The organism is Sphingomonas sp. SP5 (genome assembly GCF_058313455.1).
The window spans coordinates 1-57,671 of the sequence record NZ_JBZFLF010000001.1 but is presented as its reverse complement, the minus strand read 5'-3'; the positions used below and the strand labels follow the sequence as shown (position 1 = coordinate 57,671).

Below are 57,671 nucleotides of genomic sequence, written 5' to 3'. Positions count from 1 at the left end.
AGCCGCCCTCGATCTTCTGATAGACCGCCGATCCGTTCTGCACGACCTGGTCGACGATGCGGCCGCCGCTGAAATCATAGGCGAGGCCGACGTAGCGATCGACCTGCCGCAGCCGCGAATAGAGGCCATCGACGGTCAGCGTCAGGTTCTCGACCGGGCGATATTGCGCGGTGCCGTTGAGGCCGAGGCGCTCGCGGTCGCGGAAGACGAAGAACGGCGACAGGTTGGACGGCATGTCGACGTTGGCGAACGGTGCGACGCCCGGGCCGGTGCGATTGTAGAAATAGTCGCCCGGGTTGATGCTGCTGCGCTTCACGTGGCCGGCACCGATGGTGAATTCGTCGCTGCGCTGCTTGCGGTTCTCGTAGGAGGCGACGAGCGCCAGGCCGAAGGTGCCGGCGGCATTGTGATAGCTGGCAAGGCCCGACAGCTCCGGCCCGACGTTGCCCGACATTTCGTTGTAGAAGCCACGCGCGCTGCCGGCGATCACCAGCGGCTTCTGGTCGAGCGGGCGGATGGTGCGGATGTTGACGGTGGCGCCGATGCTGGCGCCGTTGATCGCCGCGGTCGGGCTCTTGTAGACGTCGGCGCCGACGATCAGTTCGGAGGGGACGATATCGAAGCTGAAGCGGCGACCGGGATTGTCCGTCGCGATGACGCGGCCGTTGACGGTCACCGCGTTGAAATCGGGGCCGAGGCCGCGGACCGAGACGAACTGGCCGTCGCCGCGGTTGCGCTCGATCGTCACGCCCGGCACGCGTTGCAAGGATTCCGCGACATTCTGGTCGGGCAGCTTGCCGATATCCTCGGTAGTGATCGAATCGACCGAGTTGATGCTGTTGCGCTTGATATCGATCGACTGCTGGATGGTGCGGCGGATGCCGGTGACGACGATATCCTCGCCTTCCTGAGCCGCCGTGTCGATCGAGGACGGCGGCGAGGTGGGGTCGGCGGCAGGTGGCGTGGTCGTGGCCGGCACCTCCTGATTGGCCGGGCTGGTCTGTGCCGCTGCCGGCATCGCCAGCACCTGGGCCAGAACCCCGGTCGCGATCCCCGCCAGGATGTGGAGCGTCCTCGCCTTCATCGTCTATCCCCTCGTAGCGGCCGTCTTTGACTTGACCAAGAAATGCCAAAAGCACTATCTGATATCTCATCATAGACTTGTGAGATTTATGGTCAAGAGCCCTGTTTAATCGAGGGCGCGAGAGGAGTTCGGGAGTGTCTGGAATCATGCGTGAAATGCAGGCGGACGGCGTCGACCGGCGGCTGGTGACGGCCGGGCTGTTCGGATTATTGGCGCCCCTGCCCGCCTGGGCGCAGCGTGCCTCGCCCCTGCTGTACGATGTGCGGACCTATGGCGCGCGTGGCGACGGCAGGACGATCGACAGCGCGGCAATCAATCGGGCCATCAAGGCGGCGCATGCGGCGGGCGGCGGCACCGTCGTCGTGCCCGCCGGACGCTATCTGTGCTTCTCGATCCGCCTGCTCGACCGCGTCACCTTGTACCTGGGCGCGGGCGCGGTGGTCGAGGCGGCCGATCCGGCGACGCACGGCGCGCGCTACGACCTGCCGGAGAACGACCTGGACGAGCAATTCCAGGATTTCGGCATCACCCACATCCACAACAGCCTGGTCTATGCCGATGGCGCCACCAACATCGGCATCGTCGGACCGGGCATGTTCCACGGCCTGGGGCTCGACCGCGAGGGGCCGGGCGATCGCTGGCACAAGCGCGAGGGCTGGCAATCCCCGGCCGCGCTCGGCGTCAGCGCCCGCGAACTGCGGCTGCGCGACCCCAAGGAGCGCGCGCAGAACGGCCGCGCCAACAAGACGATCGGCATGCGCAACTGCCGCAATGTGCTGCTCCGCGATTTCACCGTGTTGCAGGGCGGGCATTTCTGCGTGATCGTGCACGGCGTGACCAACCTCGCCATCGACAATCTGACGATCGACACCGATCGCGACGGCATCGACGTCGATTGCAGCCGCGACGTGCGCATCACCAACTGCCTGGTCAACGCCCCCAAGGACGACGCCATCGTGCTGAAGAGCAGCTATGCGCTGGGCCGCAAGGTGGGTTGCGAGGATGTGACGATCACCGGCTGCAAGACCAGCGGCTATCGCCTGGGCAGCCTGCTCGACGGCAGCTACCAGCCGTCCGACTATGTCGGGCCGGATCGCACCGGGCCGCTGGGGCGGATCAAGCTCGGCACCGAGAGCAACGGCGGCTTTCGCAACATCCGGATCAGCGACTGCACCTGCACCAACAGCCGCGGCATCCTGATCGGCACCGTCGACGGCGGCACGCTGGAGGATGTCAGCATTTCCGGCATCGTGCTGCGCGACCCGGTCAACCATCCGCTGTTCGTGCACCAGGCGGCACGGCTGCGCGCGCCCGCCGGCACGCCGGTCGGCCGCTGCCGCCGGGTGCGGTTCAGCGATATCACCGTCTCCGGCGCCGATCCGCGCTACCCGTGCGGCGTCGCCGGCATCGCCGATGCGCCGGTGGAGGATATCAGCTTCGATGGCATCCACGTCCAGCATCGCGGCGGCGGCACCGCGGCCGATGCGGCGCGCGTGCCGGAGGACCGGCGCGAGACCAGCTTGGAGGTGAGCTTCATGGGGACGCTGCCCGCCTTCGGCTTCTTCGGGCGGCATGCGCGCGGGCTTGCCTTGCGCGACGTGACGGTCACCACCGATGCCGCGGATGCGCGGCCGGCGGTGGTGCTGGAGGACGTGCGCGGGGCGATCGTCGACGGACTCGCGACGCAGCGCGATCGGGCGAGCGCGGTGGTGACGCGCGACGGCAGCGGCATCAGCATCGGCCGCATCGAGCGGACCGCATGAGCGCGCGCCCGCGCCTGCTCGTCACCCGCCGCCTGCCCGACACGGTCGAGCAGGCGATGGCGAAGCGCTACGACGCCACGTTCAACCGCGACGATCGCGCGCTGTCGGGCGACGTGCTGCACGCGGCGCTGGCCGACTACGACGCCGTCGCGACGACGATCACCGATCGCATCGACGCCGCCGTGCTGGCGCATGAGGCGCCGCGCACGCGCATCATCGCCAATTACGGTGCGGGCTTCGAACATATCGACCGCGACGCCGCCGCGGCGGCGCGGATCGCGGTCACCAACACGCCGGACGTGCTGACCGATGCGACGGCGGAGCTTGCGATCCTGCTGATGCTCGCCGCCGCCCGCCGCGCCGGCGAGGGCGAACGGCAGCTGCGCGCCGGCGGCTGGCCGGGCTGGCATCCGACGCACCTCGTCGGGCGCAGCATCACCGGCAAGACGCTGGGCCTGATCGGCTTCGGCCGGATCGCGCAGGCGACCGCCGACCGTGCGCGCGGCGGCTTCGGCATGACGATCCTCTATACCAGCCGCACGCGCGCCGCGCCCGAGGTGGAGGCGCGGCATGCCGCGACCTGGGTGGCGTCGGCAGAGGACTTGGCGGAGCGGTGCGACGTGCTGTCGCTGCACGTGCCGGGCGGCGCGGCGACGCATCATCTGGTCGATGCGGCGTTGCTACGGCGGATGCAGCGCGATGCCGTGCTGGTCAACACCGCACGCGGATCGGTGATCGACGAAGCGGCGCTGGCCGCGGCGCTGGCCGAGGGGCGGATCGGGGCGGCGGGGCTCGACGTCTACGAAGGCGAGCCCGCCGTCGCGCCGGCCCTGCTCGCCTGCGAGAATGCGGTGCTGCTGCCGCACCTGGGCAGCGCGACGATCGAGGCACGGACCGCCATGGGCATGCGTGTGCTGGCGAACCTCGATGCCTTTTTCGCCGGCGAGCCGCTGCCCGACCGGGTCGCCTGAGCGTGGAGGCCGCGGCGATCCTGTCGGCGGTGGCGCGCGACGCTGCTGCCGGATGCGCGCGGCCCGTCGTGATCGGCCTGTGCGGCGCGCAGGGCAGCGGCAAGAGCACCGCCGCCGCCCGCGCCGCCGAACGGCTGACGGCGGAGGGGCTGGCGACCGCGATCCTGTCGCTCGACGACCTGTATCTGACGCTCGCCGAGCGGGTGAGCCTCGCCGCGACGGTGCACCCGCTGCTCCGCACGCGCGGTGTGCCGGGGACACATGATGTGGGCCTCGGGCTCGCGTTGCTCGACGGACTCGTACAGGGCGGGACGGTGCGCCTGCCTCGCTTCGACAAGGCGGTGGACGATCGTGCGCCGGCCGACGCGTGGCCACTGACCCCGCCGGACCTGCGCGTGTTGCTGTTCGAGGGCTGGTGCGTCGGCGCGGTGCCGCAGGCCGACGCCGCGCTTGCCGAACCGGTCAATGCGCTGGAGGCGAACGAGGACGGTGACGGCCGCTGGCGGCGTTACGTCAACGATCAACTCGCCGGGCCATATCGGGCGCTGTTCGCGCGGCTCGACCGGCTGGTGCTGCTCCGCGCGCCCGATTTCGGCGTCGTGCGCGGCTGGCGGATCGAACAGGAACAGGCGCTGCGCCGCGCCACCGGTGGCGGGATGAGCGATGCCGGCATCGATCGCTTCATTCGGCACTACGAGCGGCTGACCCGCCATATCCTGGCGGAGTTGCCGGACCGGGCGGACGCGACGATCGCGCTCGATCCGAACCGCACGATCATCTGATATTTCTGTTGCCACTACTGATCTATCGACGTACATTCTCGCCAACCGTCGATCGAGAGGAGCCGCAGCCATGGTCGCGCTGTACGACCGCAGCTATTCGCCGCGCGAGCTGGCCGAACATGCCGGCAGCCTGAGCCAGTTCGCGGGCGTCCGGCTGATGACGCTGGGCGAGGGCGTGGAACGCGGCATCCGCTGTCTCGAATTCCGCACCGGCACGGGCTTGCGCTTCACCGTGCTGGTCGATCGCTGCATGGACATCGCCGATTGCGAACACCGCGGCCGCGCGATCGGCTGGCATTCGCCGACCGGCTTCCGCCACCCCGGCCTGCACGAATATGAGGGCGAAGGCGGGCTTGCCTGGCTGCGCTCGTTTTCGGGACTGATGGTGACCGCCGGGCTCGATCACACGCTCTTCATGCACGACGACGAGGCCGGCCATTACAATTACGGGCCGCGCCAGCGCGTTGCCTCGTCGCTGCACGGCCGCGTCGGCACCATCCCCGCCCGGCTGACCGGCTATGGCGAGCGCTGGGAGGGCGACCGCTGCATCCTGTGGTGCGAGGGCGTGGTGCAGCAGGCAACGATGTTCGGCGAGGACCTGCACCTCGTCCGCCGGATCGAGGCGGATGTCGGCGACGATGCGATCCGGTTGTACGACCGCGTGGTCAACCACGGCTTCTACCGCACGCCGCACATGCTGCTCTACCACATCAACGTCGGCCACCCGGTGCTGGCGGAGGGCGCGCGCTACCTCGCGCCGATCCGCGACGTGGTGTGGGCGGCGCACGCCGGCGAGGGCTATCAGGCGAGCGGCGTCGGCTATGCGGCGATCCCGGCGCCGCAAGCCGCCTTCCACGAACAGGTGTGGCAGCATGAGATGGCTGCCGATGCCGACGGCCGGGTGCCGGTGGCACTGGTCAACGACGCGCTCGGCTTCGGCTTCCAGGTCGAGACGGCGAAGGCGCAATTCCCCTGCCAGTACGAATGGCAGGCGTTGCAGGCCGGGCAATATGCGCTGGGCATCGAACCCTCGACCAACCACGTGCTCGGCAAGGGCTTCGCGCGCGAGCGGGGCGAGTTGATCGAACTGGAGCATGGCGAGGAGCGGCGCTACGACACGATCTTCACCGTGCTCGACGGCCGCGACGCTATCGCCGCGGCGGAGGCGCGCATCCGCGGCATCGCGGAGCAGCCCGCCGATCCCTTTCCGGAGCCGAGCGGCGACTATCCGGCGATCGTGCGATGAGCATGGCGGGCAAGCGTATCCTGCTCACCGGTGCCGCGGGTGGCCTCGGTGCGCCGACGACGCGGCACTTCCTCGGCCTCGGCGCGCAGGTGATAGCCGCCGATCGCGGCAGCGACCGGCTGGCGGCGCTGATCGACGACACGCCCGCCGGGGATCGCGAGCGGCTGGTCGCGCTCGACACCGACCTGTCCGACCTCCCCCGCTTCCGCGCCGATCTGGAGCGGGTCCGCGATGCGCTGGGCGGGATCGACGTGGTCATCAACAACGCCGCGATCTACCCCTCGCGCGCGTTCGAGGATTACACGATCGAGGAGCATCAGGCGGTGCAGCGCGTCAATGTCGACGCCGGCATCGTCGCGGTGCAGGCGGCACTGCCCGGCATGAAGGCGCGTGGCTGGGGGCGCATCGTCAACATCGCCAGCGTCACCTTCTACGGCGGCTGGGCGTCGCTTTCCCCCTACGTCGCGTCCAAGGGCGCGCTGGTCGGGCTGACGCGGGCCTGGGCACGCGAGTTCGGCGGCGACGGCATCACCGTCAACGCAGTCGCGCCCGGCGCCTTCCCGACCGATGCCGAAACGATCCATCCCGACCCGGAGGGCTATACCCGGTTCGTGCTGGATCATCAGGCGGTGAAGCGGCGCGGCACGCCCGCCGACATCGCCACCGCCCTCGCCTTCCTCGCGTCCGACGATGCGGGGTTCATCACCGGCCAGACGCTGAACGTCGATGGCGGCTGGGTCATGCACTGAAGGGATACACCCGTGGGAATCTTGAGCGGCTATCGCGTGCTCGACTGTTCGATCGCGATGGCGGGGCCGTTTGCGGCGCAGCGCATGGGCGATCTCGGCGCCGATGTGGTGAAGGTGGAACCGACCGCGGGCGAATGGCAGCGCTTTCGCTCGGCGGGCGGGGCCAACGGCAACCGCATCAACACCTCGTTCCTGTCGCTGAACCGCAACAAGCGTTCGCTGGCGATCGACCTCAAGAGCGACGAGGGCAAGGCGATCCTGCTCGAACTGGTGAAGACGGCGGACGTCTTCATCCAGAATTACCGGCCCGGCGTCGCCAAGCGCCTGGGTGTCGACTACGCCACCCTGTCGGCGATCAACCCGCGGCTGGTCTATGTCTCGATGTCCGGGTTCGGCGAGAGCGGCCCCTATGTCGACCGGCCGGGGCAGGACCTGATCCTGCAGGCGATGTCGGGCGCGATGCTGTCGGCAGGGCGTGCGGGCGATCCCCCTGCCCCGGCGGGCCAGTTCCTCGCCGATGCGGTGACCGCCTATTCCGCGTTCGAAGGCGCGCTCGCCGCCTTGCTGCACCGCGAGCGCACCGGCGAGGGGCAATTGGTCGAGGTCAACATGCTCGACGCGGTGGTCGCCTTCCAGATGCAGGAGATGTCGGTCTTCACCGCCGGCGGCAAGCCGCAGACGCGCTCGGCCGAGCCGCATGCGCACAGCTACATCCGCTCGCCTTATGGGGTGTTCGCGACGGCCGACGGGTTCATCGTCGTCGCCTTCGCCAACCTCAAGACGTTCGGCGAGCTGATCGGCGAGCCGAGCTTCGCCGACATGGATGACGAGGCGGACAGCTGGGTGCATCGCGACGCGATCTTCGCCGCCACGCGCGAGCGGCTGGCGACGCGGACGAGTGCGGAGTGGCTCGACCTGTTCCGCACGCAGGATGTCTGGTCCGGCCCGGTCTACGGCTATGCCGACGTCGTCGCCGATCCGCAGATCGCGCATAACGGCACCTTCGTCGAATACGACCACCCCAGCGAAGGCCGGGTCAAGACGCCCGGCTTCCCCATCCGCTTCGCCGCGACCCCGGCAGGCGTGACGCGCGGCGCACCGCAGATCGGCGAGCACAGCCGCGAAATCCTGGGCGAGGCGGGGATGGATGCCGAAGCGATCGACCGGCTGATCGCGTCGGGCGCGGTGCGGCAGGACTGATGCGCTATCGCGGCCTGACCTGGGATCACCCGCGCGGCTATGCGGCGCTGACTGCGGCGGCGGGCGAGCTGATCGCCTGGGATCGGCAGCCGCTCGAAGGGTTCGAGGCGCATCCGATCGCCGACCTCACCGCGCGCTACGACCTGGTGGTGCTCGATCATCCGCATGTCGGCGAAGCGGTGGCGGGCGATTGCCTGCTGGCGCTGGAGGAGGTGTTCGCGCCGCAGGAGATCGCCGCCTGGGGCGAGGCGGCGATCGGGCCGTCGCTGGCGAGCTACCGGTACGGCGGTCGGCATTGGGCGCTGCCGCTCGACGCCGCGACGCAGGTGATGGCGGCGCGGGCCGACCTGATCGACGGGCCGCTGCCCGATACGTGGGACGCGGTGCTCGCGTTGCGCGAACCGGTGGCGCTGTCGCTGGCCGGGCCGCACGCCGCCTTGTCGTTCCAGTCGATCGCCGCGGCGATCGACGCCGGTGCGCCGCGCGATCCGGAGCGGTTCGTCGATGCGGATACCGGGCGTGCCGTGCTGGCGATCATGGCGCCGCTCGCCGCGGCGACACCGGAGCCGGTGCGTGCGCTCAATCCGATCGGGCTGCTGGAGGCGATGACGCAGGGCGATGCGGTTGCGCTGTGTCCGCTGGTCTACGGCTATGTGAATTATGCCACGGCCAAACGGCCGATCCGCTTCGCCGACGCACCGGCTGCGCACACCGGCGGCCGCCGGGGATCGACGCTCGGCGGCACCGGCATCGGCCTGTCCCGGCGCGCGGCGGTGACGCCCGACCTGCTCGATCACCTGCGCTGGCTGATGGGTCCGCAGGCGCAGTCCGGCTTCATCCCCGATCACGCCGGGCAGCCGAGCCGCCGCGATGCCTGGGCGGACAAACGCGTGAACGCCGCATCGGGCGATTTCTACCGCAACACCGCCGCTACGATCGAGCACGCTTATGTGCGCCCGCGGTTCGACGGCGCCATCGCCTTCCAGAAGGAAGCGTCGGCGTTGATCCGCGACGGCCTTGGCGCCGGCACCGCTCACGCCGCGATCCTTGCCGGACTGGAGGACGCCTGGCGCCGCCACCGCCCGGCCGGCGCCGAACTGTAGAAGGACCTTCCATGACCGATACCCTGCTGTTCGCCGTCGACGGAGCGGTCGCCACGATCACGCTCAACCGGCCCGAGAAGCTCAACGCCGCCACCCCCGCCATGTCCAAGGCGATCGTCGCCGCGGTGGAGGAATGCAACCGCAGCACGACCATCCGCTGCGTCATCATCACCGGCGCCGGGCCGAAGGCGTTCTGCGCCGGATCGGACATCGCGACGCTCGACAGCTATGCGACGGCGTGGGACTTCCGCAACCGCGACGATTATTGCGACGCGATCCATGCGCTGTCCAAGCCGAGCATCGCCGCGGTCAACGGCTATGCGCTCGGCGGCGGGCTGGAGACGGCGCTGTCGTGCGACATCCGCATCGCGTCCGACACCGCGAAGTTCGCCGCGCCGGAGATCAAGCTCGGCTGGATCGGCGGCGGGGGAATGGCGGCGATGCTCGCCCATTCGATCGGCATGTCGAATGCGGCGCTGATGGTGATGACGGGCGATGCGATCGATGCGCAGACCGCGCTGCACTGGGGCCTCGTCAGCGAAGTCGTCGCGGCAGACGGGTTGATGGAGCGCGCCTCCGCCATTGCCACCGCCATCGCATCGCGCGCGCCGATCGCGGCGGAGACGGCCAAGCTCAACCTGCGCGCCGCAGTGTCGATGCCGCTCGACAAGGCGATGGAATATGAGCGCGACCTCCAGGCGATCTGCTTCGCCACCGAGGACGCCCGCGAAGGCCGCGCCGCCTTCGCCGAGAAGCGCGCGCCGGTCTTCCGGCGGCGCTGATCTAACACTAAACCGTTCGTGCTGAGCCTGTCGAAGCACAGGTGAGGCTTGAGGCCCTTCGACAAGCTCAGGGCGAACGGTGTCTGTTTATCGCACGGAGCGGATCGGCAGCACGAACAGCGATCCGGCGAACACGAAGGCGATCGCCGCGACGAACAGCACGCGATAGTCGTTGCCGGAGATGCCGAGCAGCCACGCCGCCATCACCGGGCTGAGGATCTGCGGGATGTTGACCGCAGTCGTCAGGATGCCGAGGTCCTTGCCGGTGGCGTCCGCCGCATCCTTGCCGGTGCGCTTGGGCAGCACCTGCGTCATCAGCGCCATGTCGACCGACATGAAGGCGCCGTAGCCGAGGCCGATCAGCACGGCATAGCCGTACATCCCCTGCAACGTCGGCAGCAGCAGCGGCACGACCAACGCGACGCCCATCGTCAGGCTGGAGAGGAACACCAAGGGCTTGCGCCGCCCGATTCGGTCGGAGATCAGCCCCGATCCGAACGCCGAGATCACCAGCGCGACGAAGGTGATCGACGACAGCGTCGCGATCGTCCGGTTGGCGTCGGCGGTGCTGAGGTGGATATGATCCTGCAGGATGTAGAGCAGGTAGGTGACGATCCCCTGGTAGCCCATGTAGATGGTGAAGCGGCCGAGGAACGCCCAGGCGAAATCGGGATGATCGCGCGGCGAAATCCAGAAGGAAGACAGGAAACCGCGCAGCGAGAACCGGCGGCGCATCACGGGTGCATGCACCGGCGGTTCGGGGTTGAGGATCACGAAGGCGATGCAGACCAGCGCGATGCCGCCGGCGAACAGCGCATAGGCGAGCGTCAGGTGCGCCGCGATCGATCCCGCCAGCACGATGCCGACCGTGCCGCCCGCGGTCATCCCCGCGCCGACGAAGCCCGAGGCGGTGCCGCGTTCCTCGACGCGGAAGCGATCGGCGACGACGGTGGTGATCGCCGCCTGCATGGCATTGAGCGCGATCGCCGCGCCGACCCACAAGGTAGTGATGAGCCACAGGTCCTCGACCTGCGACACCGCGAACAGGCAGGCGGCGCCGGCGAGCGAGCCCAGCACGATCCACGGCGTCCGCCGGCCCCAGCGCGTCCGCGTCCCGTCCGACAGCGCTCCCGCGATCGGCGTCGCCAGCGTGCTGAACACGGAGGTGACGGCAAAGACGATGGCGAGGTCGCGCGCCTTGTGCGCCGGATCGAGCGCGGCGATCTGGTTGGGCAGCAGCACCGACAGCACGCCGCAATAAAGCGCCAGCAGCACGAAGAAGACCGCGGTCAGCGATCCGAGCAGCAGCCATTTGGCGCGCCCGACGGCATGCCCCTCGCCCGCGATCAGCGCGGCGGCATCGTCGGCGTGGATCGCCATCGCCTCGTCCATGTCAGCGGGTCAGCCGCGGCGGCTGCGGCGCCGCGCCGAGGGCGTCGCGCGCAACGAGCGTCGGCCTGTGCCAGTCACGCCGTGCCGTGTCCGCCAGCACCAGGCCATGGCCGGGCGCGTCCGATCCCCAGATGAAGCCATCCTCCATGCGATAGGTCGTCTCCACCAGATGGTCGAAATTCTGGTAGCTGTATTCCAGCCAGTCGACCTCCGGCAGGGCGAGCGCCATGTTGACGCCGATCTCGAGGAAGCTGTTGCCGAGCGACACCGGCACGCCCATGTCGGCGGCCAGCCAGCCGATCCGCATCACGTCGGTGACATGGCCGTGGACGTTCAGCATGTCGGTCGCCCCCGCCTGCATCAGCGAGCGCTTGCCCGAGGCGTCGAGATATTCGCCCGAGTTGACGAGCGTCGGCCCCGCCGTCTCCCGCAGGATGCGCAGGCCGTCGAAATCGTGGCGCAGCACCGGGTCCTCGACCCAGAAGATCGGGTGCCCGGCGCGGCGGAAGGCATCGAGGTTGGCGATCGTCTGCTTGGGGCTCCACGCCTCGTTGGCATCGACCATCACCAGCGCCGTGTCGCCGACTGCCTGTTTCAGCAGATCGAGCCGGTGGATGTCGCGATCGAGGTCGGGATGCCCGACCTTGATCTTGAACGCGGTGAAGCCCTGCGATGCCGCGATGCCGAACAGCTCGCAGAAATCATGGTCGGAGAGGTGGAAATCGAGGCCGCTCGCATAGGCGCGCACCCGATCCCGCCGGGCGCCGAGCAGACGCCACAGCGGCTGGCCGACCGACTTGGCGAACAGATCCCACACCGCCTGTTGCAGCGCCTCCTCGAACGGCATCGACAGCCGGCGGATATTGCCGCCGCGCGGCCGCGACACGCGATGCGCCGCCGCGCCGGCGAGATCGCCCTCCAGCCCCGGCCATACTTCGGTGGCGAAGCAGTGCATCATCTCCGCCTCGGCGGGCAGCGGATGAAACAGGCTCTGGACGAAGCCCAGCCCGGTGCTGCCGTCCTCGCCGACCAGTTCGAGCGCGGCGACGTGGACGTCGTCGGCGCGGACCTGGCTATCGCCGATCACGCGGTCGCGCAGGAACTGGAAGCGCGTGATTCGGAAGTCGACTATACGCATGATCGGCGGTACACTCTTCCCAGATGGCGAATTTGATATATCAGTCAAATTTGTAGATATGGCAGGTGGAAAAGTGGTGCAAGCGCAATCTTCGGCCGTGGATACCCGCAGCGGCACCGTCCCCGAAACGGTCCGGCTGAGCGATATCGCCTATCGCAAGGTGCTGGAGGGATTGTTCGACCGCACCGTCCCTGCCGGCGCGTTCGTGTCGCAGAACGAGCTGGTCAACCTGCTCGACATTCCCGTGCAGCCCCTGCGCGATGCGCTGCGCGTGCTGGAGGCGGAGGGGGTGCTGACCATCCACCCGCGCTCGGGCATCCAGTTCCTGAAGCCGGACCTGGAGCTTGCCCGCAGCACCTATCAGTTTCGCGCCTTCATTGAACGGCCCGCCGCGCGCGCCTTTGCCGAAACCGGCGACGCGGCCGATGTCGCGGCGATGATCGACGAGCATCGCACGCTGATGACCCGTATCGAGCAGGGGAGCTTCGATGCCGAGATCCAGGCGCAGCTCGGCCGGCTGGAGGAGCGGCTGCACGCCGGCATGATCGCCAGCCTGCGCAACCCGCTGGTCGAGACGACGGCGCGGCGCCTCAACAATTACCTGACGCTGATCCGCCTCGACCGGCTGATGACGCAACCGCTGGCGCTGCGCACGCTGCGCGAGCATCTCGACATCCTCGAAGCGGCGGCGGCGCGCGATGCCGACGCCACCGAGGCGGCGATCGTGACGCATTTCCAGAACGCGCTACAGCGCATCCTAGGGATGTTCTGACGCGATGCGGGTGTTCGATTCTCACGTCCACGTCTGGCGGATCGATGCGCCGGGGCATCAATGGCCGGACGCCGACTGGCCGCTGATCCACCGCGACTTCGCGATCGACGACCTGCGGGCGGAGGCGCGGGACGTCGACCTTGCCGGCGTGATCCTGGTGCAATCGCAGCCCGACGATCGCGATACCGACTGGCTGCTCGCCGACGCGGCGAACGACGCGCTGGTCGCTGGTGTCGTCGGCTGGGTCGACTTCACCAGTCCGCAGGCGCCCGACCGCATCGCCACGCTGGCGCGCAATCCACGGCTGCGTGGGCTCAGGCCGATGTTGCAGGGGATTGCGGATACCCACTGGATCCTCGACCGGGCGCTCGATCCGGTCATCGCCGCGATGATCGAGCATGGGCTGCGCTTCGATGCGCTGATCCAGCCGCGGCACCTTCCGGTCCTGCACGCCTTCGCCACGCGCTGGCCCGACCTGCCGATCGTCATCGATCATGGCGCCAAGCCCGCCGCGGCGGACGGGACGCTCGATCCGTGGCGCGACGATATGGCGGCGGTGGCGGCGCTGCCGCAGGTGCATTGCAAGCTGTCGGGCCTGCGCACCGAGCAGGCGCAGGGGCAGGCGGCGGACGAACTCGCCCCCTATGTCGCGCACCTCGTCAGCTGTTTCGGTGACCGGCTGATGTGGGGCAGCGACTGGCCGGTGCTGCGGCATGCCGGCGATCGCTACACCGACTGGATCGCGACGGCGCAGGCGCTGACCGGCCTGACCGGCGATGCTGCGGCCAGCCTGTTCGAAGGCGCCGCGCGGCGCTTCTATGGCGTCGCCGCAGCATGATGCGGTGAGTTGAACGCGCAGCCCGAAAGGCTCCACACCAACGGCGTGGCTGTCAGTCGCGCAGAGGCTCGACGTCGATGGCCGAGACGATCGCCTCGCCCCCCTGCCCGTGGAAATCTAGCCGCAGCACGCCGTTCCGCGCCGGCCCCGTCAGCTCGACGGTGGTCGCCTTCAGCACGCCACCCGCCAGCGAAGCCACGTCGATGGCATTGCGCTGCATGCCGCCGGAGATACCGGCCGCGAAGCGATGCGCGCCGGCCTTGTCCGGTTCGAACAGGTGCAGCCGCACGCGATAGCGCCCATCGGGCACAGGCAAGGCATAGGAGAAGGCATCACCGGCACGCCAGCTGGCATACAGGTCGGCGTGATCGGTGCCGGTCACGATCTTGCGCGCCTTGGCCGGGCCGCCGCCCGCCGCATACAGTTCCCGCTGGAATGGATTGAGCGTCGATCCGGTGCCGCCGTCGAAGAAGGTGTCGGAGCCGTAGCGCGTGCCGTCCGCCAGCGTGACGCCGGTCAGCGAACCGGTGCGGACGTGCAGCGCCCGCGCCGGGCCAGCATAGGTCACGGTCGCCGCATCGCCGATCGCCTTGCCGTTCAAGCTGGCGCTGACCGACAGGCGGTTGCTTCCACGGTGCAGGCGCACGCCCGGCCAGCGGCAGATCCGGTTGACGCAGGCGGCGCTGCCGATCCGGCGGCCGTCGAGCGACAGGTCGGCGGCGGCGGCATTGCTGTAGGCCGTCACGTCGATCACCGGATAGGCGCGGTCGACGTAGCGCTTGCCGGTGAGGTGGATCATCGGCGCCGGGCTCCAAGCCGCCTTGTAGAAGTAGAAGGCGTCCTTGCGCGTCGCGCGGTCGAAGGTGACGAGGCCCTTGGTGTTGATATCGCTGCTGTCGCCCTCCTCGCGCAGGTCGCTGGTGGCGTCGAACATCTGCCAGATGAAGCTGCCCCACAGGAACCCGAGCGGCGCGATGCCGCGCCACGACAGTTCGTGGACGGCGCTCTGCACCTCTTCGGGCTGCGGGCGGTAGATGCTTTCGATCCGGCCGCCGAAGGGATTGTCGGTGTGCTGCGAGGTGGCGCCGCCCGCGCCATATTCGCCGACCGCGATCGGCAGCTTCGGGCGTTCGCGATGCAGCCCGCTCAACACAGTGCCGAGCGTCGCCGCCTCCTCGGCATGGCCCGATCCGTACCAGCCCAAGTACAGATTGTAGGCGACGGTGTCGGCGGTGCCGGAGGTGCGGTCGACGCCCGTATCGGGCTGGCCGGGCAGCGGCTCGCAGCAGACCGCGATCGTCGTCGCGCGGGTCGGATCCTCGGCATGCGCCAGCCGGTCGAGCGTGGTCATCAGCGGCCGGGCGTTGGAGGGGGTGAGCCCCTTGCTCGTCCAGTTGGTGATCTCGTTGCCGATAGACCAGACCGCCACCGACGGGTGGTTGTAGTTCTGGCGGATCAGTTCGGACAATTGCTGCTTCGCGCTGGCGACCATCTCCGGCCGCGCGTCGCGCTCTCCGGGCAGCGCGGCGAGATTGACCAGCCCCAGTTCCGCCCACAGCACCATGCCGTTGCGATCGGCGAGGTCGTAGAAGGGCTTGGCATGATTGTAGTGCGACAGGCGCACGGCATTGGCGCCCATCTCCTCGATAATCGCCATATCCTGCGCGTGATCGGCATCGGCGAGCGCCCAGCCCTTGTCCTGCCGGTCCTGGTGGCGGGTGACGCCGTGCAGCGGCAGCGGCTTGCCGTTGAGCAGGAAACCGTGCGCCGCGTCGAACGCCATCTCGCGCAGGCCGAGCGGTTCGCTGGCGCGGTCGAGCAGCCGGCCGTCGGCGCCGATCACCTCGACGGTGGTGCGGTAGAGATAGGGATCGGCGCGGCCGTTCCAGCGGCGGGGATTGGCGATCGTCAGGCTGGCGGTCGCCTCCGCGCCGGCTGATGCGGGCAGCGACACCCGGCGCTCGTCGCGCGCGACCTGTCGCCCGCTCGCATCGGCGATGGTGGTGCGCAGCGTCACCGGCGCCGGCCGCGCGGCATCGTTGCGCAGCAAGGTCCGCACGCTCACGCTCGCGCGGGCGGCATCGAGCGTGGTCGTGCGTTCGTAGATGCCGGCGCTGCCCATGTCGGCAAGGTCGATATGCTGCGGCCCGACGACGATCATGCTCGCCGGCCGGTAAAGGCCGCCATACATGAAGAAGTCGCCGGAGATCGGCACGACGTAGCGCGTCGCGCTGCCCGCGTCGGGCTTGGAATTGTCGACGCGCACGGCGAGGACGTTGTCGCCGCCGGCCTTCAGCGCCTCGGTCGCATCGAAGCGGAAGCGGGAAAAAGCGCCCTCGTGCCGCCCGAGCCGGACGCCGTTGAGCCACACGTCGGCGACGATGCTCGCCGCGTCGAACTGGAGGTAGAGCCGCTCGCCCGCGGCCATCTGCGGCGCGGCGAAGCGCAGGCGGTACCAGCCGATGCCGCGCACCGTGTTGGCATCCTTGCGCCGGGTGACGCCGTAATTGCCCAGCCGGTTCCAGGTATGTGGCACCGCCACCCGTTGCCAGCCCGCGTCGTCGAAGCGCGGTTCGGCGGTGGCCGGGCCGGGATCGCCGAGGTGGAAGCGCCAGCCGCCCGCCAGCGCCGTCTCGCGCCGGTCGGCGCCGGCCGTGCTCGCCAGCAGCGATGCGAGCGCCAGCGCCACGCCTGCGATCCGGTTGCGGTTGTGGGCCATCATGGCGTTCCTTCGGGATGATGCGGGAGGTAGCGGTCGGCAAAGGCGATGTAGCTCGCCCAATCCCGATCGGTGATGCCGTGCGGGCCGGTGCGCAGGTGATAGGCGATGCGCGAGAGCACCGGCCGGTCGGGCGGCGGCATCGCCGCGGCATCGAGGCCGCCGACGCCGAGCAGGCGATAGACCGGGTCGGCGCCTTTGGCGGCGAGGAATTCGCCGCGGGGATCGGACCACCAGTCGTCGCTGGCACTGGCGATGAAGACAGGCCGCGGCGCGATCAGCGCGACCAGTTCGTGCGCATCGACCGGTAGGTCCGCCTCACGCTCGGCATAGGTCTTGAAGACGGGGGCGAACCAGTAATCGTTCATCACCCGGATCGTCTCGCCGAAGCGGCGGCGGTAGAGCGAGGCGCCGCCCTCGCCCGAATCGTTGGCGATTACCGCGGCGAAGCGGGTGTCGCTCGCCCCTGCCCACAATGCCGCCTTGCCATAGCGCGAATGGCCGATGACGATCATCCGCCGCGGGTCGACGTGTGGATCGGTGGCGAGATAGTCGGCGACGCGGCTCAGCCCCCAAGCCCAGGTGGCGATCGCGCCCCAGCGGTCGGGCGCGCCGAACGCGGTCCGATACCAGGGCTGGATGCTCTCGGCGAACTTGCCGCGTTCATCGGCATAGAGGTCGCCGGTGAAATAGGTGGCGACGCCATAGCCGGCGCGGAGCAGCGTCGCCACCGGCCATTCAGCCGCGTCGATGCCGCGCGAGGCCGCCGAGGCGCTGCCCTTGGCGATGCCGGTCGCCGGCGTCACCCAATTGTGGGTGATGCGGATCCCGGGGTCGGTATTTACCGCCTGGTTGCCGTGGAAATTGGGAGCGACGAACACCGGCACCCGCCCCCTCGCCTGCGCCGGCAGGTAGAGCAGCACGGCGATCTGCGGCCCCTGTTCGGTCCCGTCGAGCAGCACCGTCACCTGGCGGCGGATCGCCAGGCCGCCGAGCGCGGCGGGATCGTCGTCGGTGACGCGGAACCGCATGTGCCGCGGCGGCGGCGGGCTGACGCCGTAGATCGCGTGCGTGAAGGCGGCGAGCAGTTCCGGCCGCCGCTCCTGCCGCCACATCGCGGCACTCGTCACCCGCCGCCCGTCCGCCATCACCAGCGGATCGGGCAGCGTATAGGCCGGCACCTTCGCCTCGTCGCGATTGCCGTCGAGCTGCGCCGCCGCCGGGGCGGCGAGCGCGAGGGCGAGAAGCGCGGCGCCGATCCGCATCAAAAGTTGAGATGAAAGCCGAGCTGGTAGCTGCGATCGAGCTGGTTCGACAGCGTCGGGATATCGGGCGTGCCGTAATATTGCACCTGATAGGCCGACGACAGGTTCACCGCATCGAACTTGATCGCGACATGCTCGTTGAGATTGTACGTCGCCGAGAAATCGAGCGATTCCTGCGGCGCGTTCCACAAGGTCCGCCCCGCCGTATCGGCGAAGTTGGTCTGCACGCTGCGCGAGCGCCAGTTGTACGAGGCGTGCAGCGATACTGGTCCCTTTTCGTAGATGCCGGTGATGTTGTAGGCATCCTTGGACAGGAGATCGGCCGGCACCTGCACCGGCTGTCCGACCACCGGCAACGAGCTGTAGACGTGGGTGTAATTGCCCTGCACGCCGAACCCGCTGAGCAGCCCGGGCAGGAAGTCGAAGAACTGCTGCAGCGTGACTTCCACGCCCTTGATCGTGCCTGCCCCGGTGTTGCGCGGCCGGGTGATCTGGTACGGCAGGCCATCGATCTGCTCGGTCACCGCGAACTTCTGGGTGAAGCCGGTGACATCCTTCTGGAATGCCGCGACCGCCGCGTAATTCGACCGGCCGTAGTAATATTCCAGCGAGGCGTCATACTGATCCGCCCTGGTCGGCGACAGGTTCGGGTTGCCGCCGCTGCCGGTCTGCGACTGGACGTTGAGCACCAGCGCGGGCGACAGGTTGCCGAATTCCGGCCGGGTGATCGCCTTCGAATAGGCGAGGCGCAGGAACAGATCGGGCGTCAGCTTGGCGCGGACGTTCACGCTCGGCAGCCAATTGTCGTAGGTCGTGCTGCCCTGCACCGGCGTGAAGGTGGAGCCGGTCTGCGCATAGACCGCCTGCTTGTTGCGCGTGGAGACGTAGCGCAGGCCGACGTTGCCGTCGATCGGCAGGCCGAGGTCGAAGGCGAATTGCGCCTGCGCATAGCCCGCCCAGACCGCTTCGCGATATTCGTAATGGTTGTTCAGCGGATAGGCGGGATCGCCATAGGTCGCGCCGACGAGGTAGCGGGTACGATGCATGTCCTCCAGGAAGCTGTTCTGGATCTGCACCCACTGGTTGATCGGCACGTCCTTGTTGGTGAACAGGTCGTCGGGCGTCAGCTGCGTCACCGCACCGAGCGGCTGCGCCAGCGTCACCGTCCGGCTGATGCTGTAGACGTCGTTGATGACGGTGTGATGCGCATAGCGCGCGCCGACCAGCAGCGCGGTGATCGGGCCGCCGGTCAGCTCGTACTTGCCGTCGAGCCGGAACGAGGGTTCGCGCCCGAGGCTCTGCTGGCCGAGATCGGAATAGCTGACCGCGCCGGTATAGGAGGCGGGGTTGGCGAGATCGACACCGGTCACCCCGACGATCGGCGTCGAACCCGAAAGGTCGACCGTCGCGCGTGGCGCCCGCGTCTGGATCACGACGCTGCGCGAATAGAACGGCCCTTCGCTCTTCATATAGGCCGCCTCGCCAGCGAGCGAGAAGGCGCCCGCCGACCAGTTGAAGCCGAGCGACGCGGACAGATTGTGATAGGGATTGTCCGACGCGCCGGTCGAGGAGCGGACCAGTGCGTTGGCGAGCGTATATTGATCCGGGATGTTGCTGTTGGGCGCCTGCTTGAAGGTGAACGGCCCGACGCCCGTCGCGCCGTCGGTCTGCACCGACAATTGCTGCGTATAGCTGCGGCCGCCCGAATAGCTGTAGGTCAGGTCGCCGTGGACCTCCAGGTTCGACGACGGCTTCCACTGCACCGCGCCATAGGCGGTCGAGCGGACGCGGTTGCCCGTCTCGTAGCGCGGGCGCACCTGGCTCGGCAGCGTCACCGTGTCGCCGGCATCGTTGGGGAACACGCCGTCGCCGTCGCGGTTGTAGAGGTTGCGGTTGTCGGCATAGGCGTTGGTCGACACCTGATAGCCCGCCGAATAGACGCGTTCGAACTGGCCGCCGAACAGCAGGCCGACCTCACCCACCGGCGTATCCCAGCGATTGCTGACCACGCCCGAGATGCGCGGCGAGGCGCGATCCTGGAAGTCGCTGTAATTGCCCGACGCGGTGAGCGCGAAATGCGGCCCCTTGAAGTCGAACGGGCGCGCGGTGTGGATGTTGATGAGGCCGCCCAGCCCGCCCTCGATCTGGTCGGAGGTCGCCGTCTTGTAGACGTCGAGGCCGGACAGGATGTCGGAGGAGAAATCGAGGAGATTGGCGCTGCGGTTGGTGGTGGTGAACAGCTGGCGACCGTTGACCGTGGTCAGCACCTGCTTCAATCCGTGAACGACATAGCTGTTGCCTTCGCCGCGGGTGTTGCGGGAGATCTGCACGCCGGGGATGCGTTGCAGCGTCTCGGCGATGTTGGTGTCGGGCAGCTTGCCGATATCCTCGGCGACGATCGAGTCCTGGATCTGGTTGGAATTGCGCTTGAGGTTGGCGGCATTCTGCAAGGTCGCGCGCAGGCCGGTGACGACGATGTCGCCATCGGGCTCCGGATCGCCCGCCGCGGCCTGCGTTCCCGCCGCGCCGCCGGCCAGCGCCTTCTGCGCCGGATCGGTCTGGGCCGCGGTGCTGGACGCCGGGGTGTCCTGCGCCTGCGCGGTGCTCGCGAACAGCGCCACCGCGCCCACCGACACCAGAAGCTGCAACTTGCTCGTCATCGACCTCTCTCCTGACACGACCCGTACGGCCGGCCGATTATCGGGATATCAATGGACACTCTTGATATCTCAGTCAATGATAATGTCAGGCCACTTGTCGTTTCCGGTCAGTCCACACGCAGCGAGTCGATAGCGACGGGCGCGTCGGTCGCCAGCGTCAGGCGATAGGTGCCGGCGTTGATCATGCCGGGGGTTGCGACCGTCACCTCCTGCCACCCGCTTGCCTCGGCGAAGGCGACGGGTATGCGTGCGGTGACGAAGCCGCTGGCGTCTTGGAGGCGCAGTTCCGCCTTGCCCGCCGCCATCGCCCAATAGCGCAGGCGGAAGCGGTGTTGCCCGGCGACATCGGTCTGGACGCTCCAGCCGATCGTCGCCGGCCCCTGCCCGGTGGCGACATAGCCCTGCCCGCCATAGCCCTTCAGCTGGGTGGCCACCGTCGCCCCGGTCAGCGCCGCCGCCTCGGCCTCCTTCAGCCCGGCATCGCGCGCGAAGCTGAACTGGCCAGGCGCATAAGGCGAGACAAGGTCACGCCTGACCAGCATCGCGGCGCCCGCCGGTATCGCCAGCGTGGCACCGGCGGCGATGCTGCGCGTCGCGAGGCGGACGGGCGTCACGCCGCCGTTCGCCGCCAGCGCCGCCGCGTCCCCGGCGTCATGCCAGCCGGCCGGCACCGCGGCACCCGCATCCAGCATCAGCGCGGCGATCACCGGCACCCGCGCGCGGACGCTACCGGCGGCAGCGCTCGTCAGCATGTCGGCATCCAGCCAGGCATGCGGCAATCGGGTCCACCGCGCTGCCCCGCGCACCGGCACCGCATCGCCATTGTCGATGTACGTGCGGATCGCGACCGCGCCGGCGAGTGGCGCGACCAGATCGCTGGCGGGATCGGCGGGGATCGCCTGCGCACCCGTGCCCGGCTCGGCGGCGATGGCGATTCCGGCAAGCACCGCCTGCCCGGCGTCGATCCGCGGGAAGCTCACCTCCATCTCGCCGCCGGTCGACGTCACGCTCACCACCTTGCGGAGCGCGGTGTCGAAGCCCGCCTCGGCGAAGATGTCGAGATCGCGCAGCACCGTCCGCCCGTCAATCGCCACATCGAACCGGCGCCAGCCGCGCGCGTCGATCCCGGCGCGGCCGTACCAAGGCTCGACGAAATACAGTTCGACCCGATAGCGCCCCCTGGGCACCGCGAAGCGGTAGCGCAGCGCCTCACGTCCGTAGCGATAGGTCTGGAACAGCGCCGGGCTGTCGGTGCCGGCGATCGCGTCGAAGGTCTTGCGGCGGCTGCCGAGCGCGGGGTCGAGCTCCGGATAGGCGTCCGCCCAGCTGGTCCAGCCCCAGGGTGCGCCCTGTGTCCAGTGTCGATCGGCCGCCCAATGCTGGCCGGCGGCATCGGTCAGCGCCGGGCCGCCGGCATTGACGCGGTAGAGGTAGGTGAGCCCGGCCGCCGCCCTGGTCAGCGCCGGGCCGCTCGCCGTCGCCGCGTCCGGTGCCGGCGGCAGCAGCGGCAGGGTGATGCTGTCGCTCGCCGCGACCTTGCCATGGATCAGGCAGGTCGCCGCCAGCGTGTCGTAGCGGACCGACACGCCGTTCCAGCGGAAGCGCTGTTCGCGATCGCGTTGGCGCCGCCCGAGCGAGTGACGTCGCGCCGCGTCGTTGAACAGTTCGACCGCGTCGCAGTTCGAATAGACCTCGATCCCCGATCGCACGCCGGGCGTCGCCCAGCGGTCCGGCCAGGTGTGCGAGACGATATAGGCCATCGGCGCGACACGCGCCGGCACCTGCCGCGCGCGGAACATGTAATAGACGTCGAGCGGCTCGCCCCACAGGGTCATCAGCCCCTTGTTGTTGGCGGGGCCGACATGGTCGAGTTCGCGTAAGCCATCCCAGATCTGCGTGCCGTCGCCGCGCATCGGCCGGCCCGGGTTCTCGTGCGTCGCAAGCAGCCAGTGGAACTGGCCGACGCTGCGATCGGCGACGCTGTCGGCAAGGCGCGCCTTCGTCTGCATCAGCGCGGCCATGCGCTCTTCGGTGAAGCCGGGGTTCTTGGCATCGGCCTCGGCGTGCAGTTCCAGCGTGCGCCACGCGCCATATTCGCCGACCAGCGCCTGCTTCACCACCTCGTCCGCATAGAGGTTGGGGTCGCCGCCATAGGTGCCCGACCAGTTCTGCGGCACGTTCCAGTCGGTGCCCTCGCCGCCGTTGCAGGTCGTCACCAGCCGCTGCACCGATGCGGTCGGATCGAGCGCGCGGATCACCGCCATCGCCTCGGCGGCAAAGGCGGCGGGCAAGCGGCTTTCGTTCTGGAGGCCCCAGAGGAACACCGCCGGATTGTTGCGCCGCTCGCGCACCCAGTCGGCGACCAGCGCCTTGAAGTTGGCGCGGAATGCGGGATTGTCCATCCACAGGTGCGAGCTGAACTGCGGCCACCACAACAGGCCGTCCCGTGCGATCCGTTCGCCGTAGCGCAGGTTGTGCGGGTAGTGCGCGTCGCGGAAGGCGTTGAAGCCTGCGGCCTTCACCTGCCCCAGCCGGGCGGCGATCTGTGCGGGCGAGAAGGCGTGCGAAGCGCCGAGCAGATGCTCGTATTCACCGACGCCGCGCACCGCGAAGGGTTGGCCGTTGACGAACAGGCGCCGCGCGCCCGCGGCGTCCTTGCGCACCTCGACCTCGCGGATGCCATAGGGCGTCGATTGCTCGTCGATCACGCGCCCTTCCGCGATGATCCGCGCGCGCAGCGTGTAGAGCGTCGGGCTGGCCGGCGACCACAATCGCGGTCGCATGATCGGCGGCAGCGCGCGCTCCAGCGTCTGCGCCGTACCGGGCGCGAGCGCGACGTCGGCGCGCTGTTCGGCGACGACGCGGCCGGCGGGATCGACCATCTGCCCGACGACGGTCACCTGTCGCGGCGCAGCGGCGCGGTTCTCGACCTCCATCCGCAGCGTCAGCCGCGCGGCATCGGCGGTCACCGCGCCGAGCCGCCCCCAGGCGTAGACGCCGAACGGCCGCACCCGCACCGCCGCGCTGCGCACCACGTGGACGGGGCGAAAGATGCCGAAGGGCTGCGAGCCTTCGCAGCAGCCGCCGTCCGCCTGGTCGTCGCCCGACACCCACGGCAGGTCGGTGATCCCCGCCGGATTGTCGACGCGCACCGCCAGCAGATTGTCGCCGCCTCGCATCGCGTCGGTCACGTCGACCTCGAAGCTGGTCAGTCCGCCGCCGTGCCGCCCGACCGGCCGCCCGTTGAGCCAAACGGTCGCATAGCTGTTCACCCCCTCGAACCGCAGCGCGACGCGCTCGTCGCCGCGGCGAGCGGCCAGCGTCAGGTGCGTGCGATACCAGGCGGTGCCATGCCGCGCGCCCTTCACCACCTGCCGGTCATAGGCATAGCCCTGCCAGTTGTGCGGCACGCGCACGCTCGACCAGCGGCTGTCGTCGATGTCCCGCCGTTCCAGCCCGGCGGGCGCATCGCGTTCGAACAGCGTCGATCGCCACGTCTCGGCGATGATCCGATCGTCACGCGGTGCTGCCGACGCGGCTCCCGTCCAGAACGACAGCAGGGCGAGCAGCGTGATGAATCCTCTCATACACTGATATCTCGCAGGTTGCCTTTGATATGGCAACGGCGTTAAGCCCTTTGCAAATTGGGAGAGAGGCAGATGAAGATCACGCGGCGCAGCGTGCTGGCGGCGGGCCCCGCGACCATGGTCGGCGGCAGCGCGCGGGGCGCGCCGCCGGCCGATCCGGGTCCGGCCGCCGATGCCCCGAAGCTGTGGCATGCCAAGCCCGCGGCGCAATGGCAGGAGGGCTATCCGATCGGCAACGGCCGCCTCGCCGCCACGATTGCCGGCCAGCCCAAGCGCGAGCGTATCCAGCTGAACGACGGCACGCTATTTTCCGGCGGCCCCTATGACAACGTCAACCCGGACGCCCGCGCCGCGCTGCCCCGCGTCCGCGCCGCCATTGCCGCCAGCCGCTATGCCGAGGCGGAGGCGATCGCCGAAGCCTCGGTCCAGGCAAAGCCGATGCGCGAGATGTCCTACCAGTCGGTCGGCGACCTGCTGCTCGACTTCGGCGGGATCAACGACACCGCCTTCGCCGACTACCGCCGCGAACTCGACCTCGACGCCGCCATCGCCACCACCAGCTTCACCTCCGATGGCGTGCACTACCGGCGCGAGGCCTTCGCCTCGGCGGTGGACGACGTGATCGCGGTGCGGATCACCGCCGATGCGCCCTTCGACATGGATTGCCAGCTGGTGAGCGGCCAGCGCGCCACGGCCCGCGCGGATGGCGACACGATCCGCCTCTCCGGCGTCAACAATGCGGATTACGGCATTGCGGGGCGGCTGCGCTTCGCCGCCGGTGCGACGGTGCTTGCTAGCGAAGGCCGTATCGATCGGGACGGCCCGTTGCTGCGCATCCGCGGCGCGCGCGCGATCGTCGTGCTGGTGGCCGCCGCGACCAGCTTCCGCTCGCCGGTCGACGTCGGCGGCGATCCGGAAAGCCGCGTCGCCACCCGCCTCGCCGCCGCCCGCGCCAGGGGCTGGCAGGCGCTGCGCGACGCGCATGTCGCCGATCACCGCGCGCTGTTCCGCCGCCTGTCGATCACCCTCGGCGACCCCGCTGCAAACGCCCGCCCGACCGATCAACGCGCGGGCCACGCACTCGATCGCGACGATCCCGCGCTTGCGGCGCTGTTCGTGCAGTTCGGCCGCTACCTGCTGATCGCCGCGTCGCGCGGCGGCGAACCCGCCAACCTGCAAGGCAAGTGGAACGAGCTGAACCGCCCGCCCTGGGGATCCAAATACACGATCAACATCAATACCCAGATGAATTACTGGCCCGCCGACACGGGCAATCTTGCCGAATGCGTCGAGCCGCTGACGCGCATGGTCGAGGAGCTGGCGCTGTCGGGCGCGCGCACCGCGCAGGCGATGTACGGCGCGCGCGGCTGGGTGGCGCATCACAATACCGACCTGTGGCGCGCGTCGGGACCGGTCGACCATGCCCGTACCGGCCTGTGGCCGATGGGTGCGGCCTGGCTCGGCTGCCAGCTGTGGGACCATTGGGACATGCATCGCGACCTTGCGTACCTGCGCCGCATCTACCCGCTGCTGCGCGGTGCTGCGCTGTTCCATCTCGACACGCTGCAACCCGATGCGGCAAGCGGCACGCTGGTGACCAATCCGTCGCTGTCGCCGGAGAACGATCACGGCCATGGCAGCACGTTGTGCGCCGGTCCGGCGATGGATCGCCAGATCCTGCGCGACCTGTTCGACCGTACGATCGCCGCCGCGACGCTGCTGCGCAAGGACGCCGCCCTCCGCCGCCAGATCGCCACCACGCGGGCGCGGCTGGCGCCCGACCGGATCGGCAAGGCGGGCCAGTTGCAGGAATGGCTGCTCGACTGGGATGCCGACGCGCCCGAGCCGACGCATCGCCACACTTCGCACCTCTATGCGCTCTACCCCAGCCAGCAGATCGACGTGGAGGCGACGCCGGTGCTGGCGGCGGCGGCGCGCCGATCGCTGGAGCTGCGCGGCACGGAGGCGACCGGCTGGGCGCTCGCCTGGCGGATGAACCTGTGGGCGCGGCTGCGCGACGCCGGGAACGCGCACCTGATGGTGCGCCGCCTGCTCCAGAGCGCGCCCAACGCGCCCGGCTGGCTGGGATTGCAGCCGCCGTTTCAGATCGACTGCTTCTTCGGCGGCACCGCCGGCGTGCTGGAGATGCTGGTGCAGAGCCGGGGCGAGCGGATCGACCTGCTGCCCGCCCTGCCCCAGGCGTGGAACGCGGGGCGCCTCGCCGGCGTGCGCGTGCGCGGCGGCTGCGTGGTGGACCTGACGTGGGCGCAGGGGCAGCCGACGGAGGTGGTGCTGCACCCGGAGGTCACCGGGCGGCGGGTGGTGCGCTTCGGCACGCGGCAGGCGGCGGTGCGGCTCACCGCGGGCCGGCCGCTACGCCTCGATCCCGCTAGCCTAAATTAAAACCGTCATTGCGAGCGTAGCGAAGCAATGACGGTTACCGACAGAATGGCTATCGCGCCTCGCGATAGGCCACCGGCCCCGCCGCCGGCTCGATCCCGGCCGCATCCATCACCTTGCGCGCCGCCGCCGGCCACGCATCGCCCCGCACCGGATGATCGTCGAGGATCAGATTGTCGCCATAGGCATCCCACACCCCGCCGATGCCCTCGCTATTGTGCCAGTTGCCGGTCGCGCGGTTGCCGTAGGTGACGCGCAGCGGGTAGCTCGCCTTGACCGTATTGTCGTTGAGCCACTTGCCCGCACCGTCGACGACATTGTCGCGGACCGTGATCCCCTTCGAACCTTCATCCAGGTACAGCGCGATCTTGCCCGGAATGTCGGACACGTAGTTTTCGGCGATGATCGTGCCGGGGCTCGCCGACAGATTGTAGATCGCGCCGCCATCCTCGAACAATCGCTTGGCGCCGTGGATGCGGTTGTAGGCGACGATCGTGTTCCGGTGCAGAGTCGGGGTCTCGTAGACGAGGTTGGCGGGGTGATCGTAATAGCCGCGCTCGGCCATGCGATAGATCGGGTTGCCGCCCTGGTCGTTGAGGCCCCAGCCCCAGCCGATATCGATCGCGTCGTACGGCACGTCGGACACGTCGTTGTGCAGGATCAGCGCATTGTCGACATAGGTGCTCAGCACCGCGCTATTGTCCTTGAACACCTTGCTGACCGCGGCGATGCGGTTGTTGCGGATCGTGATGTTGCGATCGGCGAGGCGCGGATCGGCCGGATGATGCGCCGATCGGCCGATACCGCCCGCGACGATCGCTCCGGCGGCAAGGTCGGTGAAGACGTTGCGCTCGACGACGATCGACCGCGCGCCGAGGCCGGTGCCGCTCGCATGCGTCGCCGCATCGTTGCCGATGCCCAACGCCACCTGACCCAGATGTGCGAAGACATTGCCGTCGAAGCTGACCCGCTCCGCCGCCGACACCTGCACCGCGGCGGGGATCTGCGCCCAGTCGTTGCGCCGCGTTTCGAATGCGCGGCAGCCCCAGCTGCACGTGCCGATCGGGTCGGCAGGATAGCCCGCGGTGGCGCCGGTCAGATAGGCGCCGCTCTGCTGGTTGGCATAGCCCTCCGCCGAGGATGGCCCCAGCCAGCTGGTGTAGGAAAAGCGCAGCCCCTTGAAGGCGAGGTCGCGCACCGGCCGATCGGGCGTGCCGGCGATCGCGACCAGATACGGGAGGCGCGGCAATTCCACCTTGAGCCGCGCCGGATCGGCACCGGCGGGCGGGCGCAGGTAGAGCCGGCCGCCGCGCGGATCGAGATACCATTCGCCCGGCTGCCGCACGAAGCCCAGCGCATTGCCGAGGTACAACCGCGCATGCTGCGGGCTGACCGGCTTCGCCAGCGTGTCATAGCCCCAGATGTTGTTCGCCCAGCCCGGCTGCCGCATCCGCAGCCTGGCGCCGTCGAGCCGCTCGGCGACGGCGATGCGGTTGGTGAAGAAGCCGGTGCCTTCCACCTCCAGCCGGTCGATCTGGTCGACGCCTTTGAGGCTGGCGAGCGTCGCCGCGTCCAGCGTCAACCCTGCGGTATCGAAGCGCACGGCGTTGCGATCGATCGCGATCCGGCCGCGCGGCGCCAGCTGGTCGTTGACCCACAGCTGCCGCGTGTCGGTTCCTGCCGGCACCTGCGCGACATAGAGCCCGCGCGCCTTGTCGTGCAGCCGCCACTCGGTCACCGCGACGCTGCCGGCGATTACCGGATGCGCGCCCTTCGCTGCCTGCCAGGTGACGCTCAGCCCCTCCTGCCCGCCGTCCTCGGGTGCGAAGGCGAGCGGGCGGTCGAGGCGGTAGACGCCGTCCGCCAGTGTGACGGTGACATCGGCACCGGCATTGCGCGTGCGGACCGCGGCCTGCGCACGGGCGAGCGTGCGGAACGGATGCGCCGCGGAGCCATCGGCGCTGTCGCTGCCGTCCGGCGCGACGAACAGGTCGACGTGGGCTGCGGGCTTGCGCTCGTCCCAAGGCTGCTTCTGCGCGGCGACTGATGCGGAGAGGGTGAGGGCCAGCAGGCTGGCGGCGGTGATCGGACGCATGGCGACTCCGTGCGGATATGGTGAAGGGGGGATCAGGCGCGGCGCAGCCGGACGGCGAGCCACGGCTTGCCGGGGAGCGCCAGCGTCGGCCGGTTCGGGTCCTGCTGGTCGTAGGCGCCCGCCTGCGCCATCGCGAACTCGCCCTCGACCGGCGTCACCGTCATGTTCCAGGTGTCGAGGATCTCGGCGCGATAGCGGTGCAGCGGCTCGCCCGGCTTGCCGGGGATGGCGACCCGCCATTCGGTCGGCTGCGCGTCGCCGAAATAATGCAGGTAATATTCCTGCGGCTTGCCGGCCATGTGATATTGCCACCACGTCTGGATCGGCTCGATGCCGGGGCGCGGCCCTTCCTCCAGCACCTGGCGCAGGAACGCGAGGCGCGGGGCGCTGGTGCCGACCAGCCTGCCCCCCTGCCCCAGCCACGATCCGTCCGCATTGCGCCCCGCCGCGAACGTCTCGCTATGCCCCACATAGGTGCCGCCGATCGTTCCCCACCAGAAGGCGGCGACCATCTGCTCTCCGGTCAGCCGGCCCCAGCGCGCATCGATATCACCCTCGTAGCAGACCTCGTCGAAGATCACCGCCTTGCCAGCAAAGCTGCGGTGCAGCTGCGCCGGAATGTCGCCGGTCACCGCGGCGCCGTTCTGGATGCTGGCATGCGTGATCCACGGTTTGCGGTTGTCGTAATAGACGTGGATGTTGTGGATCGAGCGCAGCCGGTCGTGCGGGTCGGCGGCTTGCAGCACCTGGAACAGGTGATCCCAATCGGCGACCGACTTGGTCTTGATGAGGTCGTATTCGTTGGCCATCGACCACCAGACGTTGCGATACGCCCCCCAGCGTGCCGCGACGTAGCGCAGGTAGCGTTCGTCGTCGGCACGCGTCATGTCCGAATAGCCGCGCTTGGCGTCATAGGGTTGGAAAAGGATGACATCGGCCTCGATCCCAAGGGCGCCGAGCTTGCGGATGCGATCCTCGAAGCGGCGGAAATAGGCCGGATCGAAGCGCGCCGGGTCCCAATCGCGCAAGCCTGCGCCGGTGCGCACGAACGGATCGGTCGCGACCGACGCGACGTTCGGGAACACGCACATCCGCATCTTGTTGAACGGCGACTTGGCCAGCGTCGCCAGCGTCTCGGCACAGCGCGCCTCCGATTGCAGCGCCCAGGAATAGCAGGTGGTGCCGATCTGGCGGAACGGCGTGCCGTCGGCATGGACGAAGTGATAGCCGTCGTCGGTCACCCGCACCGGCCCATGGCTGCCCTTCGCCGGGGCGACGCAGTCGAACGCGCCCTTGGCCTCCGACAGGCCCGGTGCGTTGCCGCGTGTCGTCCAGGTCCAGCGGCCGAGATCGGGCGGGCTGAAGCGGATGCGATACACGCCGTCGCCATCGTAGAAGCCCGGCACCTCGACCTCGGTATCGCCGCGGCGATAGGTCGCCGCGACCGCCACGTCGACGAAGGGGTTGCCGCTTGCCGGTCCGTGCAGCACGATCTCGTGCACGCCCCAGCGTTCGACGCTGCCGCCGGCGCGCGTCGCCGCCATCGCGGTGCCGCCCGCGGCGACGCCCATCGCCACCGATCCCGCCAGCACATGCCGCCGCGTGATTGCCAAGGCCCAAGCTCCTCTCTTCTCAGACTTTCAGCTTAGCAGCACCATTTACAATATCAATGTCCTGTGGTGAGATATCAATAGGAGGCGCCGTTCGCGCCCGGAGAGGACCCGATGAGCAGCCGAGCCGCGACCCCAGAGGCGCCGACCACAGCGGATGCGTCGGCGTGGAAGAATACCATCCTCGCCGGCCTCGCCAATTACATCGACGCCGGCTCGATCGTCGCAGGCGCGGCGGCATTGGCGCTGTGGATGGAAACCTATCGCCTCAGCAACACGCTCGTCGGCGTGCTCGGCGCCTTTGGCCCCAATGCGATCTCGGCGGGGGTCGGCGCGCTGATCGGCGGCCGGCTGTGCGACCTGCTCGGCCGCAAGAGGATCTACCAATATGATATGCTCTTCTACGCCTTCGGCATGCTGTGGCTGGTGTTCGCGGCCTCGGCGTGGATGGTGGTGCTCGGCTTCTTTCTGGTCGGCCTCGCCGTCGGCGCGGACATTCCCGCCTCCTGGTCGCTGATCGCCGAACAGGCGCCCGACACGGAGCGCGGCAAGCACAGCGGCGTCGCGCAGGTGCTGTGGTACATGGGGCCGACCGTCGTGCTGCTGCTGTTCCTCGTCCTGTCGCCACTCGGACTGCTGGGAGCGCGCATCGTCTTCGCGCATCTCGCCATCCTCGCCGTCGCGCTCACCTTCCTGCGGGCGAAGATGCATGAATCGGAACGCTGGCTGGAGGCGCAGGAACGCCCCGCCGCCCGCGCCCGCCTGCGCGACCTGTTCACCCGCCAGCATCTGAAATCCATGGCATTCCTCGCCGGAATGTACGTCTTCTGGAACCTGTGGGCTGGCGTGAACGGATTCTTCTTCCCCTACATCCTCCGCACCGTCGGCAACCAGACGCAAGCGACCGCGGTGGCGGTGCAGTGCCTCAGCTTTCTGATCGGCATGGGTTCGATCGCCTTCGTGTTCATGCGACTGGCCGACCGGGTCAACCAGCGGCTGCTGTTCCTCGCCTCCGCGGTGATCCAGGTCATCGGCATGGCGCTGCTCGCCCTCTTTCCGCTGACGCTGCCGCTCGCCATCCTCCACGTCTTCCTGATGGCGTTCGGCCAGGGCTTCGGCGCGCAGAGCTTCTTCCAGCTGTGGAGCGCTGAGATGTTTCCGACGCTGCTCCGCTCGACCGCTCAGGGCGTGATGTTCGCGGTGGTGCGCGTGTCGCTGGGCGTGTTCAGCTTCTTCGTGCCCGCACTGACCGCGACGGGCTTCACCACGCTCGCGTGGATCCTGACCGGCTTCCTGTTCCTGAGCGGCCTGATCGGCTTCCTCGGCGCGCCGCGCAACGAGGGCAAGTCGCTGGAGGAGATCGCGGCGGCGCGGGGCTAGACGGTGCGTTCGACCGCCCGGCGCCATTCCGCGCGGCGCCGATCGGCGCCGCCGGCGGGAAGCGACGGCGTGAAACGATCGATCGCAGCCTCATCCCACGCCGCATAGCCCAGCGCATCCGCCGCCATCCGCGCCGCGCCGAGCGCGCTCGCCTCGATCGATGCCGGCCGCAGCACGTCGCGCTGCGTCAGATCGGCGAGCAACTGCATCAGCAGTGCATTGCACGTCGCTCCGCCGTCCACGGAAATCGCTGCGATCGGCGCGCCGAGGTCGGCGGCCATCGCATCCAGCACATCGCCGATCTGCAGGGCGATGGCCTCCAGCGCGGCGCGCGCGACATGCGCCGGCCGCGTGCCGAGCGTCATTCCGGCGATCAGGCCGCGCGCGTCGCTGCGCCAGTGCGGCGCGCCCAAGCCGGCGAGTGCGGGAACGAAGCTGACCCCGCCGCTGTCGGGAACCTCCGCCGCCAGTGCAGTCAGCGCCGCCTCGTCCGGCAGGCCGAGCAATCGCACCGCAAACGCCGCCGCCTGCCCGGATACCGAGATATTGCCCTCCAGCGCATGCAGCACCGCGTCGCCGCGCATCCAGGCGATCGTTTCCGACAGACCGTGACCGGATCGCACGCGCGCGGCGGTCGGCGTCATCACCGAGCTGCCGGTGCCGATCGTCACCTTGGCACGGCCGGGCGCGTGGATGCCGTGGCCGTAGAGCGCCGCATGGCTGTCGCCCATCATCGCGCGGATCGGCACGCCGGGCGGCAGGGCGCACACCCCCGCCGCGACCGTGCCGAACCGGGCGTCGGAGGCGCACACCTGCGGCATCAGCCCAAGCGGCACCGCGAACACCTCCGCCAGCCGCGCATCCCAGTCGCGCGTGGCGAGCCGCAGCAACTGGGTGCGGCTGGCATTGCTCGCGTCGGTGGCATGCACCGCACCGGCGGTGAGCCGCCACAGCAGCCAACTGTCGATGGTGCCGCAGCGCAGTTCGCCGCGCGCGGCCCGATCGCGTGCTCCGGGAACCGTATCGAGCAGCCAGGCGATCTTCGCCGCGGGAAACAGCGGATCGAGGCCCAGGCCGCTGATCGCCGCCACCTCCTCGCCCAGCCCCGCCGTGGCCAGCGCCTCGCATTGCGGCTGGGTGCGCCGGCATTGCCAGATCGGCGCGGGCGCGATCGGTACGCCGGTCGCCGCATCCCACAGCACCACCGTTTCGCGCTGGTTGGCGATCGCGACGGCCACGACCTCCCCGGCCGGCACCGCCGCGATCACCTCGGCGATCGCCTCCCGTACCGCCTGCCAGATCGCCTCGGCCGACTGTTCGGCCCAGCCGGGCTGCGGGTGCGACACCGTCATCGGCCGCGATGCCCGCGCCGTCACCGCGCCGCTCGCCGCATCGACCAGCAGCACCTTGGTATTGCTGGTCCCCTGGTCGATCGCCAGGATCGACGGCGCAGCGCTCATCCGCGAGCCGACAGCAGGTCGCGCGCCGCATCGGCGATGCCGGGCGCGGTCAGGCCGTATTGCTCCATCAGCCACGCCGCCGAACCGGTCGGCAGGAAGCCGGGAAAGCCCAGCATCCGCATCCGCGTCGGCGCATGCCGCGCGCAGATCTCCGCCACCGCGCCGCCGAGGCCGCCATGCGCCAGCCCTTCCTCCGCGGTGACGATCGCACCGGTCGCAGCGGCGCGCAGCACCGCGGCTTCGTCGATCGGCGACACGCACGCCATGTTGACGACGCGCGCGGCGGTGCCCTCAGCCGCCAGCGTCTCGGCGGCGGCGAGCGCATGGTGGACGAGCGTGCCGTTGACGATCAGCGCGATATCCCCGCCTTCGCGCAGCACCTCCGCCTCGCCGATCGCGAAGCGCTCTTGCGTGCGATGGAGCGCCGGCACCGGCATGCGGCTCAGGCGCAGGAACACCGGCCCGTCATGCGCCAGCGCCGCCTCCACCGCCGCGCCCGTCTGCCAGGGGTCGGCCGGGACGATCACCGTCAACCCATCGATCGCGCGCAGCCAGGCGACATCCTCGATGCTGTGGTGCGTCGCGCCGAGTTCGCCATAAGCGACGCCGGCCGAGATGCCGCACAGCTTGACGTTGGCGCGCGAATAGCCGCAATCGACCTTGATCTGCTCCATCGCCCGCGCAGTGAGGAAGCAGGCGGCACCGCTGACGAACGGCACCTTGCCGCCGTTGGCGAGACCGGCGCCGACGCTGACCATATTCTGTTCGGCGATGCCGACGTTGATGAGCCGATCGGGAAAGCGGGCGCGGAAGGCACCGAGCTTCGACGATCCCACGGAATCGTTGACCACGGCGACGATGCGCTCGTCCGCCGCCGCCAGCCGCTCCAGCGTGGCGACGAAGGCATCGCGGCAGTCGAACGTGCCGGCGGCCGGTGCGGGCGCGCTCATGCCGCCTGCTCCGCGTCGAGTTCGGCGAGCGCCTGCGCATATTGCGCGGCATCGGGCACGCCGTGATGCCAGCCGGCCTGATCCTGCATGAAGCTCACCCCCCGGCCCTTCGACGTGCGGGCGATGATGCAGCGCGGCCGGCGGCGCGGCGCGGCGGCATCGTCCAGCGCGTCGAGCAGCGCGCCGTGATCGTGGCCGTCGATCTCCACCGCCTCCCAGCCGAAGGCGCGCCATTTGTCGGCAAGCGGTTCCAGCGCATTGGTATCCTCGGTCCGCGCCCCCTGTTGCAGGCCGTTGCGGTCGACGATGACGGTCAGGTTGCCGAGGCCGCGGTGCCCGGCGAACATCGCCGCCTCCCACATGCTGCCTTCCTGCAATTCGCCATCGCCGGTCAGCGCGAAGACGCGATAGCCGGCGCCGTCGATCTGCCCGGCCACTGCTATGCCGACCGCGACCGGAAAGCCGTGGCCGAGCGGCCCGGTGTTGGTCTCGACACCGGGCAGATAGGTGCGTACGGGATGGCCGTTCAGCCGCGAACGCGGCGCGCAATAGGTCGCCAGTTCCTCTTCCGGAAAGAACCCGGCCCCGGCGAGCGCGGTATAGAGCGCGCCCGTGCAATGCCCCTTGCTCAGCACGAACCGGTCGCGGTCCGGCGCATCCGGCCGCGCCGGGTCGATGCGCAGCACGTCGAAATACAGTGCCGCCAGGATGTCGCTCGCCGACAGGTCACCGCCCGGATGCCCCTGCCCCGCCTCGACGATCATGCGCAGCAAACGCCGCCGCATCCAGTTCGCCCGCTCGCGCACATGGGCCACGCGCCCGCCCCGATCCCGCTTCGTCATCATCTCCATGGCCTTGCTATGTGAGATATCAGATCGGTTGACAAGCATATTAGCCGATCCTAGCCACGATACAGCCCTGCGCTCATGCAAGAGGACGATCATGGCCAGCCAACAGAAATATGGTGCCGGCATCTGGCACTTCGCGACCTATGTCGATCGCTATGCCACCGATGGCTACGGCCCGCAGCGTTCGCTTCTCGAGATGATCGACATGGCGGGATCGGTCGAGGACCTGTCGGTCGTCGACATCAACTATCCCTTCGTCGACCCTTCGCTGTCGCTCGACGCGGTGGAGGCGGCGCTCGCCCGCAACGGCTTGTCGGTGATCGGCATCACGCCGGAGATCTACACCCGGCGCTTCGCCAAGGGCGCGTTCACCAACCCCGATCCGGGCATCCGCCGCCTCGCCAACGCGATGGTGACCGACGCCGCCGACGTCGTCCGCCGCTTCGGCGCCGATTACGTCAAGCTATGGCCGGGGCAGGACGGCTGGGACTATCCCTTCCAGGTCGATCACGGCAAGCTGTGGCGGCACAGCATCGACGGTATCGCCGAACTGGCCGCGGCCAATCCCGACCTCAAGTTCGTCATCGAATACAAGCCGCGCGAGCCGCGCGTGCACATGAGCTACGACAGCGTGGCGCGCACCCTGCTGGGTATCGAGAAGATGGGGCTGCCCAATGTCGGCATCCTGCTCGACTTCGGCCATTCGCTGTTCGGCGGCGAAAGCCCCGCCGATGCGGCGCAGCTGGCGATCGACCACGGCCGCCTGTTCGGCATGGACGTCAACGACAACCTGCGCGGCTGGGACGACGACATGCTGGCCGGTTCGGTCCACCCGATCGAATTGTTCGAATTCTTCTACACGCTTCGCAAGAACGGCTGGGAAGGGGTTTGGCAACTCGACCAATTCCCCTTCCGCGAAGACCCGGTGGCGGTGGCCAACTCGGCGATCGGCTTTCTCAAGCATATCGAACGCGCACTGGACACGCTCGATTTCGAGGCCATGCAGGCGGCGCAGGATCGCCACGACGCGGTCGCTGCGCTCGACCTCGCCCGCAAGGCGCTCTTTTCCTCCTATTGATCGGACGGTTCCTTCATGAAACTCTGCCGCTACGGTGCTCCCGGTGCCGAAAAGCCCGCGCTCGTCGATACCGACGGGGCGCTGCGCGACCTGTCGGGCGTGATCGCGGACCTGACGCCCGACCAGCTCGGCCCCGACGCGCTCGACCGTCTGAAGCGGCTCGACCCGGCATCGCTGCCGCTGGTCGAGGGCAGCCCCCGCTACGGCACGCCCGTCACCGGCACGCGCCAGTTCGTCGCGATCGGCCTCAACTATGCCGATCACGCCGCCGAATCGAACCTGCCGATCCCCGAAGAGCCGGTGGTGTTCAACAAATGGGTGAGCTGCATCCAGGGGCCGAATGACCCGGTCACCATCCCGCGCGATTCGACCAAGACCGATTGGGAAGTCGAGCTGGGCGTCGTCATCGGCACCCGCGCCTCCTATGTCGAAGAGGCGGACGCGCTCGCCCACGTCGCCGGCTATTGCGTCATCAACGACGTGTCGGAACGCCACTGGCAGACCGAACGCGGCGCGACATGGGACAAGGGCAAGGGCTTTCCGACCTTCGGCCCCGTCGGTCCGTGGCTGGTGACCGCGGATGAGGTCGGCGATCCGCAGGCGCTGCGCATGTGGCTGGAGGTCAACGGCAAGCGCCTGCAGGACGGCAGCACGGAGACGATGATCTTCACCGTCGCGCAGATCGTCGCTTACTGCTCGCGCTTCATGACGCTGGAGCCCGGCGACATCATCACCACCGGCACGCCGCCGGGCGTCGGCCTCGGCCAGAAGCCGGAACCCTGGTACCTCAAGGCCGGCGACGTGGTGACGCTCGGCATCGAAAAGCTGGGTGAACAGCGCCAGGAGTTCCGCGCCTGGTCGGCGAACCCCGCCGCATGACCGCGCTCGCCGTCCTCGATCTGCGCACCGAATGTTTGCGCGAGCCGATCGGCATCGCCGCGGCGCGCCCGCGGCTGTCGTGGCGGATCGAGGGCGGCGGCCGCAACCTCGCCCAGGCGAGCTACCGCATCCGCGCCACGACTGCCGACGGCGCACCGCTGTGGGATAGCGGCGTGCGGCACGACGACGCCAGCATCGACATCCCCTATGATGGCCCGGCGCCGGGTGCGATGCAGCGCGTATGCTGGGACGTCGAGGTCACCGATACCGCCGGCTGCCAGGCCCGCTCCGCGCCGAGCTGGTTCGAGAGCGGCGTCGCCGAATGGCACGGACAATGGATCGAGGCGGAGGACGTCCACGCCGCCGACGACCGTGCCGCGGGCGTCACCTGGATCTGGGCGGCCGATCCGCTCGCACCCGGCCTCCACGGTTTCCGGCTCGACTTCACGGCGCCCGACGATTGCATCGGCGCAGACGTGCTGGTCGCCGCCAAGGATCATCTGCGCGGCGCCTGGATCAACGGCGAGGCGGCTCCGCTGCTCGAACGGGTCGCCTGGGGCACGCTGATCCCGCTCCACGGCAGCATCCGCCCCGGCACCAACAGCCTCGCCCTCGCCGCAGAGGCCGACACCAGCGGCTTCTTTCCCGTCGACGGCGGCGCGGTCGCCGCGCTCATCCGCCTGCATCGCGCCGACGGCAGCACCGTCCGCCTCGCCAGCGGCCCTGCCTGGCGCGTACGGGCCGAGCCGCCCGCCGGCTGGACCGACAGGAGCTTCGACGCCGCGCACTGGCCGGCGGCGCAGCGGTCCGGCTCGGCGGCGGCTGGCGACCCGCGCCCGCCCGAACCCGCCATCCACCTGCGCCACGCGTTCACGCCCGCCGCCGCCGTGGTTGGCGCACGGCTCTACGCCACGGCGCTCGGCGCCTATGAGGCGCGGATCAACGGCCGGCGCGTCGGCGACGCGCTGCTCGCGCCCGAGATCAGCGTCGCGCGCGACCATCTGCTCTATCAATGCCATGACGTCACGGCGCTGGTGCAGGCCGGCGAGAACGTCCTCGGCTTCACGGTGGCGGACGGCTTCTACGCCGGTGCGTTCGGCTGGCGGATGGAACGCTATGGCTTCGGCCCGGCGCCGCGCCGCCTGCTGGCGCAGTTGCGCCTCGACCTCGCCGACGGCAGCACGCAATGGGTGACGACCGGCCCCGGCTGGCACGCGTCGACCGGCGCAGTGCTCGCCGCCGACATCTACGGCGGCGAAACCTACGATGCCCGGCTGCACCCGACGGGGTGGGATGCGCCCGGCTTCGACGATGGCGACTGGCGCCCTGCCCCGATCGGCGCGACGCCCGACACTGCGCTGATCGCGCAGGTCGCGCCGCCGCTGCTGCCCCGCCACGTGCTCGCGCCGCATACCGTCGCCGAACCGGCCCCCGGCCGCTTCGTGCTGGATTTCGGGCAGAATGTCTCCGGCCATGTGCGCCTGTCCGTCCACGGTCCGGCCGGGCAGACGGTCACATTGCGCTTTTCCGAACTGCTCGACGCGGACGGGCTGGTCGATCAGGCCAACCTTCGCCATGCCGAGGCCACCGATCGCTATACGCTGTCCGGCGATCCTGGCGGCGAGACGTGGGAACCCCGCTTCACCTACCATGGCTTCCGCTACGTCCAGCTGGAGAGCTTCCCCGGCATTCCCACGTCCGACACGGTTCGGGCGATCGTCGTCCACAGCGCCTGCGAGGAGACGGGGGCTATGCGCATCGCCCATCCGCTCCTCAAGCGCATCTGGGACAATACGCTGTGGAGCCAGCGGTCGAATGTCTTCGCCGTCCCCACCGATTGCCCGCAGCGCGACGAGCGGATGGGCTGGATGGGGGATATCCAGGTCTTCCTCGACGCCGCCGCGTTCAACATGGACGTCGATGCCTTCCTTCGCCGCTTCCTGCTGGAGGCGCGCGCCGCGCAGCGTGCCGACGGGGCCTATCCGATCGTCGTGCCGCAGCCGCTTTCCTTCCCCGACGTGGTCACCGCCGGCTGGAGCGAGGCGGGCATCATCCTGCCCCACGGCCTTTGGCAGCGTTATGGCGACACGGCGGTGATCGAGGAGAACTGGGCCGCGATGGAGCGGTGGATGGCGTTCGTCGCACAGCGCAATCCCGATCATATCTGGCGGCACGACCGCGGCCTCGACCTCGGCGACTGGCTGTCGGTCGACGCGATCAAGCCCGACGACGAGACGACGCCGCGCATCCTCTGCGCCACGGCTTACTGGGCGTTCAGCGCCCGGCTGATGGCCGAGATGGCCCACGCCACCGGCCGCGATGCCGATGCCGTCCGCTACACGGCGCTGCGCGAGGCGATCGGCCAGGCGTTCGCCGCCGAACTGGTCGATGCGGACGGGCGCGCCGGCAACGGTAGCCAGACCAGCCAGGTCCTGGCACTGCACATGGGCCTCGTCCCCGCCGACCGCCGCGACGCCGCTGCGCAAATCCTCGCCGCGGACATCCGCGCGCGGGGCATGACCCTGTCGACCGGCTTTCTCGGCACGCCCTATCTGCTCGACGTGCTCGCCGATGCCGGGCTGTGGAATGAGGTCGCCGGGTTGCTGCTCCAGACCCGCTACCCCTCATGGGGCTATATGCCTTCGGTCGGGGCGACGACGATCTGGGAACGATGGAATGGCGACGTCGGCGACCTGTCGATGAACAGCTACAACCATTACGCCTTCGGCGCGGTGGTCGGTTTCTTCTATCGCCGCCTCGCCGGCATCGCGCCGGCGGCGCCCGGCTTTCGGCGCATCGCCGTACGACCGCACTGGCTGATCGAGGTCGGCCGGGTGGAGGCGCGATACCAATCGATCCTTGGCCCGATCGCCACCGTCGTCGACGGCGACGCGCGCGGTCTGTCGCTGCTGGAACTGGAAGTACCGGCCAACGCGGTCGCCGAGATCGAGCTGCCAGCCGATGACGGCTGGCGCGAAGACGGTTTCCTGCTCAACGATCACCCCGACGTTCGCGAGCGGGCGGACGACCCCAGGTTTGTGCGCTTCACGGTCGGATCGGGCCGCTACCGCTTCACACGGTAGCGGCGCCGCCGGGCTCAGAACTTGAACGCCACCCCCGCGCTGAACTTGCGCCCGCTGTACGAACTGTAGAGCGAATCCTCCCGCACCGAATCGACGAAGAAGCCCAGCTCCTGGTTGGTCAGGTTCTGCGCCTCCAGCGTCAGCCGCACCGCGGGCGTCAGCTGGTAGGAGGCGGCCGCATCGACGAACACCGCCGAGATATTGCCCTGCACGTCGCTGCCTGCCCGGCCCGACGGCACGCGCAGCAGGAACTTGTCGCGGTAATTGGCGCTGCCGCGGATGCTGAACCGGCTGTCCTCGTAATAGAGCGTGCCGTTCAGCGTGTTCTTGGACAGGTTGATGAGGTCGTTGCGCACCGTCGCCGTGCAGGTCGCGTTGGTGCAATAGACGATCTTGCTGTCGACGAACGTGTAGTTGGCGAGCACGCCGAGGTTGCGCAGGAAACCGGGCAGGAAGGTGAGCCCCGCCTGGAAATTCACCTCGATCCCCTTCAGCGGCCCGCCCGGCGTGTTGGTCTTGTTCGAGACGGTGAAGATCGTGCTGCCGTCGACCCCCTGCGCGCCGTTGAGCAGCGACAGCGGCAGCCCCGTCTCGCTATAGGGAATGTTGCGCTGGAGCGTCTGGATGAAGCTGTCGATGTCCTTGTAGAAGCCGCCGATCGCGATCGTCCCGCTCTTGCCGAAATAATATTCCAGCGACACGTCCGCCGTCTTTGCCCGGATCGGTTCGAGCAGGAAGTTGCTGGTCGACAGCGTCCGCGTGTTGGCCGCGATCGAGACGGTGCCGGGCAGCAGGTCGGACAGTTCGGCGCGCGCCATCACCTTGGCCGCAGCGAAGCGCAGCAGCAGGTTCTGCGTCAGGTCCGCGGTCACCGTCGCCGAGGGCAGCCAGTCGTCGTAGCTGCGCCGCAGCGTGAGCGGATTGCCGATCCGATTTTGTCCGATCTGGTCGGTATGAACGTACCGCACGCCGACATTGGCGCGCAGGCGGAACGGCAGTGCGTCGGTATCGAGATCGAACATGCCGTAAGCCGACTTCACGCGCTCGGTGAGGCTCGCCGAGGTCGTTGGCGTCATCGCGTAGATGCCCGTCTCGCTGGTGAAACCCAAAGCGGATGCGAACTTGTCGTAGTCCGGCGCCGCCCAGCCGTTGATCGTCTGCACCGGCAGCGACCCGCCGAAGCCGGTCAGCGGGCTGGTCAGCTGCGCCAGCGTGGTGCCGGCGGGCAGCGTCGGCGCGAGGTTCTGCGTCACGCGGCTGGTGCTGTACGTTTCGTACTTGGCGTCGCGATATTGGCCGCCAGCGCGGACGGTGATGCCGCGCATCAGCTCCCAGGCGGCGTTCAGCTCGGCGGTCGTGTTGTTGAACTCGTCGCGCGCGCGGGCGAGCGCCAGCGTGCCGTTGGTGGTCGCATCGGCAGACGGCGGCGCGAAGACATAACTGGCCGGATTGTTGACGTCGATCCCCCAGCCCAGCGTCGGGAAGCGATCGTTGTTGCGGAAATCGAACGAGAAGTTGTTCACGTTGTTGGCGAAGATGCCGATCTGCGTGCGGACCGGCCGATTGATCTGCGTGCGCGAGATGCCGATGTAGCCATCGAGCTTCAGCGCGCCGAAATCCTGCGATCCGGTGAAGTTCACCTGGCTGAACGTGGTGGTATATTTGGTCAGCGTCAGGTCGTTGGTCAGGTCGACGCCGTTGAACAGGCCATAGGTGAGCGTGCCGTCGCTGGCGCGCACCGCGTCCACCACCGAGCTTTCCGCGCTGCCGTGCTGGCCGGCGTTGCGCGAAAAGGAGATGGCGGTGATCGACTGGTCGCTGCGCGTCACGTCATAGCGCGAATAGAGGCCGTCGAGCGCGAAGCGGGTGCGATCGGTCGGCTCCGCCTGCAAGGTCAGCGTCGCGCCGAACCGCGAATAATCCTGGTCGGATCGGATCAGCCGCGGGCTGCGCGGCACGAAGGTGGTGGCGCTGTCTACGGCCGCATAATTGGCGGCGTTGGTCGGCGTGTTGGGCAGGCGCGGGTTGCCGGTCGAGCAATTGGCGGCATTGGTGCCGTTCGTCGCGCTGTTAGCCGGGCTTTGCGGCGTATAGCCGACCGGCGAGCAGAAGCGGTTGAGGCTGCCTTGCAGGATATCGATTGCCGCCCAGCCCTCCTCGCGCGTGTAGCGGCGGGTATAAGCGGCGGAGGCGGCGACGCCGAACGTGCCGTCGAGGAAACGCTTGGCGACGAGGCCGGTGAAGCGCGGGCTGAACCTGTCGCGCAGATCGTCGTAGGTTTCCTGTCCGCTCACCGCCAGCGTGAAATCCTCCTTGTAGGAGAGCGGCCGCGGCGTCTGGAGGTCGACGGTCGCGCCGAGCGATCCTTCCTCCACGTCGGCCTGGCTGGTCTTCCTGACGGATAGCGAGCTGAACAGTTCGGAGGCGAAGGTGCTGAAATCGAACGAGCGCGACGAGACATAGCCCGAACGGATGTCGGACGATCCGGTCGAGCTCGCCCCCTCCATGCCGTTGAGCCGCACGCGCGTGAACTGCGCGCCGAGGCCACGGACCGAGATCGTCTTGCCCTCGCCGCCGTCACCGCGGGTGATCGCGACGCCGGGCAGGCGCTGCATCGATTCGGCGAGATTGGCGTCGGGAAACTTGCCGACGTCTTCCGCTAGGATCGTATCGACCACGCCGACCTCGCGGCGCTTGATCGCCAGCGCGTTGTTGAGCGATTCGCGAAAGCCGGTGACGACGATGTCCTGATCGTCGCTTGCCTGGGGCGTGCCGGGATCGGGCTCCGCATCCACCGTCTGCCCTGCGGCGGTGCCCGCCGGATTGGTCGGGCCAGCGGCCTGCGCAAAGGCGGGCGCGGCCATCATCATGCCCACGACCAGCGCTGCCGCCGACACCATCGAACGCCCCGAAACCAGCGAAACCATAGCCTTGCCCTCCCCCTTGGACTCGCATTGCGCGAGTTCCCGGTAGACAAACCTGTAAGACAGAATAACCTGTAAGACAAGACGATTGTTGCTGCTCTGTGGCGCAACGCACGACAGGAGAGTGAACCGCCATGCTGCATACCCGCCGCGATCTCGTGACCCTGCTACCCGCCGGCGTGCTGTGCGCGTTGCCGGCGCTGCCCGCCCTCGCCGCGCCCACGCGCCGCGTCGATATCCGCCGCCACGGCGCCCGCGGTGACGGGCGGACGCTCAACACGCGCGCGATCCAGGCGGCGATCGATGCCTGCGCCGCGGCGGGCGGCGGTACCATCGTCGTGCCGAAGGGCGTCTTCGTCAGCGGATCGATCGTGCTGACACCCGGTGTCGGCCTCGAACTGCAGAAGGATGCGGTGCTGAAGGGGTCGCCCCATCTCGCCGACTACCCCCTCGTCCTGCGCCGCTTCGTCGAGGCCTATCCGGAGGCGCTGCGCATGGCGCTGGTCAACGCCACCGGCAATCACGGCCTGCGCATCACCGGCCCCGGCACCATCGACGGCCATGGCGAGCCCTTCTGGCGGATGTTCTTCAACGCGCCCGCCGAGCATGTCGGCGACGTGAAGGTGCAATATGCCTTTCCGCAGATCGCCTTCATCCAAGATTGCATCGACGTGACGATCAGCGGCGTCACCTTCAAGGACGCCGCCTTCTGGAACCTCCATCTCTACCGCTGCCGCCGGACGGTGGTGGAGGACTGCCGGTACGAAGTGCCGCACGTCATCCGCGCACCGAGCAGCGACGCGATCGATATCGACAGCTGCCAGGACGTGACGATCCGCCGCTGCCGCTTCTCCGTCGACGACGATTGCATCGCCTTGAAGGGTACGCAGGGCGCCGGTGCCGCCGGCTATGCCGCCGCGCCGCCGGTGGAGCGCATCCACGTCCATGATTGCATCTTCGAACATGGCCTCGGCTGCATCACCTTCGGCAGCAACGCCACGGTGGTGCGCGACATCAAGGTCGAGCGGATCACCAACGTCGGCGATATCCCGACCGTCCGCTTCAAGATCCGCCCCGACACGCCCGGCCAGGTGTACGAGCGGGTCCACGTCCGCGGCGTGCGGCTGGCGGAGGCGCCGACGCCCTTCAACCACTGGCACAATGGCGAGGTGTTCTACGGCTACGACAAGCCCAATTTTGGCGCGGACGATCCCGCCATCGGCCTGATCGTCAACGCGCGCCTCGTCCACGGCACCAAGGTGCCCGCCAGGCCGCCCGGCGGCGTGATCCGCGATATCGTGATCGAGGACGTGAAGGGCACGACCCGCGGCTTCGGCAACATCAGCGGCAATGCGACGACGCGCATCTCCGACATCACGCTGCGCGACATCGACGTGACGCTGACCGACCCCAGCCGCACCAGCCTGATCGCGCGCGGCGTATCGGGGCTGACGCTGGAGAACGTGCGGGTGAACGGTGCGCCGGCGGAGGTGGTGCGTTAGGACACACACCTAGCGGCTCCTCCCTTTTCTTATCGAAAGGAGGGAGGAGCGGCGCAGTCACGGAAGGGTGAGAGTGACGCGAGCCACCCCCCACTCACAACCGGTAGGCGTCCTTCGCCAGCCGGTACGCCAGGTCCTGCGCCACCTCGAACGCTTCGTCGCGTTCCAGCCGGTGCTCCGCCACCAGCCGCGCGAGGAAGCCGCAGTCGATCCTCCGGCTGAGGTCGTGCCGCGCGGGGATCGAAAAGAACGCCCGCGTATCGTCGTTGAACCCGACGGTGTTGTAGAAGCCCGCCGTCTCCGTCACCTGTTCGCGGAACCGCCGCATCCCTTCCGGACTGTCGTGGAACCACCACGCCGGACCGATCCTCAGCGCGGGATAATGGCCGGCGAGCGGCGCGATCTCGCGCGCGTAATTGCTCTCGTCGAGGGTGAAGAGGATGATCGTCAGGGCTCGTTCGTTGCCGAAGGCGTTGAGCAGCGGCTTCAGGGCGTGGACATATTCGGTGCGCGACGGCCAGTCGTCGCCCTTGGCCTCGCCGAACACGCCCGTCACCGCGGGGTTCTGGCTGCGCAGCGCGCCGGGGTGGATCTGCATCACGAGCCCGTCGGCAAGGCTCATCCGCGCCATCTCGGTCAGCATCTGCCCGCGGAACCGCTCGGCATCGTGCGCACTCGCCTGCCCCGCCACCACGCGCGCATGCAGCGCCGCAGCCTCCTCTTGCGGCAAATTCTCGGTATGCGCGGTCGGATGGCCGTGGTCGGTCGAGGTCGCGCCGCCATGCTCGATGAAATAGCGCCGCCGGTCGCGCAGCGCGGCAAGATAACCCTCCCACGTGCCCACGTCCTGCCCCGTGATCCGCCCGAGTTCGGGAAGGTCGGTCCGGAACCGCGGGTGATCGGGATCGACGACATTGTCGGGGCGAAAGGCGGTGACCACCTTGCCGCCCCAGCCACTCGCCCGGATGGCACGATGGTGGCGAAGGTCGTCGAGCGGGTTCTCCGTCGTCGCCAGCGCCTCGATCCCGAACCGCTCGAACAGCGCGCGCGGGCGAAACTCCGGCCGGCGCAGCTGCGCGTCGATCTGGTCGTAGAGGCGATCGGCATTGTCCGCCGACAGCCGCTCGGTGATCCCCAGCACCTCGTGGAATGCATAGTCGAGCCACATCCGACTGGGCGTGCCGCGCAGCAGGTGGACGTGCGCGGCAAAGCGCCGCCAGATCTTGCGCGGATCGCTCTCGGTCCAGCCGCCGTCGATCCGCGGCACGCCCAGGTCCTCCAGCGGCACGCCCTGGCTGTAGAGCAGGCGGAAGATGTAGTGATCGGGGACGATGAACAGCGTCGCCGGATCGGGAAAGGGCTGGTCGTCGGCGAACCAGGCGGGATCGGTATGGCCGTGCGGGCTGATGATCGGCAGGTCCCTGACCGAACCGTAGAGCTCACGCGCGATGGCGCGGGTCACCGGATCGGCGGGCAGCAGGCGGTCGGCATGCGGTGACAAGGGGATGGTCATGGCGGTCAGAATCCCTGGGAGGCGCCGCCGTCGACCGGCAGCAGGACGCCGGTGACGAAGCGCGCGGCGGGTGACGAGAGGTAGACGGCGGCAAGCCCGATATCCTCCGGCGTGCCGAAGCGGTGCATCGGCGTGCGTTGCAGGATGCGGTCCGACCGGGCGGGGTCGCCGTCCAGCGCTTTCCGGAGCATCGGCGATTCAATCCAGCCCGGCGCGATCGCGTTGACGCGCACCCCCTGCCCCGCGACCTCGGTCGACAGCGCGCGGACCATGCCGAGATAGGCCGACTTCGCCGCCGAATAGGCGACCACCCCCGGCATGCCGATCAGCGAGGTCATCGACGCGGTGAACAGGATGCTCCCCCGCCCCGCCGCCAGCATCGCCGGCAGCACGCACCGGGTGAGGTGATGCGCGGCGAGGACGTGCGTGTTGAGCATGCCGGCGAATTCCTCGACGCCGGTGTCGACTGCCGGCTTCTTGAAATTGATGCCGGCATTGTTGACCAGGATCGACACCGGCCCGGCGCGGTCCCGCACCCGCTCGATCAGCGCCGGCATCGTGTCGAAGGCGGTGACGTCCGCCGCCTCGCCATAGGCGCCCTCCCCCAGTTCGGCGGCGGCGGCCTCGACCAGCTCGGCACGCCGCCCGACCAACACCACGCGCGCACCCGCCGCATGCATCGCCCGCGCCATGCCCAGGCCCAGCCCCGAGCCGCCACCGGTGATGAGCGCCACCTCGCCATCCAGGCGAAAGGCTGCCGCCGGATCGATCGTCGTGTCCGTCATGCCGCGTTCCTTCTTCTACAGGATGCCGTATTTGGCGAAGGCGGCGGTGCTCGACATGCCGCCCTCGATCGCCTGGCGCACCGTCTTTTCGCCGCGCGCCTTCTCCAGCGCGCGCTCGACCACCTCCGCCTCCTGCGCGCGCGGCACGATGACCACGCCGTCCATGTCGCCGAAGACGAGGTCGCCCGGCGCGACGCGCACCGCGCCGACCTCGATCGGGCAGCGATAGTCGATCACCTTGGTGCGCACGCCCGAATCCTGCGCGTAGCGGCCGCGGCTGAACACCGGCCAATCCTGTTCCAGCACCATCGGCGTATCGCGGTGCCAGCCGTCGATCACCGCGCCCGCGCCGCCGCGGGTGCGCGCGGTCGCGGTCAGGATCTCACCCCAATAGGCGCAGCGCATCGCGCCGCCGCTCGCCAGATAGACGTCGCCCGGTTCGATCTGGTCGAGCGCCTGCGTCAGCTTGCCGAACGGCTCGGCCTGCGGGCCGTAGACGTCGATCATCAGCACCGGCATCGCCCGCCCGACCAGCTTCATGGCGGTGTGCATCGGCTGGATCGGCTGCGGCAGGAACTGGTGCACCAGCCCCAGCGTGTCGAGGATATCGCCGACCACCGAGGTGTAGAGCTCGGATCGGATCAGGTCGAACAGGCGTGCATCGGTCATCGGGGTTCCACACCAACGGGGCGGCGCAGGATCAGCGCCATGAGGGCCACGGCGAGCGGATAGGCCGCGCCGGCGCCGAGGAAGAGCAGCATGTAATTGCCGCCGGTGGCATCGAGGATGCGGCCCACCGCCATCGCGACGAACATGCCGCAGATGCCGGCCGCAAAGCCGCCGACGCCGATCGCCGAACTCACCGCGCCGGCGGGCAGCGTGTCGGAGACGATCGTGTAGAGGTTGGCCGACAGCCCCTGGTGCCCGGCGGCGGCGAGCGCGATCAGCAGCACCGCGTCCCACATCCCCGGCACCTGCGACACCAGCACGACCGGCAGCGTGCAGCACGCCATGCACGCCATCGCCACGATCCGCGCGCGTACCGCGGGCATGCCGCCACGTACCAGCCGCGACGAGATCCAGCCGCCCGTCACGCTGCCGACGTCGGCCACCAGGTAGATCGCCACCAGCGGCGCGATCGAGGCCATCATGTCGGTGCCGAACCGGTCGTGCAGGAAACCCGGCACCCAGTTGAGGTAGAACCACCACACCGGGCTGGTCATCAGCATGCCCAGGACATAGGCCCAGGTGCCGCGGTAGCGCAGCAGCGACGCCCAGCGCACCGGCGCCGCCCCGGCCGTCTCGCCGCCCCGGATATAGGCCAGCTCCTCGACCGAAAGCCGCCGCTGCCGTTCGGGCACCTCGTAGAAGCGGATCCACAGCACCAGCCAGGCAAGGCCCAGCGACCCGGCGATCAAGAACGCCGGCCGCCAGCCGAACGCGGCGACGACGAACGGCAGCGTGATCGGCGTCACGATCGCGCCGATGTTGCTGCCCGCATTGAACACGCCCGTCGCCAGCGCCCGTTCGCGCGGCGGAAACCATTCGCGCACCGCCTTGATCGATGCCGGGAAATTGCCGCCCTCCGCCAGCCCCAGCGCGGCGCGGGCGAACTTGAAGCCGATCACGCTCGACATCAGGCCGTGGATCGCGGCGCTGACGCTCCAGCCGGCGACGGCGAGGCCCAGCCCGCGCCGCACGCCGATCGCATCCATCATCCGTCCGCCCAGCAGATAGCCGAGCGCATAGGTGAGCGAGAACACCGCGATGATGTCGCCGTAGTCCGTTTCCGACCAGCCGAGTTCGCCGCTCAGCGTCGGCTTGAGCAGCCCGAAGATCTGGCGATCGATGTAGCAGATGGTGGTGGAGGCGAAGAGCAGCGCCGCGATCACCCAGCGGTATCGCCCGGCCGGCGGCGCCATGGTCAGGGGCGCGATGGTCGGGGGCGCGGGGGCCGGCGCCGCCGCCGCGGCATCCGCGTCGGTGCGCGCACCGATGATGCTGGTCATGGCCGACGCCTCCCCTCGACGCTGCGGACGTACGGTTCTGGTCCGCCTGTCCTGTAAGACAGGTTGATAGCGGCTTGCGATCCGATGGCAAGCGCGTTTTTACTGGGCGTGCGACGGGTCGATGCTATGTCGGATCCGGGCCGACCGGGTCGTCGGTCCGCCCGCGTGAGAGGAGCGATGATGTGCCGGTGACTGCGGATGACCTCGTAACCGCCCCCCTCAAAGGCGGCGGGCTCGTCGACCAGGTCATCACCCACCTGCGCGATCACGTCGCCAGCGAGCGGCTGCGGCCGGGCGCACGGCTGCCCAGCGAGACGACGCTCAGCACGCAGCTGGGCGTCAGCCGGCCGGTGGTGCGCGAGGCGATGCGCACCCTCGCGGCGACCGGCCTCATCGAGATGGCGGCGGGCAAGCGCGCGACCATCGTACCGGTCGACGGCGACATGATCTCGCGCGTATTCGAGAATGCGGTGCTGATCGGCCAGGCCGACGAAACCGACATCCTGGAACTGCGCCGCGGCGTCGAGATCGCCATGGTCGCGCTCGCCGCGGAACGCCGGACGGAGGCCCAGGTCGCCGAACTGCGGGACATCGTCGTCGCGATGGCGGCATGCATCGACGACGGCGAACGGTATCTCGACCTCGATCTCCGTCTCCACCTGGTGCTGGCGCAGGCGACGGGCAACCCGCTCTACACCCTGCTGGTCGATGCCCTGCGCCAGCTGTTCCTGCTGGCGATGCTCGCCGGCCGCACCCGTTGGTCGGAGGTCGACAAGCTCCACCGCGTGCAGGAACTGCACGAACAGATCGTCGATGCCGTCGTCGCCGGCGACGCGCCGGAAGCCGCCGCCGCGATGACCCGGCACTTCGACGATGCGCTTGCCGTCCTCATGGCGCCCCACGGCGACTGACATTCGCCGTTGCCCTCCGCTGCAATCCTGTCATACAGGTTCGCCAGGAGAGCAGCATGCGCATCGAGACGTTCGAAACCTGGATCTGCGACCGGCCCAAGGGGCTGTTCGACGAGGCGCGTGAAGGCGCCGCACCGATGCCGTGGAGCTACGGCGTCGGCCGGATCACCACCTCGGACGGGATACAGGGCATCGCGACCTTCTGGGCGGCGCGCTCGGGTGCGGTCACCGATGCCTATCTCGCCGACGTCATCGCACCGGTGATCCTCGGCCGCAGCATCCACGATCGCGAGGCGATCTGGCACGATTTCTGGACTATCGACCGCCACGGCGCCTTCTTCCCGGTGTTCCTGCCCGGCCCGATCGACGTCGCGCTTTGGGATGCCGCGGCACGCACCGCCGGCCTGCCGCTCCACCGCTATATCGGCAGCTATCGCACCAGCCTGCCCGTCTATGCGAGCAGCCTGTGGCTGCCTGGCGTCGAGGATTACGTTCGCGAGGCGCTGCATTACAAGGACCGCGGCTTCAAGGCGTACAAGGTCCATCCCTGCGGCCCCAGCGATGTCGACATGGCGATCCACGCCGCGGTGCGCGAGGCGGTCGGCCCCGACATGGTACTGATGAGCGACCCCGTCGCCGAATATACTCTGCCGGAGGCAATCCGCGTCGCCCGGCACATGGAGAGCCTCGGCTATCATTGGCTCGAAGAGCCGTTCCGCGACTACGAACTCGACAAATATGCCAAGCTCGCCGCCGCCGTCGACATGCCCATCGTCGGTACGGAGACGACACGAGGCGGCCCATGGGGCGTCGCGCAGGCGATCAAGGCGGATGCGGTCGACATGGTCCGCGCCGACGTGTCGTGGAAGGGCGGGATCACCGGCACGCTGAAGGTCTGCCACCTCGCCGAGGCGCACGGGATCAACTGCGAACTGCACACCACGACGATGGGGCCGATGGATATCGCCAACCTCCACGTCGCATGCGCGGTGCGCAATTCGGAATATTTCGAGCTGTTCGTTCCCGAAGACACGTTCCAGCTGCCGATGAAGCAGAGCCTGCGCGACCTCATCGACGCCGACGGCCGCATCCACGTTCCCGACGGACCGGGGCTCGGCGTCGATATCGACTGGGATCTGGTGGACAGGACCTGCGTATCGCACCGGCGCTTCACCGCGTAACGAAGAGGCCCTTCGCGGCCGGCACCCGGGCGTGCCGGAACCGGGGCGACCAGCAAGCGCGCCGGAACACGCGGCCACCCCGCCGGTTGAGCCCGGCATGACGACGCTCGATCCCCGTTCCACCGCGCTGATCCTCATCGACCTGCAACAGGGCATCGTACCGCATGCGGGCGGGCCGCGTTCGGGCGAGGACGTGGTGCGTGCCGCAAAGGCGCTCGCCGCCCTCTTCCGCGCCGCGGGCGCGCCGGTGGTGCTGGTGCATGTCGGCTTCACCCCCGCCACCATGCCGAGCCAGACCGTCGACAAGCCCAGCCTTCCCGCGGGCGGCACCCCGCCCGGTTTCAGCGAGTTCGTCCCCGACCTGCGGCAGGACGGGGATATCGTCGTGTTGAAGCATCACTGGGGTGCGTTCATCGGCACAGATCTGGACCTGCAACTGCGCCGGCGTGGGATCCGCACCGTCGTCATCGCCGGCATCGCCACCAACATGGGCGTCGAATCCACCGCACGGTCGGCGTGGGAATTGTCCTACGACGTCGTCATCGCGGAAGACGCCACCGCATCGCGATCGGCGGAACTGCATGCGTTCGCGATCGACAACATCCTGCCGCAAATCGCCAGGATCGTGGCATGCGACGCCCTGCGCCTCGCCACGGATTGATAGCGCCGGCCGCACGCCTCGGTGGACGACGCTCAGTCGCTGCCATCTCATCACCCGCCTTCCGGATTGTCGCGGCGGATGCGCTCGGCGAGCAGCGTGGCGAAGCCCAGCCACACGACGAACGGCATGGCGAGCGCCGCGGCGGGGCGATCGACCTTCGCGGCCGTCGCGGCCAGCGCCGCCCCCGACGCCACCATCGCGCCGGATGCGGCCGCGCTCGCCCCCAGTCGCTTGCGGCGGAAGAACAACTCGGTCCACCCGCCGACCATCGCCGTATTGGCGAGCCACAGCCCGACCGCGGCATTGCGGGCGGTGCCGGATGGCTGCCGCAGCAGGCAATAGCCGCCGACCGCCAGCCCCGTCTCGAGCAGCGGCCACACCGCACCGAAGGCCGCATCGGGCGGCGTATAGCCGGGCTTGTCGAGACGCCGGTACCAGCGGCGGATGCCGGGATGCGACGGATCGGGCGCGTTGCGCCGGCCGACTAGCGCGCTCGCACCCAGCACGAGCGCGACGGCCCCCGCCGCCGCCACCGGCGACAGGCCGCGCTGCGTGGCGGCGGAACCGGCCACGTCGGTATCGGTGCCGGCCGGCGCGTCCGATCGCGGATCGGCGTAGCGTGACAGATCCGGCTCCGGTCCATCGCCGCCGCCGAACAGCTTGCCCGCCGCCGCCCTGACCGCAGGCCGGCTCGCCACCGCCATCGCCGCATGCAGCGCGACGATGCCGGCGCGGCTGTGCGGGTTGGCCAGGCGCGGCGCGAAGCGGGGTATCCCCTGCGCCTTGTCGACCATCGGTCGCATGGCACGCTCATAGGGGCCGAACGCGTCGGTGAGGGTCGCTGCCCGGATCATCTCCCCCGCCAGCACCCGCGCCCCGGTGACGGCCAGCGTCGTGCCGACGCCGCCGATCGGGGTCACGCACCAGGCGGCATCGCCGCACAGCACGACGCGGCCGTTCGACCAACGCGGCATGCGGACCTGCCGCAGCACGTCGAAATAGAAATCGCCGGTGTCCGCCATCGCGGCGAGCACCCGCGGCGCCTGCCAGCCGGCATCGGCGAACGTCTCGCGCAGCCAGGCCTTCTGCCGCCCCTCCCCCCAGGCCTGCTCGCCCTCCGGCGGCTTCTGCACGGTCAGCATGGCGCGGGTGGTGCCGTGACGATCCGGCCGCAGCGACACGCTCCGCCCGCCCGGGGCATGGTACCAGCGCCACAGGCGATCGTCGTCGTCGTGCCGCGGGATGGTAAAATAAGCGATGGAGAGATCCATGTAGCGGGGCCGGTTCTCCTCCGAAAATATCAAGTCGCGCGTGGCCGAACCGACCCCCTCGGCGACGATCACCGCGTCGAAGCGCTCCGTCGCACCGCTCGCGAAGGTGACGACCGCGCCGTCCGTCTGGGCGATCGCCCGGACATGGTCGCCGAACCGGAACGTCGCACGCGGCCGCGCCGCATCGAACAGCAAGCGGGCAAGGTCGCCGCGCAGGATCTCCATCTCGGCGGTCGGTCCGTCTGGCCCCACGTCCGCCGTCAGGAACTGCGCCGCGATGCGACCGTCCGCGTCGATCCAGGCGGTGCCTTCCTCGCCCGTCCCGGACGCCAGCGCCGCGTCCTCCAGCCCCATCTGTCGCAGCACCTCGCGGCCGACACCGCGCACGTCGACGTTCTGGCCGCCATCGCGAAACGCTGGCGCGCGCTCCACCACCGTGACGTGGAAGCCGGCACGCGCCAGCCACCAGGCGCAGGCATTGCCGGCGATGCTGGCGCCCGTAATCAGGATCCTGGCGGTCAAATGGCATACTCCTTCATCCGACCGCACAACGCCGCAGGGCCGGAAAGGCACCGCGAACGCCGCCCGCCCCAAATCGCTGGCAAGCGCCCGTCGCGCATGGCACACGCCCGACCATCCAACGACAAGGGGTTACGAATGCGCGCTGGTGCCTGTCTGATCGCTCTCCTCCTCGCCACGACCGCTGCGGCGCAGACGCCCGGCACCGCCTATCACCGCGCACCCGATGCCATCGCCAAGGCGCTGGAAACCCCGCCGACCCCCGCCGTCGCGGTCAGTCCCGATCACGCCACGCTGGCCATTCTCGGTCGCGAGAACCTCCCGACGATCGCCAACCTGTCGAAGCCGATCCTGCGCCTCGCCGGCTATCGCATCGATCCTGCCACCAACGGTCAGGCGGAAGTGCGCACCCAATGGCTGAACGCGCTCACCTTCAAGACGGTCGCGAGCGGCCGTGAGGTCACGGTGGCGCTGCCTGCCGGCACGCGCTTCACCGCGCCCGCATGGTCGCCCGACGGCAGCCGCATCGCCTTCCTGGTGCAGGAGCCGGCGGGCCTGGCGCTGTGGACCGCCGATCGCGCCACGGGCACGGCAAAGCGGCTGGTCCGCGGCGTCAATGCCGCCTTCTCCGGCAAGGCGTTCGAGTGGATGCCCGACAGCCGATCCGTCGCCGTCCGCCTCGTCGCTGCGGACCGCGGCGCGCCGCCGGTGGAAACGACCACGCCTGTCGGCCCCGTGGTACAGGAAAGCAACGGCCGCCGCTCGGCCGCGCGCACCTACGAGGATTTGTTGCGCAATGCGCATGACGAGGCGCTGTTCGACTATTATTTCACCGGTTTCCTGGCGCGCGTCGACGTTGCCGATGGCAGCCTCCACCAACTGGCCGCCCCGGCGCTGTGGAGCGACTTCAGCGTATCGCCCGATGGCCGCTATCTGCTCACCGGGCGGCTGAAGCGGCCCTACAGCTATCTGCTCCCCGCCCGCTATTTCCCGACCGAGATCGCGGTGCAGGGTATTGCGAACCACGAAGGCCGTTTGATCGTCGACCGTCCGCTCGCCGACGATCTGCCGGTCGATTTCGACGCGACGGTGAAGGGCCCGCGCGAGGCGGAATGGCGCGCCGATGCGCCCGCGACTGTGGTCTGGGCGGAGGCGCTCGATGGCGGCGACCCCAAGGCCCGGGTGCCGTTCCACGATCGCGTGATGATGCAGGCGGCGCCCTTCACCGCCACCCCTGTCGAACTCGCCAGGACGCAGAGCCGCTATGCCGGCACGGCATGGGGCGACGGCGATTTCGCGATGGTGGTCGATCGCGAATGGAAGACGCGCACCGAGCATCGCTACGCCGTCGCCCCGGACAAGCCCGCCGCGCCGCGTCCGCTGCTGACGCGCAACTACCAGGACCAATATGGCGACCCCGGCACGCCGATCATGGAGGACAATGCCGCAGGCAAGCCGGTGATGCGCTTCACCCCCGCCCACGACGGCGTCTACGTCACCGGCGAGGGCGCGACCAAGGCCGGCGCCTTCCCCTTCCTCGCCACCATGCCGCTCGCCGGGGGCGAGCAACGCCGGCTGTGGACCGCCAGGGCGCCCTATTACGAGCCGGTCGTCGCGCTGCTCGACGATGCCGGCAAGCGTATTCTGACCCGCCGCGAAAGCGCGAAGCTCCCCCCCAATTACGTCATCCGCACCGTGAAGGGCGGCGGCGCGAAGGCGATCACCGCCTTCGCCGATCCGGCGCCGGTGTTCGGCGGCGTCACGCAGCGGACGATCACCTACACGCGCGCCGACGGCGTGCCGCTGTCGGGCACGCTCTATCTGCCGGCCGGCTATGACGCCAAGCGGGACGGGCCGCTGCCGACGCTGCTCTGGGCCTATCCGGCCGAATATACCGATGCCAAGGTCGCCGGGCAGACGGTGGACCAGGGCAATCGCTTCGTGCGGCCGCGCGGCATCAGCCACCTGTTCCTGCTGACGCAAGGCTACGCGATCCTGGACGATCCCGCGATGCCGATCATCGGCGAAGGCGGCGCCGAGGCGAACGACACCTACGTCAAGCAATTGCGCGAGGATGCCGAGGCCGCCGTCGCCGCGGTGGCGAAGCTGGGCGTCGGCGATCCGGCGCGCATGGCGGTCGGCGGGCACAGCTACGGCGCGTTCATGACCGCCAACCTTCTCGCGCACACCGACCTGTTCCGCGCCGGCATCGCGCGCTCAGGCGCGTACAACCGCACGTTGACGCCGTTCGGCTTCCAGGCGGAGCAGCGCACCTATTGGCAGGCGACGCCGACCTATACGGAGATGAGCCCCTTCACCTATGCCGACCGGATCAAGGCGCCGATCCTGCTGATCCACGGCGGCGCCGACGACAACAGCGGCACCTTTCCGATCCAGTCGGAACGCATGTATGCCGCGCTGAAGGGCAACGGAGCCACCGTGCGCTATGTCGTCCTCCCCAACGAACCGCATGGCTATCGCGCGCTCGAATCGACCGGGGAAACGCTGTGGCAGATGACCGACTGGCTCGACCGCTACGTCAAGCCGAAGGAGCCGGCGGTGCGATCGACCGAGTGACGCCGGGCGTCGGCATCCCGCCCGGCGGCGCGAGCGCACGCCGCCAAGGCATCCGGCGTGCGGCTCCGTCTACCCGGTTGCATGTCACGCAGCCGATGCCTCACCCCGGCCCACCACGATCAGGGCGCTCCCGCCGACCGGCCGCCGCGCGTGCCGGGAGGGCGCGCAGAAGCGCTCTTCTTTCCGGCGGGCGACGTGACTAGAAGGCCGCATCGGCCATCACGGATGACGCGTCACGACATGCCGCCCAGCGGATTGGAACTCGTCTATCTGGAACACCGCGATCGCCTCGTCCGCTTCCTGCGGGCACGCGGTGCGGGGGATGCGGCCGAAGACCTCGTCCACGATCTGTGGGTGACCGTATCGGCCCGCCTGGAGGGGCCGATCGCCAATCCCGTCGCCTATCTCCACCGCGCCGCCGACCGCCTGATGATCGACCGCTATCGCTCGCGCCGTCAGGCCGAGCGGCGCGAACAGGCCTGGGAGGCGGACCGGCAGGACCAGGCCGTCGCCATGCCGACCCCGGAGCGGGAGGTCGGCGCGCGTCAGGAGGCGGCGCAGGTCGCCGCCGTGCTGGACGCGCTCGGCGCACGCAAGGCGGCGATCTTTCGCCGGGTCCGCGTCGACGGCGTCGCACAGCGCAGCGTCGCCGCCGAGTTCGGCGTCAGCCTCAGCACCGTCGAGGCCGACCTGCGCGAGGTCGCCCGCGCCCTCATCACGCTAAAGGATGCCATGCGATGAGCGCTTCCGACAGGACCGGCGCCGGCGACCCGATCGACGACGAGGCGCTCGACTGGGCGCTGCGCATGGCCGACCCGGCGGCGGACTGGGACGCCTTTTCGGCATGGCTGGAGGCGGATCCCGCGCGATCGGCGCGCTACGATCGCGCCGTCTTCGCGCTGGAGGCGGCGACCGACGCGGTGCGCGAGCAGGCCCCCCCGCCCTTCATCGCCCCGGACGCGCCACAAACCCCGTCTTCGCCCTCGGTCGCCCGCCGCCGCTGGCTCGGCGGCGCGATGGCGGCGGCGCTGGTCGGCGCGATCGGTCTCGGCGTCTGGCACGAGCGCGACCGCAGCTACACCATCGCCACGGCGGCGGGCGAACAGCGCGCGGTCCGCCTCGCCGACGGCAGCAGCATCGCGCTGGCCGGGGGATCGCGGGTGCGGCTCGACCCCGCGCGCCCGCGTACCGCCACCGTGCTGGCCGGCCAGGCGCTGTTCCGCGTCCGCCACGACGCCGCCGATCCGTTCCGCGTCCACGCCGGCGATCTCGACCTCACCGACATCGGCACGGTGTTCGACGTGCGCCTGCTCGGCACGCGGACGCATGTCGCCGTGGCGGAGGGCGCGGTGATGGTCGATCCGCAGGGCGCCCGGCTGCGGCTCGACCCCGGCCAGTCGGTGACCGCAGCCGACGGGCGGTTGCGCCGCGGCCGGCAGGATGCGGCGGACGTCGGCACCTGGCGCGAAGGCCGCCTTGCCTATGACGATGCGACGCTGCGCGAGGTGGCGGAGGACCTGTCGAGGCAGCTCGGCCGGCGCATCACCGCCGCCCCGACGGTCGCCGCGCGCACCTTCAACGGCACGCTGGAGACGCGGTCGCTGCGCGACGATCCCGTTGCCCTCGGCGCGCTGCTCGGCGTCGCGGTGCGGCGCAGCGGCGACGACTGGATGCTGGACGCGCGCCGTTGATCCCCATCGCGCGAAGGCTCTGCGCGGTCGCGACGATCGCCGTCGCCCAGGCGGCGACCGCGCAGACACCGTCCGTCGACCTTCCCGCCGGCACCGTCGGCCAGCAGGTGACCGCGCTCGGCCGTCAGGCGCGGATCAGCATCGTCGTGCCCGATCCCGCCTTGTGGGCACGGCGCGTCCCCGCCCTGCGCGGCCGCATGACGACGCGGGCGGCGCTGGGGCGCATCGCCGCGCGCGCCGGGGCGAGCGTGGAGCGGGTCGGCGCGGTCGGCTGGCGGCTCCGCCCCGCCGTG

The 57,671-nt window shown here is 69.4% G+C and carries 41 protein-coding genes (1 of these 41 running past the window's edge); 23 read left to right on the top strand and 18 right to left on the bottom strand.

Annotated features, from left to right (window positions below; translation table 11 throughout):
• Positions 1-1,084 carry the start of a TonB-dependent receptor gene (locus tag AC4GY7_RS00205; RefSeq protein ID WP_491111309.1) on the bottom strand. The gene continues 1,685 nt to the left of window position 1, outside the view, so the window shows 1,084 of its 2,769 coding nt (coding positions 1-1,084); it begins with the start codon at positions 1,082-1,084; the stop codon falls past the left edge of the window.
• A gap of 146 nt (positions 1,085-1,230) precedes the next feature.
• Here AC4GY7_RS00205 and AC4GY7_RS00200 point away from each other — a divergent pair, with 146 nt between their 5' ends.
• The 8 genes from AC4GY7_RS00200 to AC4GY7_RS00165 all read left to right on the top strand — a co-directional run bounded on the left by AC4GY7_RS00200 (position 1,231) and on the right by AC4GY7_RS00165 (position 9,680).
• Positions 1,231-2,847, top strand: a complete 1,617-nt coding sequence (locus tag AC4GY7_RS00200; protein WP_491111307.1) for a rhamnogalacturonidase — start codon at positions 1,231-1,233, stop codon at positions 2,845-2,847.
• Positions 2,844-3,818, top strand: a complete 975-nt coding sequence (locus AC4GY7_RS00195; RefSeq protein ID WP_491111305.1) for a 2-hydroxyacid dehydrogenase — start codon at positions 2,844-2,846, stop codon at positions 3,816-3,818. Before AC4GY7_RS00200 ends, AC4GY7_RS00195 begins: the two co-directional genes overlap by 4 nt.
• A gap of 2 nt (positions 3,819-3,820) precedes the next feature.
• Entirely contained in the window at positions 3,821-4,600 is a 780-nt protein-coding gene (locus AC4GY7_RS00190) for a kinase (RefSeq protein ID WP_491111304.1), read from the top strand.
• Between the two features lie 70 nt (positions 4,601-4,670).
• On the top strand, positions 4,671-5,846 hold the full coding sequence (locus AC4GY7_RS00185; protein WP_491111303.1) for an aldose 1-epimerase family protein: 1,176 nt from the start codon (positions 4,671-4,673) through the stop codon (positions 5,844-5,846).
• 2 nt (positions 5,847-5,848) lie between these two features.
• Positions 5,849-6,595 (top strand): SDR family NAD(P)-dependent oxidoreductase, encoded by a 747-nt coding sequence (locus AC4GY7_RS00180; protein ID WP_491111301.1) that lies wholly within the window; start codon positions 5,849-5,851, stop codon positions 6,593-6,595.
• Between the two features lie 12 nt (positions 6,596-6,607).
• Complete coding sequence (locus AC4GY7_RS00175; RefSeq protein WP_491111299.1) at positions 6,608-7,795, top strand: CaiB/BaiF CoA transferase family protein; 1,188 nt, start codon at positions 6,608-6,610, stop codon at positions 7,793-7,795.
• Positions 7,795-8,898 carry a carbohydrate ABC transporter substrate-binding protein gene (locus AC4GY7_RS00170; RefSeq protein WP_491111298.1) on the top strand — a complete coding sequence of 368 codons (1,104 nt, stop codon included), beginning with the start codon at positions 7,795-7,797 and terminating at the stop codon, positions 8,896-8,898. The genes AC4GY7_RS00175 and AC4GY7_RS00170 overlap by 1 nt, the downstream gene beginning before the upstream one ends.
• Before the next feature lie 11 nt (positions 8,899-8,909).
• Entirely contained in the window at positions 8,910-9,680 is a 771-nt protein-coding gene (locus AC4GY7_RS00165; protein WP_491111297.1) for an enoyl-CoA hydratase/isomerase family protein, read from the top strand.
• A gap of 87 nt (positions 9,681-9,767) precedes the next feature.
• Here the strand turns inward: AC4GY7_RS00165 and AC4GY7_RS00160 are convergent, their stop codons facing one another.
• A complete protein-coding gene (locus AC4GY7_RS00160) occupies positions 9,768-11,060 on the bottom strand; it encodes an MFS transporter (protein WP_491111295.1) in 1,293 nt (430 codons plus the stop codon).
• 13 nt (positions 11,061-11,073) lie between these two features.
• Positions 11,074-12,210 carry a mandelate racemase/muconate lactonizing enzyme family protein gene (locus AC4GY7_RS00155; protein ID WP_491111293.1) on the bottom strand — a complete coding sequence of 379 codons (1,137 nt, stop codon included), beginning with the start codon at positions 12,208-12,210 and terminating at the stop codon, positions 11,074-11,076.
• A 97-nt stretch (positions 12,211-12,307) separates the two neighbouring features.
• Here AC4GY7_RS00155 and AC4GY7_RS00150 point away from each other — a divergent pair, with 97 nt between their 5' ends.
• Both AC4GY7_RS00150 and AC4GY7_RS00145 read left to right on the top strand, forming a co-directional pair.
• Positions 12,308-12,982, top strand: coding sequence for a GntR family transcriptional regulator (locus tag AC4GY7_RS00150; RefSeq protein WP_491111292.1), 675 nt, complete (start codon positions 12,308-12,310; stop codon positions 12,980-12,982).
• 4 nt (positions 12,983-12,986) lie between these two features.
• A complete protein-coding gene (locus tag AC4GY7_RS00145; RefSeq protein ID WP_491111290.1) occupies positions 12,987-13,820 on the top strand; it encodes an amidohydrolase family protein in 834 nt (277 codons plus the stop codon).
• A 52-nt stretch (positions 13,821-13,872) separates the two neighbouring features.
• Here the strand turns inward: AC4GY7_RS00145 and AC4GY7_RS00140 are convergent, their stop codons facing one another.
• The 4 genes from AC4GY7_RS00140 to AC4GY7_RS00125 form a co-directional block, all read right to left on the bottom strand.
• Complete coding sequence (locus tag AC4GY7_RS00140) at positions 13,873-16,542, bottom strand: glycoside hydrolase family 2 TIM barrel-domain containing protein (RefSeq protein ID WP_491111289.1); 2,670 nt, start codon at positions 16,540-16,542, stop codon at positions 13,873-13,875.
• Positions 16,539-17,804, bottom strand: a complete 1,266-nt coding sequence (locus AC4GY7_RS00135) for an alpha/beta hydrolase family protein (protein WP_491111287.1) — start codon at positions 17,802-17,804, stop codon at positions 16,539-16,541. The genes AC4GY7_RS00140 and AC4GY7_RS00135 overlap by 4 nt, the downstream gene beginning before the upstream one ends.
• On the bottom strand, positions 17,804-20,464 hold the full coding sequence (locus AC4GY7_RS00130) for a TonB-dependent receptor (protein WP_491111286.1): 2,661 nt from the start codon (positions 20,462-20,464) through the stop codon (positions 17,804-17,806). Before AC4GY7_RS00130 ends, AC4GY7_RS00135 begins: the two co-directional genes overlap by 1 nt.
• 107 nt (positions 20,465-20,571) lie before the next feature.
• A complete protein-coding gene (locus AC4GY7_RS00125) occupies positions 20,572-24,051 on the bottom strand; it encodes a malectin domain-containing carbohydrate-binding protein (protein WP_491111284.1) in 3,480 nt (1,159 codons plus the stop codon).
• Between the two features lie 72 nt (positions 24,052-24,123).
• Between AC4GY7_RS00125 and AC4GY7_RS00120 the strand changes: the two genes are divergently transcribed.
• On the top strand, positions 24,124-26,454 hold the full coding sequence (locus AC4GY7_RS00120; RefSeq protein ID WP_491111283.1) for a glycoside hydrolase family 95 protein: 2,331 nt from the start codon (positions 24,124-24,126) through the stop codon (positions 26,452-26,454).
• Positions 26,455-26,503: 49 nt separating this feature from the next.
• Here the strand turns inward: AC4GY7_RS00120 and AC4GY7_RS00115 are convergent, their stop codons facing one another.
• Both AC4GY7_RS00115 and AC4GY7_RS00110 read right to left on the bottom strand, forming a co-directional pair.
• Entirely contained in the window at positions 26,504-28,546 is a 2,043-nt protein-coding gene (locus AC4GY7_RS00115; protein WP_491111282.1) for a right-handed parallel beta-helix repeat-containing protein, read from the bottom strand.
• A gap of 32 nt (positions 28,547-28,578) precedes the next feature.
• A complete protein-coding gene (locus AC4GY7_RS00110; protein ID WP_491111280.1) occupies positions 28,579-30,159 on the bottom strand; it encodes a DUF5060 domain-containing protein in 1,581 nt (526 codons plus the stop codon).
• A 111-nt stretch (positions 30,160-30,270) separates the two neighbouring features.
• On the opposite strand from AC4GY7_RS00110, the gene AC4GY7_RS00105 reads away from it, so the two are divergent.
• Positions 30,271-31,536 carry an MFS transporter gene (locus tag AC4GY7_RS00105; RefSeq protein WP_491111278.1) on the top strand — a complete coding sequence of 422 codons (1,266 nt, stop codon included), beginning with the start codon at positions 30,271-30,273 and terminating at the stop codon, positions 31,534-31,536.
• On the opposite strand, the gene AC4GY7_RS00100 is transcribed toward AC4GY7_RS00105, so the two are convergent.
• From AC4GY7_RS00100 to AC4GY7_RS00090, 3 genes are read right to left on the bottom strand one after another with little or no spacing between them, the layout of a single operon-like run.
• Entirely contained in the window at positions 31,533-32,996 is a 1,464-nt protein-coding gene (locus AC4GY7_RS00100) for an FGGY family carbohydrate kinase (protein ID WP_491111277.1), read from the bottom strand. The two genes, AC4GY7_RS00105 and AC4GY7_RS00100, sit on opposite strands and share 4 nt — an antisense overlap.
• Entirely contained in the window at positions 32,993-33,946 is a 954-nt protein-coding gene (locus AC4GY7_RS00095; protein WP_491111275.1) for a transketolase family protein, read from the bottom strand. The genes AC4GY7_RS00100 and AC4GY7_RS00095 overlap by 4 nt, the downstream gene beginning before the upstream one ends.
• Complete coding sequence (locus tag AC4GY7_RS00090; protein WP_491111274.1) at positions 33,943-34,797, bottom strand: transketolase; 855 nt, start codon at positions 34,795-34,797, stop codon at positions 33,943-33,945. Before AC4GY7_RS00090 ends, AC4GY7_RS00095 begins: the two co-directional genes overlap by 4 nt.
• Before the next feature lie 91 nt (positions 34,798-34,888).
• Between AC4GY7_RS00090 and AC4GY7_RS00085 the strand changes: the two genes are divergently transcribed.
• From AC4GY7_RS00085 to AC4GY7_RS00075, 3 genes are read left to right on the top strand one after another with little or no spacing between them, the layout of a single operon-like run.
• On the top strand, positions 34,889-35,872 hold the full coding sequence (locus AC4GY7_RS00085) for a sugar phosphate isomerase/epimerase family protein (RefSeq protein ID WP_443585503.1): 984 nt from the start codon (positions 34,889-34,891) through the stop codon (positions 35,870-35,872).
• Between the two features lie 15 nt (positions 35,873-35,887).
• A complete protein-coding gene (locus AC4GY7_RS00080; RefSeq protein WP_491111272.1) occupies positions 35,888-36,751 on the top strand; it encodes a fumarylacetoacetate hydrolase family protein in 864 nt (287 codons plus the stop codon).
• On the top strand, positions 36,748-39,834 hold the full coding sequence (locus AC4GY7_RS00075; RefSeq protein WP_491111271.1) for an alpha-L-rhamnosidase: 3,087 nt from the start codon (positions 36,748-36,750) through the stop codon (positions 39,832-39,834). The genes AC4GY7_RS00080 and AC4GY7_RS00075 overlap by 4 nt, the downstream gene beginning before the upstream one ends.
• Positions 39,835-39,848: 14 nt before the next feature.
• On the opposite strand, the gene AC4GY7_RS00070 is transcribed toward AC4GY7_RS00075, so the two are convergent.
• Positions 39,849-42,761 carry a TonB-dependent receptor gene (locus AC4GY7_RS00070; protein ID WP_491111270.1) on the bottom strand — a complete coding sequence of 971 codons (2,913 nt, stop codon included), beginning with the start codon at positions 42,759-42,761 and terminating at the stop codon, positions 39,849-39,851.
• Positions 42,762-42,892: 131 nt separating this feature from the next.
• Between AC4GY7_RS00070 and AC4GY7_RS00065 the strand changes: the two genes are divergently transcribed.
• Positions 42,893-44,260 (top strand): glycoside hydrolase family 28 protein, encoded by a 1,368-nt coding sequence (locus AC4GY7_RS00065; protein ID WP_491111268.1) that lies wholly within the window; start codon positions 42,893-42,895, stop codon positions 44,258-44,260.
• Positions 44,261-44,354: 94 nt separating this feature from the next.
• On the opposite strand, the gene uxaC is transcribed toward AC4GY7_RS00065, so the two are convergent.
• From uxaC to AC4GY7_RS00045, 4 genes are read right to left on the bottom strand one after another with little or no spacing between them, the layout of a single operon-like run.
• Positions 44,355-45,773 carry a glucuronate isomerase gene (uxaC, locus tag AC4GY7_RS00060; protein ID WP_491111266.1) on the bottom strand — a complete coding sequence of 473 codons (1,419 nt, stop codon included), beginning with the start codon at positions 45,771-45,773 and terminating at the stop codon, positions 44,355-44,357.
• 5 nt (positions 45,774-45,778) lie between these two features.
• The gene (locus AC4GY7_RS00055) at positions 45,779-46,558 is read right to left on the bottom strand and encodes an SDR family NAD(P)-dependent oxidoreductase (RefSeq protein ID WP_491111265.1); all 780 of its coding nucleotides are present in this window, start codon (positions 46,556-46,558) and stop codon (positions 45,779-45,781) included.
• A 15-nt stretch (positions 46,559-46,573) separates the two neighbouring features.
• A complete protein-coding gene (locus tag AC4GY7_RS00050) occupies positions 46,574-47,227 on the bottom strand; it encodes an RraA family protein (protein ID WP_491111264.1) in 654 nt (217 codons plus the stop codon).
• On the bottom strand, positions 47,224-48,567 hold the full coding sequence (locus AC4GY7_RS00045) for an MFS transporter (RefSeq protein ID WP_491111262.1): 1,344 nt from the start codon (positions 48,565-48,567) through the stop codon (positions 47,224-47,226). The genes AC4GY7_RS00050 and AC4GY7_RS00045 overlap by 4 nt, the downstream gene beginning before the upstream one ends.
• 188 nt (positions 48,568-48,755) lie before the next feature.
• Between AC4GY7_RS00045 and AC4GY7_RS00040 the strand changes: the two genes are divergently transcribed.
• From AC4GY7_RS00040 to AC4GY7_RS00030, 3 genes are all read left to right on the top strand, one after another.
• Positions 48,756-49,478 carry a FadR/GntR family transcriptional regulator gene (locus AC4GY7_RS00040; protein WP_491111261.1) on the top strand — a complete coding sequence of 241 codons (723 nt, stop codon included), beginning with the start codon at positions 48,756-48,758 and terminating at the stop codon, positions 49,476-49,478.
• 56 nt (positions 49,479-49,534) lie between these two features.
• A complete protein-coding gene (locus AC4GY7_RS00035) occupies positions 49,535-50,659 on the top strand; it encodes an enolase C-terminal domain-like protein (RefSeq protein WP_491111260.1) in 1,125 nt (374 codons plus the stop codon).
• A gap of 97 nt (positions 50,660-50,756) precedes the next feature.
• On the top strand, positions 50,757-51,320 hold the full coding sequence (locus tag AC4GY7_RS00030; RefSeq protein WP_491111258.1) for a hydrolase: 564 nt from the start codon (positions 50,757-50,759) through the stop codon (positions 51,318-51,320).
• Between the two features lie 50 nt (positions 51,321-51,370).
• Here the strand turns inward: AC4GY7_RS00030 and AC4GY7_RS00025 are convergent, their stop codons facing one another.
• On the bottom strand, positions 51,371-53,113 hold the full coding sequence (locus tag AC4GY7_RS00025) for a tryptophan-rich sensory protein (protein WP_491111257.1): 1,743 nt from the start codon (positions 53,111-53,113) through the stop codon (positions 51,371-51,373).
• Between the two features lie 135 nt (positions 53,114-53,248).
• Between AC4GY7_RS00025 and AC4GY7_RS00020 the strand changes: the two genes are divergently transcribed.
• From AC4GY7_RS00020 to AC4GY7_RS00005, 4 genes are all read left to right on the top strand, one after another.
• The gene (locus tag AC4GY7_RS00020) at positions 53,249-55,687 is read left to right on the top strand and encodes a S9 family peptidase (RefSeq protein ID WP_491111256.1); all 2,439 of its coding nucleotides are present in this window, start codon (positions 53,249-53,251) and stop codon (positions 55,685-55,687) included.
• Positions 55,688-55,912: 225 nt separating this feature from the next.
• On the top strand, positions 55,913-56,428 hold the full coding sequence (locus AC4GY7_RS00015; RefSeq protein WP_491111254.1) for an RNA polymerase sigma factor: 516 nt from the start codon (positions 55,913-55,915) through the stop codon (positions 56,426-56,428).
• The gene (locus AC4GY7_RS00010) at positions 56,425-57,378 is read left to right on the top strand and encodes a FecR family protein (protein ID WP_491111253.1); all 954 of its coding nucleotides are present in this window, start codon (positions 56,425-56,427) and stop codon (positions 57,376-57,378) included. Before AC4GY7_RS00015 ends, AC4GY7_RS00010 begins: the two co-directional genes overlap by 4 nt.
• A partial coding sequence (locus AC4GY7_RS00005; protein ID WP_491111252.1) for an STN domain-containing protein occupies positions 57,375-57,671 on the top strand: 297 nt, incomplete at its 3' end. The genes AC4GY7_RS00010 and AC4GY7_RS00005, both read left to right, overlap by 4 nt.

Coding starts and splice junctions, on each gene's coding strand:
- uxaC (WP_491111266.1), bottom strand. CDS start 45,773: ATGACCATCCCCTTGTCACCGCATGCCGACCGCCTGCTGCCCGCCGAT.
- AC4GY7_RS00165 (WP_491111297.1), top strand. CDS start 8,910: ATGACCGATACCCTGCTGTTCGCCGTCGACGGAGCGGTCGCCACGATC.
- AC4GY7_RS00085 (WP_443585503.1), top strand. CDS start 34,889: ATGGCCAGCCAACAGAAATATGGTGCCGGCATCTGGCACTTCGCGACC.
- AC4GY7_RS00130 (WP_491111286.1), bottom strand. CDS start 20,464: ATGACGAGCAAGTTGCAGCTTCTGGTGTCGGTGGGCGCGGTGGCGCTG.
- AC4GY7_RS00145 (WP_491111290.1), top strand. CDS start 12,987: ATGCGGGTGTTCGATTCTCACGTCCACGTCTGGCGGATCGATGCGCCG.
- AC4GY7_RS00135 (WP_491111287.1), bottom strand. CDS start 17,804: ATGCGGATCGGCGCCGCGCTTCTCGCCCTCGCGCTCGCCGCCCCGGCG.
- AC4GY7_RS00180 (WP_491111301.1), top strand. CDS start 5,849: ATGGCGGGCAAGCGTATCCTGCTCACCGGTGCCGCGGGTGGCCTCGGT.
- AC4GY7_RS00045 (WP_491111262.1), bottom strand. CDS start 48,567: ATGACCAGCATCATCGGTGCGCGCACCGACGCGGATGCCGCGGCGGCG.
- AC4GY7_RS00195 (WP_491111305.1), top strand. CDS start 2,844: ATGAGCGCGCGCCCGCGCCTGCTCGTCACCCGCCGCCTGCCCGACACG.
- AC4GY7_RS00070 (WP_491111270.1), bottom strand. CDS start 42,761: ATGGTTTCGCTGGTTTCGGGGCGTTCGATGGTGTCGGCGGCAGCGCTG.
- AC4GY7_RS00125 (WP_491111284.1), bottom strand. CDS start 24,051: ATGAGAGGATTCATCACGCTGCTCGCCCTGCTGTCGTTCTGGACGGGA.
- AC4GY7_RS00065 (WP_491111268.1), top strand. CDS start 42,893: ATGCTGCATACCCGCCGCGATCTCGTGACCCTGCTACCCGCCGGCGTG.
- AC4GY7_RS00055 (WP_491111265.1), bottom strand. CDS start 46,558: ATGACGGACACGACGATCGATCCGGCGGCAGCCTTTCGCCTGGATGGC.
- AC4GY7_RS00080 (WP_491111272.1), top strand. CDS start 35,888: ATGAAACTCTGCCGCTACGGTGCTCCCGGTGCCGAAAAGCCCGCGCTC.
- AC4GY7_RS00030 (WP_491111258.1), top strand. CDS start 50,757: ATGACGACGCTCGATCCCCGTTCCACCGCGCTGATCCTCATCGACCTG.
- AC4GY7_RS00155 (WP_491111293.1), bottom strand. CDS start 12,210: ATGCGTATAGTCGACTTCCGAATCACGCGCTTCCAGTTCCTGCGCGAC.
- AC4GY7_RS00035 (WP_491111260.1), top strand. CDS start 49,535: ATGCGCATCGAGACGTTCGAAACCTGGATCTGCGACCGGCCCAAGGGG.
- AC4GY7_RS00075 (WP_491111271.1), top strand. CDS start 36,748: ATGACCGCGCTCGCCGTCCTCGATCTGCGCACCGAATGTTTGCGCGAG.
- AC4GY7_RS00160 (WP_491111295.1), bottom strand. CDS start 11,060: ATGGCGATCCACGCCGACGATGCCGCCGCGCTGATCGCGGGCGAGGGG.
- AC4GY7_RS00200 (WP_491111307.1), top strand. CDS start 1,231: ATGCGTGAAATGCAGGCGGACGGCGTCGACCGGCGGCTGGTGACGGCC.
- AC4GY7_RS00020 (WP_491111256.1), top strand. CDS start 53,249: ATGCGCGCTGGTGCCTGTCTGATCGCTCTCCTCCTCGCCACGACCGCT.
- AC4GY7_RS00105 (WP_491111278.1), top strand. CDS start 30,271: ATGAGCAGCCGAGCCGCGACCCCAGAGGCGCCGACCACAGCGGATGCG.
- AC4GY7_RS00140 (WP_491111289.1), bottom strand. CDS start 16,542: ATGATGGCCCACAACCGCAACCGGATCGCAGGCGTGGCGCTGGCGCTC.
- AC4GY7_RS00100 (WP_491111277.1), bottom strand. CDS start 32,996: ATGAGCGCTGCGCCGTCGATCCTGGCGATCGACCAGGGGACCAGCAAT.
- AC4GY7_RS00010 (WP_491111253.1), top strand. CDS start 56,425: ATGAGCGCTTCCGACAGGACCGGCGCCGGCGACCCGATCGACGACGAG.
- AC4GY7_RS00185 (WP_491111303.1), top strand. CDS start 4,671: ATGGTCGCGCTGTACGACCGCAGCTATTCGCCGCGCGAGCTGGCCGAA.
- AC4GY7_RS00120 (WP_491111283.1), top strand. CDS start 24,124: ATGAAGATCACGCGGCGCAGCGTGCTGGCGGCGGGCCCCGCGACCATG.
- AC4GY7_RS00170 (WP_491111298.1), top strand. CDS start 7,795: ATGCGCTATCGCGGCCTGACCTGGGATCACCCGCGCGGCTATGCGGCG.
- AC4GY7_RS00115 (WP_491111282.1), bottom strand. CDS start 28,546: ATGCGTCCGATCACCGCCGCCAGCCTGCTGGCCCTCACCCTCTCCGCA.
- AC4GY7_RS00090 (WP_491111274.1), bottom strand. CDS start 34,797: ATGGAGATGATGACGAAGCGGGATCGGGGCGGGCGCGTGGCCCATGTG.
- AC4GY7_RS00050 (WP_491111264.1), bottom strand. CDS start 47,227: ATGACCGATGCACGCCTGTTCGACCTGATCCGATCCGAGCTCTACACC.
- AC4GY7_RS00015 (WP_491111254.1), top strand. CDS start 55,913: ATGACGCGTCACGACATGCCGCCCAGCGGATTGGAACTCGTCTATCTG.
- AC4GY7_RS00095 (WP_491111275.1), bottom strand. CDS start 33,946: ATGAGCGCGCCCGCACCGGCCGCCGGCACGTTCGACTGCCGCGATGCC.